This is a genomic window from Pseudomonas helleri (assembly GCF_001043025.1).
Lineage (GTDB): Bacteria > Pseudomonadota > Gammaproteobacteria > Pseudomonadales > Pseudomonadaceae > Aquipseudomonas > Aquipseudomonas helleri.
The window spans coordinates 1-57671 of the sequence record NZ_JYLD01000020.1; the positions used below are offsets into that span (position 1 = coordinate 1).

The following is a 57671-nucleotide window of genomic DNA, read 5'->3' on the forward strand; positions in this document are numbered from 1 at the left end:
CGATTACATCGAGATGTTTTACAACCCAAAACGACGCCACAGTTTCAACAATCAGCTGTCACCGGTAGAGTTTGAAAAGCGTTACGCAGCGAGCCTGGAGAGTGTCTAGGAAACCCGGGGCGATTCACTGGCTGTTGATAACCTTATTCAATTTGGTAACACCTTGCTGTCGCTGCTTGAGCGTAAAGAGCAGACAGAACAGATAGCGCTGCAATATGCACACGCATGGGACCTGAGCTCCGTAGCGGTTGAACAGCAGACTCAAATGTTGCTCGTTGATGAAAGAAGTCTGTCGGCCTTGCGCTCCGGGCGCAAGGTTGTCGAAGCTCGCGCCCAGTACTTTGAAAAACAATTGCGGGAAGGTATCAGCCCTGGAGAATACCGCGCCGGTCAAGAGTACCGGGACAGTGCAACACTGGAATTAGTCGCCTACGGCGCTCAGGCGCTTGGCGGTTTGATCATGATGGCACCAAACATTTTTGGGTTGGCTAATGGCGGCGCGAGACTGGAAGGCATTATGCATGCAACACAGGCAACGGCTCAGGGTTTAGCCCATACAAAACGCTCTAGCGCATTTCAGCTTGAACGGACTGAACAATTTAACCGCCGCAACCAGGAGTGGAGTTACGCACTGGAGCAAGCCCAGCTTGAGCTCAGTCAAATTGATGCTCAGCTTGAAACGCATACTGAACAAACCAGAGTCTCGCGCCTGCAACTCAGACATACGGAGACGGCGCTGGCGCAAGCTAAAACGACGTATGAAACGCTGAGCAAACACTTCTGCAACGTTCAGCTCTATAAGTGGCTCAACGGCCAACTGTCGACATTCTACTATCACGCTTATGACATGGCCCATTCACTGTGTATGGTCGCTCAAGCCTGCTGGCAATATGAACAGGCAAACTGGAACCGGACTTTTATTCATAACACCCTGTGGAACAATCAATATCGAGGTCTGACGGCGGGCGAGTCACTTAAGCTCAATCTGCTGCAAATGAGCACTGCCTACCTGCAGCACAACCAGCGGGCGCTGGAAATCAGTAAAACCATTTCACTGCGCCAACTGCACCGCAAAGACAGCGGTGCGACGCTGAATCAAGAGTGGAGCGCACTTAAGACTGATCTGCTGGTCAACGGCACCGTAGACTTTGAACTCACTCAAGCACTGTTTGATGCTGACTATCCAGGGCACTATCTGCGCCGAATCAAAAGCATCAGTGTGTCGCTTCCGGCAACACTGGGGCCTTATGAGAACATCAGGGCCACCCTGACCCAGACTTACAACAAGATCCAGTTTTCCGAAGCGCCAGACAGCATCAAGGAAAACCTGCACGTGCACGAAGAAATAGCCCTTTCGACCGGCCTGAATGACAGTGGTCTGTTTACTCTCAATTTCGATCATGACGAGCGTTACCTGCCCTTTGAATACACTGGCGCGGTGTCTCGCTGGCAACTGGCATTTCCCAACCCTAAAGATCAGGCCACCCTGCTGGACTCGTTGACCGACATTATTGTGCACGTGCGCTACACCGCCATAACTGGAGGTAGAGCATGACCGGCCAAACAGATACTTACGAGGTGCTCACCCCGGCTCTGCCCAAGGGCGGAGGGGCCATCCAGAGCATCGGTACCGGTTGGGGCGCTGTTGGCATGACCGGGCAGGCATCGTTTGACATACCGCTGCCGCTGTCACCCGGTCGCGCTTTCGCCCCATCACTGAGCCTCAGTTACCGTAGCACGCTAGGCAATGGCCCTTTCGGTATGGGCTGGGGTTTATCGGTCGGGGCCATTGTTCGTAATACCCTCAAGGGCGTACCGTCCTACACCGAGCAGGATGGTTTTGTCAGCGCTGGGGGTGAGGAAATGTTCGCTCAGCGAACCGCACAAGGGGCGCTCATCTCCAGCACCGTCAGTGAGTACAACGGTGTAGAACTCAGCGCGCCACACACTGTGGTGCGTTATTTTCCGCGTATCGAAAGCACTTTTGACCGCATCGAGCATTGGTCAACCAGCGCAGACAAGCCGGGTTTTTGGTTGGTTCAGAGTGGCGATGGAAACATCCATTTTTTTGGCAAAACCCAAGCGGCGCGCTGTGCAGATCCCGATGCGCCTGAGCATGTCGCGCAATGGCTGCTTGAAGAAAGTTTGAGCCCCCACGGCGAACATATTTACTACGACTACAAAAGCGAGCCGGCCGCCCAAGACACCAGCCACCCCCATGACTATCGGGCGCAGCGTTATCTGGTACGTGTTTGCTATGCCAATCTCAAGGCACTGAAGAATCTCGTGTTGTGGAATAGCCATGCTCCGACCGACATACAGTGGCACTTTCAGCTGGTACTGGACTATGGAGAACGAGCAATCGGGCTGACCGAAAAACCCCCTTACACTGAACAAAAACCCTGGTTGCAGCGTCAGGATCCGTTCTTCAATTACACCTACGGTTTTGAGCTCGGCACACAAAGGTTGTGTCAGCAAATCCTGATGTTCCATTACTTTCCCGACGAGCCGCAGATGGGTACGGCTCCAGTGCTGGTCCGGCGCCTGGTGTTGCAATACCAGCTCACTGAAACGGGCTGCAACTTGCTGCATTGGGTGCAAAACCAGGCCTATGACGCATCAGACAGCACGGGTGAATGGCCACCGCTGAGGTTGAGGTACAGCACCTTTGTGTTGAAAACCGAACCTGAAAACTACCGGCCTTTCGACGCTTTGCAGGTACCCCTAAGTCAGACAGGCTACCAGCTAGTGGATTTATACAACGATGGCTTGCCGGGGGTGCTCAGCCGCTCCGACCATAACTGGACCTACCAGGAACCGCTTAGAGCATCGCCGTCAGAGGGCAAGGACGCGGTATTCTATGGCCCGGCGCAAGTTTTGCCTCGTGTGCCTGTTGCGGACTCGAGCCAACCCACCCTGCAAGCACTGAGCGATCTGAACGGCGATGGTCAACTGGATTGGGTGCTCGCACAGCCCGGCATGAGCGGCTTTTTCACCCTTAATGGCGACAGAAGCTGGTCAGGTTTTACCCCGTTCGCAGCACTGCCCCAAGAGTTTTTTCACCCCGCGGGCCAACTGGCCGATTTGATGGGTAATGGTATCCAGGACCTTGCCCTGATCGGTAGCCAAAGTGTTCGCCTGTATATCAATCAGGGCACCACGGGGTTTACCGCACCCCAGCAGATAGACCATGAGCCCGATACCGACGCACTGCCCCAACCCGGTAACTCAGCCAGCGAATTGGTCGCATTCAGTGATGTGCTGGGCAGTGGTCAGCAGCATCTGATCCGTATTCGCCATGACCAGATCACCTGCTGGCCAAACCTGGGACGTGGGCGCTTCGGTAAAAGTTTTGTGTTCGCCAACCTGCCTTTCAGTTACGCGGCGTTCGATCCTTCGCGGGTTCTGCTGGCTGACCTGGATGGTTCCGGGGCGGTCGATCTGTTGTATCTGGAGGCAGATCACGTGCAGATTTTCATGAACCGTTTTGGTAATGGCCTGCAATCGTCACCCACCCTTTTAAAATGGCCTGAAGGCGTGCGTCATGACCGCTTCTGCCAAGTCAGTACTGCCGATTTGAAGGGCATTGGTTGCTCCAGCCTGGTGTTGACGACGACGCATCCCACCCCCCGTCATTGGCGCTATGACTTTGTCAGTCGTAAGCCCTACCTGCTGACCGGCGCCACCAACAATATGGGTGCGACGGCAACCCTGAACTATCGCAGTAGCGCTCAGGAATGGCTGGATGAAAAACAAGAACGTCAGGCAGCCAACAAACCCCTGGTCAGCGGTTTGCCATTCCCGTTACATCTGGTCAGCCAGCAGCAGCAACAAGACGTGATCAGCGGCAACCGGATGATCCAGCAGTTCCAGTACCGGGAAGGGTTTTATGACAGTCGGGAACGCTCGTTCCAGGGATACGGTTTATTGCTCGAAACTGACACGCCCACCCTGCTCGGTGAGCCTTCAGGTACCGAACACAGCGATGCACTACTAAAAAAGTCGTGGTTTCACACCGGCAAACACATCGACATGCCACTCACTGGTTACTACGACAAGGACAAAAATGCCAAGAGCCCAGGTTTAACGTTGCTCAGCCGTCTGGACACCGACAGCCTTCAAGACACACTGGTCACCACTCGCTCGGATTCGATGGTCCGGGAGATGAAAAAGGCCCTCAGCGGCTCGGCGCTGCGCGAGGAGATCTACGCCGCCAATGATCCAGCGGAATCCGCTGTGCCCTACTTTGTTAATCAGCAACGCTACATGGTCCGCATGCTGGAGCCCTCAGGGTGCATGTTGCTGGCGATTGAGTCGACTGCCTGGCGCTATGAGCGCGAGCCGCTTGACCCGGCCTGCAGTCATACCCTTAACCTGCGTGTAGACGCGTACGGTAGCCTGGAACACGGTGTGGCAATCAATTACGCGCGGCGTAAACTCCCGACCGACACGCCGCCGTTCACCGACACACATCAGCAAACATGGTGGCGCGATACCCACGACTCAGCGCAACAGGCCTACTACCTGACAGAAGCCCGCGCCCAGGCCATTCACTTGGTCGAGCCTCAATGCTGGCGTCTGGGCTTGCCCTATCGTCAGCGCAGCAATGCATTAGTGTTGCCTAAAGGCAAAGGCGCAAACACCCTGGACGACGGACGCATCAGCTACGAGCACTTCATCTCGGACAACGCTGACAGCCCTCTAGGCGTCAATGCCGTGCGCGTGCTGGCGGGGATGTCCGAGCACTATTACTGCCTTGCTCAAAGTTCTACCCCCCTGCCTGCAGGCCAGGCCTCTATTCAAGCGCTGGGGCATCACAGCGAACACGCGGAGCTGGATGAACAGGCATTGGCCGTGTATGACGACGTACCACGCATGCCCGGAGCCGAACCTTTCGACCTGAAAAAGGCGCTGACCGAGGCCCACTACACCCCGATGACTCTGTTTCTGCCAGATCCAGAGCCAGACCTGTCTGAAAAACCCGCCAAAACCACGTTATGGGCAATCAAACAAGGCTTTGCGATTTATAGTGGTCTTGCCGATTTTTACCGGGCCAATCGTTTTCGCGCCACAGAAGATCATGGGGTCACTGTGGTTGAACATGATCGCTACCACTGCCTGGTCACCTCTGTTAAAACCCCGGATGGCTGCACAACCCAGGCTAAACATGACTATCGCTGCCTGCTACCAATAAAGATCACCGACCCTCAAAACAACGTGCAAGAGGCCAGCTATAACGCATTTGGTCAGTTGCTGGTCACCAGCTTCTACGGCGAAGAAGACGGCAAGCCCGTGGGGTTTGACCCCTTGGATAAATATGCCCGCCCCAAAGATGACAGCCCAAAAGCCGCCATTGCCGATCCAGGCAGCGCTTTGCAGAAAGCTGCCAGTGCCTGTTTCTATCACCCCTTCAGTTGGATGAACAACCGTGAACCCGTGCATGTTGCGGTGCTGCAGGCCGACCGCTACCCCACCAGTGCGGACAGTGCTGATCTGATCATCCGTATCAGCCTGGCGTGCAGCGACGGATTCGGTCGGGTTCTGCAAAACAAACAACTGACCGTGCCTGGGCCTGCTTATCAAGTCGACAAGAACGGGGCTCTGACACTGGACAGCAGCGAAAAACCGGTAAGCAGTCACAGCGACAAGCGTTGGCGAATCAGCGGCCGGGTCGAATACAACAACAAAGGTCAGGCAATCCGTCAGTACCAACCGTACTTTGCTGATCAATACCGCTACCTGAATGACACGTCACTGCGCGCAAACGGCTACTGCGACCAACTCTTCTACGACCCATTAGGGCGCGTAATCAAGACTCTGCATGCCAACGGTGATTTCAGCCGCCAGACCTATTGCACCTGGTACACCATCAGCGAAGACGAAAACGATACGCACGAGCCAGATTCAAACAGTTAGGTGAGCTGCCGTCGTACTGGGTGAACCCCAGTGCGACGTGGCAGCGGATTATACCGCTCGGTTCATTAGCGCCGATGGGGATCGCGGACACCGACTGCCCGGTAATTACGGCCGCCTGTGTGCTCAAACATCAATCGTAAAGCGCCTCGCCTGGTTGATCCCGGATGACCATGTAAATCTACAGACCACAGTCCGTCATTATGACGATGCCAGTTAACCGCTGGAAAACGCCCCTCTTGCAAATGACCCAGGGCAATACCAATGCTTCTTCCTGCAGCGCCCCCCATTAAATGCGTTATCTGTGACTCGTCAATAATCAAGCGGGGCTCAGACGCTGCGGTCTCTTGCGAAGTGCTTTCACCGGAGGGTGCTGGCTGCTGTCTATTACCCAGTTTTTTTCTGGCCAGATGAGTAGCCGCTTGAGTTTCAAACTGGCTGACACTGCCCTGAGCGGATGAGGGACGAGATGCTGGTGGCGCTGAAGTGCTTGCACGCTCCGAATCTCGAAGCTGAATAGTCCTGAATCCCATTCGCCTTAATTCACTTGGCGCAGGATCGCGCGCTCTATCACGCGCCTGTAGATTTTGCCTCGCCAGCGCGGAGCCAATATACGCATAGATACCTTCGTTATCCGGAGGACTGTAAACGACAGCAAGCCCTTCCCCTTGGTAACCCACACGATGGGTATAGATGAAATTAACCAGCCTGTTTGTCTCTTCTCTGCTCAACCCCCTTCGTTGTGCAGACTCCAGGAGGGTATCAGCGACCAATTGGGCGTATCTCTCCTCGCCTGTAACCGTGGGTTGCGATTGCTCAACTGTGCCACCCGCGCGCCAACTCATTAAACCTAACGCAAAACCCACCACAGCACCGACCATCGCGCCCTCTCGTGGATAGCCTGATGCCCAGCCCAAGGCATACCCGGCAAGGGTCAACACGCCTGTAATTATTATTCTTCCTATAGCTTGACTGGACAAAAGCCCCATAGCGTCAGTGAGGGTGACGGGGTTATTACCAACTATTGCATACAGGTTAAGGCTGTCTACATCGCCTGCGGGGTCGGGACTGATCCAGCGCATCAGCCAAGGCGCGTAATACCGGTATCCGTAGTAGTAGAGCCCGGTTGCATCACGTTCTTTACCGGAGTAACGCACCGTCTTGAACCTGGCCTCGACCTGACTTTTCGCAGCCCACCAGGCTGTACCGCCAAACGGGTAATAGCCTTCTTGGCTCAGCAAGGCCGCCTGCTCGTCGAGTTCAAGGGTACTGCTGGCTGTCGCGTCCACAAGGCTGAAACGCAGTTGCTCGTCTGCAACCTCCGCAGGGCGGTGGTGTTCCCACACCAACGCCCTGACGCGTGTGAATCCGGCCTCAATCGACAGCACATTGAACGACTCGCCTGTGGCGTCATTACTGTGCAACTCAAGGCCTGGCAAATAGCGCACTTGCTCAACGTGCTGGCGGTTTTTAGCCAGGCTTGAGCGCCTCTTGAATACCCGCAGGCCTGCACCATCATAGCCATAGGTTTCGTCGTCACTGCTCCCCTGCTCACGAACCACTTGCGTGACCCGCTGCAGTTGGTTGCGCGCATTCCAGCTCATGGCCTGGCCGCGCATGAGCAATTGCTGGTTGCCGTTTTTATCAAACCCCTTGAGCGGATCAGCGTCCGAATCGAAATCATTGAGTACGCCGTGATTACTGTGCGCGGCGGTGTTGATGCGCTGGGTGTACCCCTGGCCGCTGGAGGGCACGTGCTGCATCTGCACAAGATTGCCGCCCTCGTTGTACTGATAGTGGCGGGTGTAGTTACGCATCAGGCTGCTATCGGTTGAACCAAACTGCGCCAGGGCCGGTAACGCCGGACCTATCGCATGATGCGCATTTTCGCGACCTGTCGCCTTGATCAACTGGTATAACGTGTCGTATTCAAAGCTGGCGGTGGCCTCGATTTTCGTATTGCTGGCCCACGTCGTGGGTTGCGCCGCATCACGGATACTGAGCACATTACCGACGCGGTCATAGGTGTAGGTCAGATCTTGCACAATGGCCTGAGTATTTCCCGTTTTGCGCGCTGTTAGCCTCAGCAAACGCCCATCGTGGGGCCTGTAGGTGGCTAGCGTCTGCACATTGTTGCCCGCACGCTCTGACTCAACCTGGCCCTGTGCGTTATAGGTGCGCAAGTCGAACAACCGCTTGCGCGTGCCGCTGCTGAACACCAATGAGGCCCCGGTAAGCTCGCCCTCAGGCCCGTATAACGATTGCTGGCGATTACCCTTGGCATCCGTTTGCTCCACAAGACCACCCAACGCATCGTAGCGCCACGCACTGGTATGACATTCAGTCTCCAGTTGCGCCTTGCGCACATCGAGCTGCGCAGACCAGTCAAGCGCTTCCTCTGCCCGTAAAAACAGGCGGCCTTGCTGGGCAATGGCTCCCGATAACGCGTATTGCTCGTACAACACGCTACCGGCAGGATCATCGTGACGAATCAGTCGGCCACACTGGTTGCGCGCTGCATGCCGGATGTTCATGGCGCCGTATTCCAACCGCTCGGTGCAACGCTCGCGCGTGTCATCGTCGGCCTGTTCATACACGGCAACCGGCCTGAGAACAGCGTCAAATTCATAACGCTGCAGTGAGCCACGTGCATCCCAGACCGATAACAACTGACCCGCAATACCGCTCAATGCAATACGCCACCCGGCATCGATACTGTGGCTGCGCAAGATGCGCCCGCTCAAACTGTGCCGAAGGCGCTGATTGGCTTGCACCGCAGGGTCTGTCTTATGCAGGCGGTGCAAACGCGCATCCCACTGCTGTTGCAACTGGCCGCCGGCGCTAAACGTTTGTCTATGCACGCGCGCTTGGGGCTCATCCTGGGCTTGGGCGCGATAATAAGCCACCGTGCGCAGGGTTAAACCTCTGGGATCAAAGGCTGTCAATGACGGTGTGTGCTGATGTAACGAAGACATAAGAAATGACCTGTTTTACACAATGATGCAAAAAGCGTAGTGATCAGGTCATGTGCCAAGGTGGTCGTACAGCCAGCTTTATGTGTCTAAATGATTACGGTCATATTGGCTACTGAGCCACGACCAAATGCACCGTGTTAAAGCCCTGCTGGCCTACAGCGAGCAATCCTCATTCCGCTAATGCAGCGGACTTTCACCCTGTTCCAATACGAATTTAATTGATAGCTCACTCATAAAACGCGCAGGCTAGAGGGCTTGGATAAGCTTTGTATCATTCTGAATGATATTAACCTTCGCTGGGTTCGATTCGTGCCCCGGCGCGCGCGACAGCATTATCCCGCCCATCTCAATAGATTGGCGGACTCCCCCTCATGGAACAGTCACTGAAACATTTGCGCTTCCCACTCGCGGCACTGGCGATCGTGGTGATGAGTGCATGCGGTAAAACTCCACAAGCGACTGCTCCTGCACCTGCTGCAAAAGTCAGTGTGGCCAAAGTGCTAGAGCAACCCGTGAACGAGTGGGACGAGTTCACCGGTCGCCTCGAAGCACCCGAAACCGTTGAAATCCGCCCGCGTGTGTCGGGCCAAATTGATCAGGTTGCCTTTACTGAAGGTGCCCTGGTCAAAAAAGGCGATCTGTTGTTCCAGATCGACCCGCGCCCGTTCCAGGCGGCTGTCCGTCAACTTGAAGCCGAACTCCAGCAAGCTCGCGCCAATGCCACCCGCAGTGAAAACGAAGCCCAGCGCGGCGAGCGTCTGCGTCAAAGCAACGCGATTTCCGCTGAACTGGCTGACTCGCGCAGCACCGCCTCCCAAGCCGCGCGCGCTGCCGTCGCCGCTATCCAGGCGCAACTGGATCTGGCCAAACTCAACCTGAGCTTTACCCGCGTCACCTCGCCGATCACTGGCCGTGTCAGCCGTGCCGACATCACCGCCGGCAACATCGTCACGGCGGATGTCACGCCGCTGACCAGTGTGGTGTCGACCGACAAGGTGTATGCCTACTTCGATGCTGACGAGCGTGTGTTCCTCAAGTACAACCAGTTGGCACGCGATGGCAAGCGTGGCCAGACCACGCCGGTTTATCTTGGGCTGTCCAACGAAGAGGGCAACCCGCACTTGGGTCAGATGAACTTCGTCGATAACCAGGTCAACCCTAAAACCGGCACCATTCGCGGTCGCGCGGTGTTCGACAACACTGATGGCAGCTTCACCCCGGGCCTGTATGCGCGCCTCAAACTGGTCGGTAGCGGCACCTACGAAGCCGTGCTGATCAATGACGAAGCAGTCGGCACCGACTTGGGCAAGAAGTTCGTATTGGTGATGGACGGTAATAACAACACCACCTACCGGGCCATTGACCTGGGGCCAAAAATAGAAGGCCTGCGCATTGTCCGCAGCGGTCTCAACAAAGACGACACCATCATCGTCAAGGGCCTGCAACGGGTGCGTCCTGGCTCGCCGGTGACCCCTGAAGTCATCCCGATGGCCAACGAACAAACCCTCGCCGCACTGGCGCAACAACGACACGCCCTGGAAGCCAGCAACCTGTTACCTGCAACGCCCGCTACCCCTGCGGCGAAGCTGGCCAGCGTTGCGACTCCTCGCGGTTAAGGGACGACAACTTCGATGAATTTTTCCCAGTTCTTCATTCAACGGCCGATTTTCGCTGCCGTACTTTCGCTGTTGATTTTGATTGCGGGCGGCATTTCGCTGTTCCAGTTACCGATCAGCGAATACCCGGAGGTCGTACCGCCAACGGTGGTGGTGCGCGCCAACTTCCCGGGTGCCAACCCTAAAGTGATCGGTGAAACCGTGGCGGCGCCACTGGAGCAGGCCATCACCGGTGTCGAACACATGTTGTACATGTCTTCGCAATCCACCGCTGACGGCAAACTCACGCTGACCATTACCTTCGCCCTGGGTACAGACCTGGACAACGCGCAGGTGCAGGTGCAAAACCGTGTAACCCGCACCGAGCCCAAGTTGCCCGAGGAAGTGACGCGTATCGGTATTACGGTAGACAAAGCATCGCCTGACCTGACCATGGTGGTGCACTTGACCTCACCGGATCAGCGCTACGACATGCTCTACCTGTCCAACTACGCGATCCTCAACATCAAGGATGAGCTGGCCCGTCTCGGCGGCGTGGGTGACGTGCAGTTGTTCGGCATGGGCGACTACTCGTTGCGTGTGTGGCTTGATCCGAACAAAACCGCTTCGCGCAATCTGACCGCCACTGACGTGGTCAACGCCATTCGCGAACAGAACCGCCAGGTAGCAGCCGGTGCACTGGGTGCGCCCCCTGCCCCCAACGCCACCAGCTTCCAGCTGTCGGTGAACACCCAAGGCCGTCTGGTGACCGAGGAAGAGTTTGAGAACATCATCATTCGCGCAGGCGATGACGGTGAAATCACTCGTTTGAAGGACATTGCCCGGGTTGAATTGGGCTCAAGCCAGTACGCCTTGCGCTCCTTGCTCAATAACCAGCCCGCAGTCGCGATCCCAATTTTCCAGCGTCCTGGCTCGAACGCCATCGATATCTCGAACGAAGTTCGCGCAAAGATGGACGAGCTGAAGAAGAGCTTCCCGCAGGGCATGGACTACAGCATCGTGTATGACCCGACGATCTTCGTTCGTGGTTCTATCGAGGCGGTGATTCACACCCTGTTCGAAGCACTGATTCTCGTGGTGCTGGTGGTGATCCTGTTCCTGCAGACCTGGCGCGCCTCGATCATTCCGTTGGCGGCTGTCCCGGTGTCGTTGATCGGTACCTTTGCGGTCATGCACATGTTCGGCTTCTCGCTGAATGCCCTGTCGCTGTTCGGTTTGGTACTGGCCATCGGTATCGTGGTCGACGATGCCATTGTTGTGGTGGAAAACGTCGAGCGAAACATCGAACTTGGGCTCGAACCGGTAGAAGCCACCAAGCGCGCCATGCGCGAAGTGACCGGTCCGATCATCGCCACAGCGCTGGTACTGTGCGCCGTGTTTATTCCGGCTGCGTTCATCTCCGGCCTGACCGGGCAGTTCTATAAACAGTTCGCGCTGACCATTGCGATCTCGACGGTCATCTCGGCCTTCAACTCACTGACCTTGTCGCCAGCACTGGCAGCAGTGTTGCTTAAAGGCCATCATGCGCCCAAAGACCGTTTCACACGGGTTCTGGACAAGCTATTCGGTGGCTGGTTGTTCCGCCCGTTCAACCGATTCTTTGAGCGTGCCAGCCACGGCTATGTCGGCACTGTCGCCCGGGTTATCCGCAGCAGCGGTATCGCCTTACTGGTGTACGCAGGCCTGATGGTGCTGACCTTCTTTGGTTTCGCCCACACCCCAACCGGTTTCGTGCCGGGGCAAGACAAGCAGTACCTGGTGGCCTTCGCTCAACTGCCGGATGCGGCGAGCCTTGACCGTACCGAAGATGTGATCAAGCGCATGTCCGACTTTGCCCTCAAGGAACCGGGCGTTGCCAACTCCATCGCCTTCCCGGGTCTGTCGATCAACGGCTTCACCAACAGCCCCAACAGCGGCATCGTGTTCGTGGCACTCAAGGACTTTGACCAGCGCAAAGACCCAAGCCAGTCAGCTGCGGCCATTGCGGCAACCCTGAATGCCAAGTTCGGTGGCATTGAAGAAGCCTACATTGCGATCTTCCCGCCGCCGCCTGTGCAAGGTTTGGGGACCATTGGCGGTTTCCGTTTGCAAGTCGAAGACCGTGGTGGTCTGGGCTATGAGGCGCTCTATAAAGAAGTACAGAACGTCATCGCCAAAAGCCACAACGTGCCAGAACTGGCCGGCCTGTTCACCAGCTACACCGTGAACGTGCCGCAAGTAGACGCCGCAATCGATCGTGATAAAGCCAAGACCCACGGCGTGGCTGTGAGCGACATCTTCGACACCCTGCAGGTGTATCTGGGTTCGTTGTATGCCAACGACTTCAACCGCTTCGGTCGTACCTATCAGGTCAACGTTCAGGCCGAGCAACAGTTCCGCCTCGAACCCGACCAGATCGGCCAGTTGAAAGTGCGTAACAACAAAGGCGAGATGATCCCGCTGGCGACCTTCATCAAGGTCAGCGACACCTCGGGGCCGGACCGCGTGATGCACTACAACGGCTTTATCACTGCCGAAATCAACGGTGCTGCGGCCCCAGGCTACAGCTCGGGTCAGGCTGAAGCAGCCATCGACAAACTGCTCAAGGAAGAACTTCCGAACGGCATGACGTACGAATGGACCGACTTGACCTATCAGCAGATCCTGTCTGGCAACACCGCGCTGTTCGTGTTCCCGCTCTGCGTATTGCTGGCCTTCCTGGTACTGGCGGCTCAATACGAAAGCTGGAGCCTGCCACTGGCGGTGATCCTGATCGTACCGATGACCTTGCTGTCGGCCATCACCGGGGTGATTGCCTCGGGGGGTGACAACAACATCTTTACCCAGATCGGCTTAATCGTACTGGTGGGACTGGCGTGTAAAAACGCGATTCTGATCGTCGAATTTGCCAAGGACAAACAAGCCGAAGGCCTCAGCCCGCTGGCTGCGGTGCTGGAAGCCTGCCGTCTGCGTCTGCGCCCGATCCTGATGACCTCCATCGCCTTCATCATGGGTGTGGTGCCGCTGGTGCTGTCCACTGGCGCGGGTGCTGAAATGCGCCATGCGATGGGTGTTGCAGTGTTCTCCGGGATGCTCGGGGTGACCTTCTTCGGCCTGCTGTTGACGCCTGTGTTCTATGTGTTGATCCGCAACTATGTTGAGCGCAGTGAAGCGCGCAAAGCGGCGCGGCACCTCAAGTTGGAGTCGCAACAATGAGCCTCAAAGTTTTCCTTCCCAGCCTTCTGGTGCTGGCCCTGAGTGCTTGCGCCGTTGGCCCGGACTACAAAACCCCGGCCACCGAGCCTGCACAGATCAGCGCTGATAACCTCAAGGGCTTTGACCGGGCACATTTTCAAGGGATCTGGTGGCAGCAGTTCGACGACCCGACCCTGAACAAGCTGGTCGCTCAGTCGCTGGCAGGCAACCGTGAGTTGCGCGTGGCCTTTGCCCGTCTGCGGGCAGCCCGCGCCATTCGTGATGACGTCAGCACAGAAACCATGCCGACCATCACCAGCCGTGCCAGCAGCGATGTAGGCAAGGGGCAAGTGCCGGGCACTACTGAAAAGCGCGTCAACAGTGAGCGCTACGATTTGGGCCTGGACATGGCCTGGGAAGTCGACCTGTTTGGCCGTATCCAGCGTGAGCTGGAGGCCAGCGATGCCGACGAACAGGCCGCAGCAGCAGACCTGTATCAGTTGCAAGTGACCATGATTGCCGAGTTGGTTGACGCTTACGGCGAACTGCGCGGCGCACAATTGCGTGAACATATCGCCCTGGAGAACCTGAAAAACCAGCAGGACTCCAAGGCCATCACTGTCAGCCTGCGTGATGCTGGCGTCGGCGATGAACTCGACGTGGTGCGCGCCGATGCCCGGCTTGCGGCGGTTGAGGCCAGCGTGCCGCAACTGCAGGCCGAGCAAGTGCGTGAGCGCAACCGTATCGCCACGCTGTTGGGTGAGCGCCCTGAAAACCTCAGCGTTGATCTGAGCCCGGCGCAACTGCCTGCCATCGCCAAGGCCTTGAACATCGGCAACCCCGGCGACTTGCTGCAACGTCGCCCGGACATTTTGAGCGCCGAACGCAAGCTGGCAGCTGCTACGGCCCGGATTGGCGTGGCCAAGGCGGATTTGTTCCCGCGTGTCAGCCTCAGCGGCTTCCTGGGCTTTACCGCCGGGCGTGGTTCGCAGATCGGTTCGGCGGCGGCCAATGCCTGGGCTTTGGGCCCGAGCATTACCTGGCCTGCGTTTAACCTGGGCAGCGTGCGGGCACGTTTGCGTGGTGCCAACGCAGAGGCCGATGGCGCGCTGGCCAACTACGAGCAGCAAGTGTTGCTGGCTCTGGAAGAGTCTGAAAACGCGTTCAGTGACTACGGCAAACGTCAGCAGCGCTTGGTCTCGTTGATTCGTCAAAGCGAAGCCAGCCGCACCGCCGCCGACCTGGCAGCGATTCGCTACCGCGAAGGCACGGTGGATTTTCTGGTCTTGCTGGACGCCCAGCGTGAGCGCCTGGCGGCTGAAGACAGCCAGGCCCAGGCAGAAGTTGATCAGTTTCGCGGTGTAGTGGCGATCTACAAAGCCCTGGGCGGTGGCTGGCAAGCCGAGACCGTCGCTAGCGTGCAGTGAAGTAAAAAGCTCCTTTGGTTGGCCGCAACCAACCAATTTTTAGCCCCGCGCTCTTTCGGTCGCGGGGCTTTTTTTTGTTTGTGCATGTGCGCCTGACCGTAGTCGCTGACAAGGAACGAAGGCTGCGATGGGTTACGCAGCGACCCTGCTGTTGAGTCTAAAGCGAAGCTCCTGCGGACCTTATCGCAGCCTGCGGCAGCGACTACAGTTTTCAGGTCAATTGCTCTTCTGGTTTGACTCAAGCCCTCTACTGTCCCAATCTTGCACTTCATACGCACGACTGTTACTGGATTTTGCATGTCTCAGCCTCGCCGTTACCTGGTTGTAAGCCTCCTGTCTGCTCTGATCGCAGTGGGCCTTTGGTATTGGATGCGCCCTGCTACGGGCACCGCGCCGTCAAACACGATCAATCACAGCTATTCGTCCGCCCTGGAACAAGCCCATAACGGGCAGCCGGGGGCAGCCAGGGTGCTGTATCAGCAACTGGCACGCACTGATCTTTCCGATATTCGCCGCGCCAGCCTGCATGCCGAGCTGCCTAACTATCCGAGCCCGCAAGCACTGAAGCTGGCCGATGCCGACTTGCAAAACCCGTCACCACTGGTGCGCAAGGCCGCGATACAAAGTATTTCGGGGCTGGTGCCCAATGCTCAGCGCACGTTGCTGCTTGGCCCGCTGCTGGATGACCCCGAGCAAAGCGTTCGCTTTGCCGCCGCCAGCGCCCTGCTGGGCTTGTCTCCTGATGAGCAAGGTCTGTATTTCGGCCCGCTGCAGCAAGTCATCGACGAGTACGAGCGTACGCTCAAGACGCAACCCGACGACCCGCAAGCCCAAGGTCAGCTCGCACGTTTGTATTTGCATGAAGGGCAACTGGACGAGGCGCAGGCAGCACTGGAAAAATTCCTGGCGCTGGACCCGGAGAATCTCAAGGCTGTGGTGGCGCAGATTGATCTGCTGGATAAACACGGCAAAACCGATCAAGCCCGTGAACTGCTGGCCAATCAGCTTAAAGCCCACCCCGACTCGGCGTATCTGCAACACGCACTGGGGATTTGGTTGCTTAATCACGGGCAAACCGAATACGCGTTGTTGGGGCTGGCCAAAGCCGTTGAGTTGGAGCCGGACAACAGCGAGTACCGCTATAAGCTCGCTATTGCCTTGCATGAGCTGGAGCAACTGGAACCGGCGCAGCGTCAGTTGGAAGAGTTGCTGCAACGCCAGCCCGCCAATCGCAAGGCGCGTCTGTTGTTGATTCGCTACTGGAAAGAGGCCGGTCAACTACAGAATGTACAGGTGCTGCTGGCGCAACTGGAGCAGCTAAATCCTGACGATCCAGCACTGCAACAAGGGTTGTAGGCGCGCTGCGCGCAAGCTGCAAGCAATTAGGCGAGCAGTTTCTGGATTTGTGCTTGCAAGGTGTCGAGGTCGAAGGGTTTGGCCAAAATCGGGGCAGTGAGGGTGATCGGGCTGCCGGTGTCACGGATTTCTGCCGGATAACCGCTGATAAAAATCACCTTCAGGTCCGGTCGCAGCTTCACTGCAGGCTCGGCAATCTGCACGCCTGATATCCCGCCCGGCAAACGGAAGTCCGTAACCATAAGGTCCAGGTGCGGTTTGGTGGCTAAAATCGCAAACGCCTGCTCGCCGTTTTCGGCCTGCAATACCCGGTAGCCTTCGCCTGACAGGTAAGCACTGAGGATCATCAGGATCGATGGATCGTCCTCGACAATCAAAACAACATCTTGCGCATCTTCACTCATGGGAAACCTTAATCCGAACTTTGCTGCCATTACGACCGCAGCCACGGCCATAGGTTGCGACCAATTTATGTCTTTTGTACCAGCGGCAGGCAGACTTTGAACAAAGCGCCCTCACCTAACTCACTGCGCACTTCTATTTTGCCACTGTGGGCCGCAACAATCTGTTCCGAAATAAATAAGCCCAACCCCAGGCCCGAAACAACATGGCTGCCAGCTACCCGTTCAAACTGCTGGAAAATGCGCTGCTGATTCTCCTGGCTAATGCCAATACCCTGATCACGTACTTGCACCACGGCATACCCCTCTTCGCGGTACACCGCCACATCAATTGGCTTCTGTGCACCATAACGCAGGGCGTTGGTGAGCAAGTTGGAAATCACCTGCTCGATTCTGAATTCATCCCACTGCCCCACCACCGGCTGCGCCGAACTGAAGCTGATGCTCGCTTGCGCTGCACTGATCTGGGGCGAAAACACCTCAAGCAAATTGGCAACCAACTGTGACAAATCGAATTCCGACGGCCTGATTGACAGCTTGCCTGTGCGAATCCGTGATACGTCCAGCATGTCTTCAATCAGCCGGATCAGGCTTTGGATCTGCCGCTCGTCGCGGTCAACCATGGCCGCCAGCTTGTCCTTAGTGAACGCTGCCGTGTTGTCCCGCGCCAGGTGCATCTTGCGCAGCTGGGTTTCGAGGATCAGCCCGTTCAGCGGCGTGCGGACCTCATGGGAGACAATCGACATAAAGTCGTCACGCATGCGCACCGCATGCTCCAGTTCAACCTGTGTCTGTTGCAATTGCGCGAGCAGCACTTCTTGCTCGCGGCGGCTTCGCTCCAGCGCTTCGACCTGTCGTTGCACCGCTTTGCTTTGCCGGTACAGGTCGACAAATACGTTGACCTTGCTTTTAACCGCGTGAATGTCCAAAGGCTTATGCAAGAAGTCGACCGCCCCGCTCTCATACCCCTTGAACGCGTAGTTCATCTCCCGACCGGCGGCACTGACGAACACAATCGGAATATTTTTGGTGCGATCGGTCCCGCGCATCATCTCGGCCAATTCAAAACCGTTCATGCCCGGCATCTGCACGTCCAGAATCGCCATTGCAAACTCATGTTGCAGCAACAACGAAAGCGCCTCGTCCGCAGACAAGGCTTTATAGACGATTCGGTCATCGCGTTGGATCAAGGCTTCAAGCGCCAACAGATTCTCTGGCAAATCGTCGACGATCAGCAGCTTGGCTTGAATATCACTTAGTGGCATTCGATTCGTTCCAGCTCAACAAGCAAACGGGCAATACCCTTCAAACTCAGGATGCGGTCCGGTTGGCAACGCTCCAGCGCCGCAAGCGGCATGGTGGGTACCCAGGCTTCTTCAGGGTCCTGGACGACCGTCAGGCCGCCCAGCTGTTTGACTGTGGCCAACCCCTGCGCACCATCCTGATTGGCGCCCGTGAGTAATATCGCAGCCAGGGTGTCTTGGTACACATCGGCTGCGGATTCAAAAAGGTAATCAATCGAGGGGCGTGAATAATGCACCCGCTCCTCTCGACTCAATGAAAAACTGTGATCGTGCTCCACCGACACGTGGTAACCCGGCGCCGCGAAATACAACGTGCCCGACGCAATCGGCTCTTTGTCCTCTACTTCCTTGACCGGTATCTCCAAACGTCGGTCAAACACAGCAGCCAACTGGCTGCGACGTTCGTCGGGCATGTGCAAGACGACGATGATCGGTAGCCTGAAACCGGGCTTCAAATCAGCAAAGATCGCCAGCAACGCCTCGACGCCCCCCGCAGAAGCCCCAACAACAATGGCCTGAACAGGGCGCAGTCCGGTGATTGCGATGTCTTGGACTGTCATAGCTTGCGATAGATCCGTTCTTGCTTGAGCAAAGGCGAAAATTGTTTGCTGTAATCGGAAAAATCCAGGGTTTCTTTGCTACCCAGCATCAAGAAGCCCCGATGACAGAGCGACTCAGCGAACAAACCAAAGGCTCTGTTTTGGAGATTTTTATTGAAGTAAATCAATACGTTACGACACGAAATTAAATTAGTTTCTGAAAATACACTGTCTGTCGCCAGACTGTGATCAGCAAAGGTCACGTTTTCACGCAGGCTCTTGTCAAAAATCGCGTAGTCATAAGCCGCCGTGTAGTAATCGGCAAATGAGCGCTGCCCCCCGGCCTTTTGGTAGTTGTGGGTGTAGGCACGAACGTTTTCCAGGGAAAAGATCCCTTGCTTGGCTTTTTCAAGCGAGCGCGGGTTGATGTCAGTGGCATAAATGATGGTGCGATCGAGCAGCCCTTCCTCACGCAGCAAGATCGCCATCGAGTACACCTCTTCGCCGGTACTGCACCCCGCGATCCAGATTTTCAGCGACGGATAGGTCTTGAGAATCGGCACCACCTCCTGGCGAATGGCCAGAAAGTGCTCAGGGTCACGAAACATCTCACTCACCGGAATCGTCAGCAGTTGCAGCAACTGCATGAACACGGCCGGGTCATGCAGCACCCGCTCCTGCAAGGCCGAGATGGTATTGCAGTCGAACTGGCGCACTGCATGCAGCACCCGGCGCTTGATCGATGCGCCGGAGTAGTCTCGAAAGTCATAGCTGTACTTGAGGTAGATCGCCTCAATCAGCAGCCGTATCTCGATGTCGGTGTTTCGTAGCACTTAGAGTCGTTCCATTTTCGGTAGCCATACCCGGATCAACGAAAACAGTCGATCCAGATCAATCGGTTTAGCCAGGTAATCGTTGGAACCCGCTTGCAGGCAGCGTTCCTGATCGTCCTTCATCGCCTTGGCCGTGACCGCAATGATCGGCAGCTTGCGCCAGCGCGGGTTCTTACGAATTTCAATGGTGGCCTCATAGCCATCCATCTCCGGCATCATCACGTCCATCAGCACCAAGTCGATGTCGTCGACCTCATTCAAACGCTCGATCGCCTCGCGGCCATTACGCCCGATGACGACGATTGCGCCCTTGTGCTCCAGCGCGCTGGTGAGGGCGAAAATGTTCCGCACGTCGTCATCAACCAGCAGAATCTTGCGCCCTTCGAACACTTTGTCGCGGCTGCGTGCCGTCTTGAGCATCGTTTGACGCTCATGGGACAACTGAGATTCAACTTTGTGCAGAAATAATGTCACTTCGTCCAGCAAACGCTCAGGCGAACGGGCGCCTTTGATGATGATCGAACGTGAGTATTTGCGCAGTTCGGCCTCTTCGTCGCGGGTCAGATTGCGCCCGGTGTAGACAATGACGGGCGGGAACGAGCAGATGTCTTCGGTAGACATACGCTTGAGCAGGTCGTTGCCCAGCATGTCCGGGAGCTTGAGGTCGATGATCATGCAGTCGTAGATGTTACTGCGCAGCAGATCAAGTGCCTCTTGAGCAAAACCCACGGCGGTGATTTCAATGTCATCGTCGCCGATCAGGCGGGAAATACTGTCGCGTTGCAGGTCATCGTCTTCGACCAGCAATATCCGTTTGACCTTCTGCGTGAGCTTGGCTTCAAGGCGGGCGAAGACATCTTTGAGTTCCTCGCGGGTGGTCGGTTTGACCGCGTAGCCCACGGCGCCCATGTGCATGGCGGCTTCAACCCGGTCTTCGACAGAGATCACGTGCACCGGGATATGCCGGGTGGCGGCCAGGGCTTTCAAGCGCTGCAGTACGGTCAACCCGGAGTGATCGGGCAAGCGCATGTCGAGCAGAATGGCGTCGGGAATAAACTGCGCCGCCAGGCTGAAGCCTTCGTCAGCACCGTGGGCGACCAGGCAGCGATAGCCCAGTTCGTGGGCCAGATCGTAGAGGATGTGCGCAAAATTAGGCTCATCTTCAATCACCAGAATGCAGCGCGTGCTGAACGGTGCTTGTTCGCGGTCGTCCATGAAGCGCGGGATATTCAGCGGCACATCCGGCGCCTGTACCGGCAACGCCTTGGCAGGCAATGTCTGTGGCACGCGCGGGGCATTGACGGGAGCCTCTACGGGCAGTTCGGCGTCTTCGACGAACTGTACGGGCATGATTAAGGTGAAGACGCTGCCCTGCCCCGGCTCGCTGCTGACACTGATAGAGCCGCCAAGCAAGGTCGCCAGATCCCGCGAGATCGACAAGCCAAGGCCGGTGCCACCATATCGGCGGTTGGTAGTGCCATCTGCCTGACGGAACGCTTCAAAAATGCTCTCTTGCTGCTCGGCCGCAATGCCGATGCCGGAGTCTTCAACGGCAAATGCAATGGCATTGCCCGAATGACGCGACACCGTCAGGCTGACCCGGCCTTTTTCGGTGAACTTGACCGCGTTGGACAGCAAGTTCTTGAGAATTTGCTCCAGGCGCTGGCTGTCGGTGTAGATTAACCCGGGGGTGCCAGGCTGCAAGTCGACGCACAACTCCAGCGACTTGTCACTGGCCAACGGCTGGAACACCCCGCGTATGCCATCGAGCATCCGCGCCACGCTGGTGTTTTCGGGGCGCACCTCAAGCTTGCCGGCCTCGACCTTGGATATATCCAGAATGTCATTGATCAGGTTGAGCAAATCGTTGCCTGCCGAGTAGATCGACTCGGCAAACTTGACTTGCTCACCCGTGAGGTTCTGCTGCGGGTTTTCGGACAACAGTTTGGCCAGAATCAGCGAGCTGTTAAGCGGTGTGCGCAGCTCGTGGGACATGTTGGCGAGGAATTCCGACTTGTACTTGCTCGAACGCATCAGCTCATCGGCACGCTCTTCGAGCTGCTCCTGAGCCTGGTTCAGCTCGGTATTCTTGCGGTCCATGGCATCACGCTGCTCTGCCAGGGCCTCGTTGGTCTGTTCGAGCTCTGCTTGCTGCGCCTCAAGGCTGGTCTGCGACTCTTTAAGAATGCGCGACTGCTCTTCCAGCTCTTCGTTGGCGGTCTTGAGTTCTTCTTGCTGCACTTGCAGTTCTTCATTGAGCTGCTGGGTCTCTGCCAGCACTTCTTGCAGGCGCTGACGGTAACGCGCGGCCTCAATCGAGGTGCCGATGTTGTCTGCGATCAAGTCGAACAGCTCAATGTCACGGTCTTCCAGCGGGCGAAGAAAGCCCAGCTCAATCACCCCGTTAACCCGGTCATCGTCGCTGGTCGGCACCACCAGCACACTGCGAGGCGCGCCCTCACCCAGCCCGGAGCTGACTTTGAAGCAGTAGTCCGACGGCACATCGTCCAGACGGATCAACTGATCCTGGAACGCGGCTTGCCCGACAATCCCTTCGTCATTGTGGATCACCTCGTTGCGCGCTTCTTGCTCACGAGAGAATCCATAGCTGGCGATGCGGCGCAAGCCACCGTGATCTTCACGCACATACACCGCGGCAACCACCGTGCCCAGGTACTGCGCGCAGAACTGCAGGATATTACGGCCCAGCATGTTCAGGGTGAGGCGTCCAAGCACTTGCTCGGCCAGTTCGGTCTGCCCATTACGCAGCCAGGCTTGACGCTCCAGACGCTCTGCGGCCTTAACCTGAAGCTCGAAGTTGTTTTGATAACTCTTTGAAAGATTGAGTAAATCTCTGCGGCCGACATACGCCAAAAAGCCGCTCAGGCCCAGCACGAAGAGCAAGTAAAGCCCGACGCAGACGAAGGTAGTCGTACTGGCTTCGTTATTGCGAGCCACCCGCAACTGTTGCTCCAGCTGGATGAAATCGTCATATTCCTGACGGATCTGGTCAGTCAGGCTTTTGCCCCTGCCAGACTGAACCGCCGCACGGTAATCGCCACTCTGACGGCGCAAATCGACCATGGACTGGGCATAAGCAGCCCATTCGTTCTGCAACGCCGCAATGCGCTTGAGACGATCAACTTGCTGGGGGTTATCACTGACCAGTTCTTGCAACCCTTGGATCTGCGCAAGTACTTGCGGTTTGGCCACCGCGTAAGGGTCAAGAAAATGCTCATCGCCGGTAATCAGAAACCCGCGCATGCCGGTTTCCAGATCAACTGTCAGTCTGATCGCTTCATTGGTGTTGCTGATGACACGGTCGCTATGTTCGACCCATTTAAGGACTGACAGCAAATAGCTGATCATCACCACGAACAGCACTGCACTCATCACACCGACTGCCAAAGGCAAACCAACGTTACGACTCAGCAGTTTGCGAAAACTTTGCTCGTCAATGGATGCAGGTGAGTTCATTTGTCTGGCCTGTGGACATAAAAATTAGTGAGAGTTTGAAGTAATACCGCGAAATAGTTCAGCTTTCTTGCACCTTAGTAGGATTTTTCTTACAAAAAACCGTACTTTGCTGGTGCTCAAGGCTATTCTTACCGGCCAGATGCCAGCGTGAAGGGTCCTGGATTTAAATTTTTATCGAGATCATGAATATGTCCGCAACGCCCTCCACCATTCTTGTAGTCGAAGACGACGCCATTGTTCGTATGCTGATCGTTGACGTGCTTGAAGAGTTGGAGTTCAACGTGCTTGAAGCCGATGGCAGCGAGTGCGCAATGGCATTTCTTGAAGACAAAGGCCAGCGCATTGACTTGATGATGACCGATGTCGGGCTACCCGGCATGGACGGTCATGCACTGGCTTGCAAAGCCCGTGAACTGTACCAGCAACTGCCCATTCTGTTTGCCAGCGGCTACGCCGAGACCCTCACTGTGCCTGAGGGCATGGCCGTCATTGGCAAGCCCTTCTCTATTGATCAGTTGCGCGTCAAGGTAAAGAGCATGTTGGTCCAGCCGCAAAGTTGACAGGCCAAACGCACCTCAACAACACTGCGCACCTCGTTTTGGCTCTGGAACAGTGATGCCGACTGCCACACACACCGCTTGCGCGATTATTGGCCTGGGATGCCGCCAGGGGTGCACTTGCGATGATTTATTGGCATTGGTTGAGCAATCTCTCGACAAGGCCGGGCTCACATTAGGCGCTGTCCAGGGCATCGCCAGCATCGACCTCAAGCGAGAAGAACCGGGACTTATCGAACTCTGCAGGCGGCTGAACCTGCCTTTTAATGTGTTCAACGCCGATCAGCTTGCCCCCTATGCCTCACAGCTCAGTCAGCGCTCCAAGGTTGTTTTCGAGCAAACCGGGTGCTGGGGTGTGGCCGAAAGTGCCGCATTGGCACTGGCCGAACAGCTGGGTGGCGCAGGCGCAACACTGCTTGTGACACGCCAGGCGTCCTCAGTGGCAACCTTTGCATTGGCCTGCACAGGGCAAATAACGCGATAATCCCCCGCCTCACTATGAGCGTTCTTCACGAACGGCTCTATTTCGACCTTTTCAGAGATTGCCATGACTGTTTACTTCATCGGTGCCGGGCCCGGCGACCCAGAGCTGATTACTGTCAAAGGCCAGCGTTTGATCCGTACCTGCCCGGTGATTATTTATGCCGGCTCGCTGGTGCCCACGGCCGTACTGGACGGCAATGGCGCTGAGCAGATCATCAACAGCGCTGAACTGCACCTTGAGCAAATCATCGATCTGATAAAAAGCGCCGACGCCAAAGGTCAGGACGTGGCCCGCGTGCACTCGGGTGATCCGAGCCTGTATGGCGCCATTGGCGAGCAAATTCGCTGCCTGCGTGAGCTGGGCATCGCCTTTGAAATCATTCCGGGCGTGACCGCCACCGCAGCATGCGCAGCCATACTGGGCGCCGAGCTGACGCTGCCGGACATCTCGCAAACAGTGATCCTGACCCGTTACGCGGAAAAAACCGTAATGCCGCCCGGTGAGGAACTGGCCAGCCTGGCGCAGCACGGCGCGACCATGGCGATTCATCTGGGGGTTAAAAACCTTGAAAGCATCGTTCGCGAACTGCAGCCGCATTACGGCAGCGACTGCCCGATTGCCGTGATTCACCGCGCCAGTTGGCCGGACCAGGATTGGGTACAAGGCACCCTTGAGGACATTCAGGCCAAAGTACAGGCCAAGGGATTCAGGCGCACCGCGTTGATTTTGGTCGGCCGTGTACTGGCCAGTGACAGCTTTGCCGAGTCCTCGCTGTACCGGGCCGGGCATGCGCATTTGTATCGACCCTAAGAACCCAAACCTGTAGGAGCGAGCTTGCCTCGCGATCTTTTAAGATCAACAGATCGCGAGGCAAGCTCGCTCCTACAAAGAAAGGGCATAAAAAAACGGTGCTCACGGGGCACCGTTTTTTTATTCACGTCGCAGCGAACACCCTGTTACTGATCACTCAGTAGTAGGCGTTTTCTTTCTGCGAGTGGTCGGTCACGTCACGCACACCCTTAAGCTCGGGCACGCGCTCAAGCAAGGTGCGCTCAATGCCTTCGCGCAGGGTTACGTCTGCCTGGCCGCAGCCCTGGCAGCCGCCACCGAACTTGAGCACGGCAATCCCGTCTTCAACCACTTCGATCAGGCTGACCTGACCACCGTGGCTCGCCAAACCGGGGTTGATCTCGGTTTGCAGGTAGTAGTTGATACGCTCGTTGATCGGGCTATCAGCGTTAACCATTGGCACTTTGGCGTTCGGCGCCTTGATGGTCAGCTGGCCACCCATGCGGTCTGTGGCGTAGTCCACCACCGCATCTTCGAGGAACGCTTCGCTGAACGAATCGATCCAGGCCGTGAAACTCTTCAGGCCAATGGCAGTATCTTCAGGCTTCACTTCATTGGGCTTGCAGTAGGCTATGCAAGTTTCAGCGTACTGGGTGCCCGGCTGGGTGATAAAGACGCGGATGCCGATACCCGGGGTGTTCTGCTTGGACAGCAGATCAGCCAGGTAATCGTGGGCGGCGTCGGTAATCGTTATGGCGCTCATGGAATCTCCTCGCAGACATGGGAGGCAGTTTACGCCAATCGGCGCGCCTGACAAAGTCCTAGTGTTTTTGTCAGGCAATCTGCCCTCTCTTGTTAAATTATTACCGGCCGCATTACAGGTTTTCGTAGCGATTCATGTCCAAAACACCCGCTTCAACCGGATCGGTCTCATTGATGTACTCGCCAATATCATGGAAGTACTGCCAGAACTGCGGGTTGCTGCGGCGAACGCCCCACCGCTCGACGATAGCCTCGAAGCTTTTCTGATCTTTGGATTGCTCCATCGCTTCGACAAACGCCTCAACATCAGTTGCCGGAATGTTGAACATGAAGTTCGGGTAACTGCTGAGCACGCCCGGGAAAATAGTCAGCGTGTCCAGCCCGGGTTGCAGGCGGTAGGCCTCGCCAAGCATAAAGGCCACGTTGCTGTGGGCACGGTTGCGCAACATGCTGTACATCTCGCGGCCACCGTTGTTGCCTTCAATGCGCAGCATGGTCGCTTCTGGCAATTGATTGATGACCGCCAGCCCCGCTGCCGGACGCGCAGTCAGACGGCTGAGTGATTGCTCGGCGAACTGGAACTCCTGTGCAATATCAGGTCGCGAGCAATAAGCGCCGGTGCAGCGGTTAATCGGATCCGGGTTGGCATTCAAGGTGCCGGCGCGGTCAATCAACTTGAGGGCAAAGTCACGCTTGGGATCAGTCGGGTCGAGGATCATGCCGGTTGGCGTGCTGGTGTCGATTTTTTCGTAATCCAGCCACATCTTGATCTTGCCGCTGTTCTGGTACCAGTCACTGAGGATGCTGGCGCGCGAGTCTGCCGGCATCAGGCGCAAAAAGTTGGCCTCAGCACCGTTACGGATCAAGTCAAAGTACAACCGCGTCTGAGCCTGATGCGAAACGTTGCCGAACACATCAAAGTTGACCGCCAACTGATAGTAGGTGCGCTCGAGCAACGGGAAGTCGAACAGCCACATCGTCTGCGGCACTTCACCGATCAAGCCCTTGGTAACGCTGGCGCTGTCAAAGTGCCGGAAGATCGTCAGCAACGCATTGTCATTGCCCGCCCACAGAGTTGCCCAGCTGGGAGGCGGCATGTCAGCGTAAGCATCTTGACGCAGTTTGACGTATTCATTGCGCTTGTCACGGAAGCTGTGCCACAGCGAAAGAACACTGCCGACGTCATCGTTCTGCCCCGGCATCGCCAGCAATGGCGTTGCTTCGCCCCGATAGGCCGCATCGGTGATATAGCGGTCATGGGCAGGCTCCTGGAACAGCGCCCAGAAGTTGTCCCGGATCACGTCCGTGGCAATTTGCCCGCGGCACACTGGCCCGCGAATAAAGGTGCGCACAAAATACTCGGCGTTATCGAGCATGAACTGATAACGCGCCACGGCCGGGATCGCTTCAAAGGTTTCAAACGGGTTGGCGCGGCTGCGCGGACCGTAACCCGGCAGCGAAGTGGCATGCCAGTCGCCGCTATAAAACAGCTGCTTGACCCGCTCAAGCTTTTGCTTGCCCATCGGGTAAGTGATGTGGGTTTTGTGTACGATCACGCCTTGTACCGGCATTAATCGGTAATAGAACGTGGTGCCCGGATCATCATTTGGACGGCGGGTGGCGATCAGGTCAATCGGCTGACCGCTCGGCGTGCGCGAACGCACCCACTGGAAGAAATGCCCCGGTACGCCGTTGTCAAAATACGTATGGGCGAGAAACAAGTGTTCGAACAACCAACGCCCGACCAACGTCTCTGTTGAGCCCGGACGATTGAGCAGCGCTTCCCATTCGGCAATCTGCGCCGCTTCGCCTGCGCTTGGCTTGATAGCGTGCTGGTCAACCGGTGCGCCTTGCTTGAGCCAGGTCTGCACGGTTTGGTATTGCTTGTCGGTGAGGCCAGTCACGGCCAGGGGCATGCCTTCTTTAGGGTGTTTTTGCGCGTAGGCATCGAACTCGCCCGGCGCCGGGCATGAGTTATCTCTGTTGAGCCCCAGGACGATTTCTTCTGGCAACTTGGCATTGGGCGTCAGTGGCGTGTTATGGCCCAGTTCAAGCATCCGTTCCATCAAGGCCGCTTGCGCGCCTTGCGCATCGAGCACCGAGTAAAAGCCTTTGCGGCGCCACTCATCCGGGCCGCTGGCATCGTAGAAAATCCGCGTGGGTGCTACAGGTGTAGTGCGGTCACCTTTATAGACAGGCACTTTACTGGCGCCACGGGTCGCGCCCTCGGCACTGCCCAGGTTGAGCTGGCAGGCGGCGTCGTTGCACGCATGGCAGGCCACGCATTTTTCGGTAAGGATCGGCTGTATGTCCCGTGTGTAGGATATAGCCGGACTCGCCAGCGGGGCTTGTCCCAGCGCTGTACTACACACCACCAGCGTCACGGCGCCAGTGAGTAGGCGAAAAAACATGTGCCATTGTCCTGATATTGAAATGTCGCGATTCTACCCGTGCTACACGCCTTTCAACATGAGCTGAATTCATGCAAATCTTCCGGCGCTCAAATTAGGCGCAGGTTTGTTATGATTTACCATCTTTTGCATGGCTCTAACAGGTAGTCCTATGTCTGACCGCAGCGCTCGTATCCAAGCACTTCAGCAAGCCCTCAAAGAGCGCATTCTGATTCTCGATGGCGGCATGGGTACTATGATCCAAAGCTACCGCCTTGAGGAACACGACTATCGTGGCACGCGTTTTGCCGATTGGCCGAGCGATGTCAAAGGCAACAACGACCTTTTGGTCATCACCCGCCCGGATGTCATTGGCTCGATTGAAAAAGCCTACCTGGATGCCGGTGCCGACATTCTCGAAACCAACACCTTCAACGCCACTCAGGTTTCCCAGGCCGACTATGGCATGCAGGCCCTCGCCTACGAGCTAAACGTAGAAGGCGCACGCCTTGCGCGCAAGGTGGCCGACGCCAAGACCCTCGAAACCCCGGACAAACCGCGTTTTGTTGCGGGCGTGCTCGGCCCGACCAGCCGTACCTGCTCGCTGTCGCCAGACGTGAACAACCCCGGCTACCGCAACGTTACCTTCGATGAACTGGTAGAAAACTACACAGAGGCCACCAAGGGCCTGATCGAAGGCGGCGCAGACCTGATTCTGATCGAAACCATTTTCGACACCTTGAACGCCAAGGCGGCGATCTTTGCCGTGCAAGGCGTGTTCGAAGAGCTGGGCTTTGAGCTGCCGATCATGATTTCCGGCACCATCACTGATGCCTCCGGTCGCACGCTGTCGGGCCAGACCACCGAAGCGTTCTGGAACTCCGTGAGCCACGCCAAGCCGATTTCGGTGGGTTTGAACTGCGCACTGGGCGCCAGCGAACTGCGCCCGTACCTCGAAGAGTTGTCGAACAAGGCCGACACCCACGTCTCGGCTCACCCCAACGCGGGTTTGCCAAACGAGTTCGGCGAGTACGATGAACTGCCTGCACAAACCGCCAAGGTGATTGAAGAGTTCGCCCAAAGCGGCTTTTTGAACATTGTCGGCGGCTGCTGCGGTACCACGCCGGGCCACATCCAGGCCATCGCCAATGCCGTGGCCGGTTACGCGCCGCGCCAGATCCCGGACATCCCGAAGGCTTGCCGCCTGTCGGGCCTTGAGCCGTTCACCATTGATCGCAGTTCGTTGTTCGTCAACGTCGGCGAACGTACCAACATCACCGGTTCTGCGCGCTTTGCCCGCCTGATCCGTGAAGACAACTACACCGAAGCCCTCGAAGTGGCCCTGCAACAAGTTGAAGCCGGTGCGCAGATCATCGACATCAACATGGACGAAGGCATGCTGGATTCGAAGAAGGCGATGATTACCTTCCTCAACCTGATTGCCGGCGAGCCGGATATCTCCCGCGTACCGATCATGATCGACTCCTCCAAGTGGGACGTGATTGAAGCGGGCCTCAAGTGCATTCAGGGCAAAGGCATCGTCAACTCGATCAGCATGAAAGAAGGCGTCGAGCAGTTCATCCACCACGCCAAACTGTGCAAGCGCTATGGCGCTGCCGTGGTGGTGATGGCATTTGACGAAGCGGGCCAGGCTGACACCGAAGCACGCAAAAAAGAGATCTGCAAACGCTCCTACGACATTCTGGTCAATGAAGTCGGCTTCCCGCCGCAAGACATCATCTTCGACCCGAACATCTTCGCCGTGGCCACCGGCATTGAAGAGCACAACAACTATGCAGTGGACTTCATCAACGCCTGCGCCTACATCCGCGATGAACTGCCGTATGCCCTGACCTCGGGCGGTGTGTCCAACGTATCGTTCTCGTTCCGTGGCAACAACCCGGTGCGTGAGGCGATCCACTCGGTGTTCCTGCTGTACGCCATTCGCAGCGGCCTGACCATGGGTATCGTTAACGCCGGGCAACTGGAAATCTACGACCAGATCCCGGTTGAACTGCGCGATGCCGTCGAAGATGTGGTGCTCAACCGCACCCCGGACGCCACGGACAACCTGTTGGCGATTGCCGACAAGTACAAGGGCGATGGCAGCGTCAAAGAGGCCGAGACCGAAGAATGGCGCAGCTGGGACGTCAACAAGCGTCTGGAGCACGCACTGGTCAAGGGCATCACCACCCATATCGTCGAAGACACCGAAGAGTCGCGCCTGTCCTTCAGCCGCCCGATTGAGGTGATTGAAGGCCCGCTGATGTCGGGCATGAATATCGTCGGCGACCTGTTTGGCGCGGGCAAAATGTTCCTGCCGCAGGTGGTGAAGTCCGCCCGCGTGATGAAACAGGCGGTGGCCCACCTGATCCCGTTTATCGAACTGGAAAAAGGCGACAAGCCAGAAGCCAAAGGCAAGATCCTCATGGCCACGGTGAAAGGCGATGTGCATGACATCGGCAAGAACATCGTAGGTGTGGTGCTGGGTTGTAACGGCTACGACATCGTTGACCTGGGCGTTATGGTGCCTGCGGAAAAAATCCTGCAAGTAGCCAAAGAACAGAAATGCGACATCATCGGCTTGTCCGGTCTGATTACTCCGTCACTGGATGAAATGGTGCACGTCGCCCGTGAAATGCAGCGCCAGGACTTCCATCTGCCGCTAATGATCGGCGGCGCCACAACTTCCAAGGCGCACACTGCGGTCAAGATCGAACCCAAGTATCAAAATGATGCTGTGGTTTACGTCACCGACGCCTCGCGGGCCGTGGGCGTGGCTACCCAGCTGCTGTCCAAGGAACTCAAGGCCGGTTTTGTCGAGAAAACCCGCGAAGAGTACGTTGAGGTGCGCGAGCGCACGGCAAACCGCAGCGCCCGCACCGAACGCTTGAGCTATGCCGCATCGATTGCCAAGAAGCCGCAGTTCGACTGGGCCACCTACCAGCCCGTCAAACCGACGTTCACGGGCGCCAAGGTGCTGGACAATATCGACCTCAAGGTGCTGGCTGAGTACATCGACTGGACGCCGTTCTTTATCTCTTGGGACCTGGCCGGCAAGTTCCCGCGCATCCTCGACGACGAAGTGGTCGGCGAAGCGGCAAGAGCGTTGTACGCCGACGCGCAAGAGATGCTGAAAAAACTGATTGATGAAAAGCTGATCAGTGCGCGGGCGGTCTTTGGTTTCTGGCCTGCCAACCAGGTTAACGATGACGATCTGGAGCTCTACGGTGACGACGGCAAACCTTTGGCCAAGCTGCATCACCTGCGCCAACAAATCATCAAGACCGATGGCAAACCAAACTTCTCGCTGGCCGACTTTGTTGCGCCAAAAGACAGCGGCGTGACCGACTACGTGGGCGGCTTTATCACCACCGCGGGGATCGGCGCCGAAGAAGTGGCCAAGGCCTACCAGGATGCAGGCGACGACTACAACTCGATCATGGTCAAGGCCCTGGCCGACCGTTTGGCCGAGGCTTGCGCCGAGTGGCTGCACCAACAAGTGCGGACAAACTACTGGGGCTATGCCAAGGATGAGCACCTGGACAACGAGGCGTTGATCAAAGAGCAGTACAGCGGCATCCGCCCTGCTCCCGGCTACCCGGCGTGCCCGGACCACACTGAAAAAGCGACGTTGTTTGCCTTGCTGGACCCAGAAGCACAAGAAATGCGTGCAGGCCAGAGCGGCGTGTTCCTGACCGAGCACTACGCAATGTTCCCGGCAGCTGCGGTGAGCGGCTGGTACTTCGCGCACCCGCAAGCGCAGTACTTTGCTGTAGGTAAAGTCGATAAAGACCAGATCGACAGCTACACCGCGCGTAAAGGTCAGGACCTGAACGTGACCGAACGCTGGCTGGCGCCTAACCTTGGCTACGACAACTAAGTAAAAACCCTGTAGGAGCGAGCTTGTCTCGCGATCTTTTGAGTGTTTAAAAGATCGCGAGGCAAGCTCGCGCCTACAAAGGGATTTACCGTTTAACTGGCGTGCGCATGGTGACGAATTCTTCAGCCGCCGTCGGGTGGACGCCGATGGTTTCGTCAAAATGCTGTTTGGTTGCACCGGCTTTCAAGGCAATCGCCAGTCCCTGCACGATCTCCCCCGCCTCTGGCCCTACCATGTGGCAGCCCAGCACTTTATCGGTGTCGGCATCGACCACCAGCTTCATCAACGTACGCTCCTGACACTCGGTCAGGGTCAGTTTCATTGGGCGGAAGCTGCTCTCGAAGATCTGCACCTTGTGCCCGTCTTCGATGGCCTGTTCTTCGCTCAGCCCTACCGTACCGATGTTCGGCAAACTGAACACCGCAGTCGGGATCATGCGGTAATCCACGGGGCGATATTGCTCAGGCTTGAACAGACGCCGCGCAACCGCCATGCCTTCGGCCAAAGCCACTGGCGTGAGTTGCACACGGCCAATCACGTCACCAATCGCCAGAATCGACGGTTCGGTGCTCTGGTACAGGTCATCGACTTGCACAAAGCCGCGCTTGTCGAGTTTGACCCCGGTATTTTCCAGCCCGAGGTTGTCGAGCATCGGACGGCGCCCCGTCGCGTAGAACACGCAATCGGCTTCTAGCTCACGGCCGTCTTTAAGGGTGGCCTTGAGGCTGCCATCTGCCTGCTTGTCGATGCGTGCAATGTCTGCGTTGAACTGCACGTCCATGCCGCGCTTGGTCAGCTCTTCATGCAGGTGTTTGCGCACTGCGCCGTCAAAGCCACGCAGGAACATGTCACCGCGGTACAACAACGACGTCTGGGCGCCCAGGCCGTGGAAGATCCCGGCGAACTCCACGGCGATGTAGCCGCCACCCACCACCAGCACGCGCTTGGGCAGTTCTTTGAGGAAGAACGCTTCGTTGGAGCTGATTGCCAGCTCATGCCCCGGAATCTCCGGGATCTGCGGCCAGCCGCCCGTTGCGATCAGGATATGTTTGGCCGTATGACGCTGGCCATTGACTTCAACCTCATTCGGTCCGGTCAGTTTTGCGTGACCTTCCATCAGGGTGACGCCACTGTTGACCAGCAGGTTGCGGTAAATACCGTTGAGGCGGTGGATTTCGCGATCTTTGTTGGCGATCAGGGTCGCCCAGTCAAAATTCGCTTCACCCAGGCTCCAGCCAAAGCCGGACGCTTGCTCGAAGTCTTCGGCGAAGTGCGCACCGTAGACCAGCAGCTTTTTCGGCACGCAGCCCACGTTCACGCAGGTACCGCCCAGATAACGGCTTTCTGCTACCGCCACTTTGGCCCCAAAACCCGCAGCAAAGCGTGCAGCACGCACACCACCGGAACCCGCACCAATTACAAACAAATCAAATTCGTAGGCCATTTCTCTCTCCTAGGCAGGCCATCAGCATAATCGCTCCAGCGCGATTGACCAGCGCCGACGGTTAACGCGAGGCAAATAAACGACAAAGCCACCCGAAGGTGGCTTTGTCTTGCAACGTTCTACACGCAGGCTCTGTTAGTAAGCCTTGCCGGTTTTGTAGAAGTTTTCGAAGCAGAAGTTGGTTGCTTCGATGTAGCCTTCAGCACCACCGCAGTCGAAACGCTTGCCTTTGAATTTGTAGGCAATCACGCAACCGTTTTGCGCCTGTTTCATCAGGGCGTCGGTGATCTGGATCTCGCCACCTTTACCCGGCTCGGTCTGCTTGATCAGGTCGAAGATGTCCGGAGTCAGGATGTAGCGGCCGATGATGGCCAGGTTCGATGGCGCGTCTTCCGGTGCTGGTTTTTCAACCATGTTGCGCACGCGGTACAGGTCATCACCAATCAGGTCGCCAGCGATGACGCCGTACTTGTTGGTTTCTTGCGGGTCAACTTCCTGGATCGCGATGATGGTGCAACGGTACTGGTTGTACAGTTTGACCATCTGCGTCAGTACGCCGTCGCCTTCCAGGTTTACGCACAGGTCATCTGCCAGTACCACGGCAAACGGCTCGTCGCCGATCAGCGGGCGGCCAGTCAAAATGGCGTGGCCCAGGCCTTTCATTTCGGTTTGACGGGTGTACGAGAACGAACACTGATCCAGCAGGCGACGGATGCCTACCAGGTATTTTTCTTTGTCAGTGCCCTTGATCTGGTTTTCCAGCTCATAGCTGATGTCGAAGTGGTCTTCCAGTGCGCGTTTGCCACGTCCTGTGACGATAGAAATTTCATTCAAGCCAGCGTCCAGTGCTTCTTCAACCCCGTACTGGATCAGTGGCTTGTTCACCACCGGCAGCATTTCTTTTGGCATGGCCTTGGTCGCTGGCAAAAAGCGAGTGCCGTAACCGGCTGCTGGGAACAAGCATTTCTTGATCATATGAGTCCTTAAAAGGGCTGTACGTTCGAATTTTGGCGCAGTCTAATCAGGCGGCATCGACGTTACAATGCCCCGAATAGCAAACTGATGCCAACCTAGATGAATTTTTAGCCAACAAGTTCATTAATTACTTATTTTTCAACTACTCATCGACTGGGTGAAGCGGTTAACACGCCTGCAGCTGCTCCAGGCAGATTGCGGCCAAACGCCATATCACGAGGCCAACGCCCTCGATTGACGGTATTATTGCCGCTGTTTTCGATTCTTAAAGGTCCCAGCTTCGATGTCAGCCACAAAAAGCGTCAACGGTTACCTGATAAAAAATGTCAGTTCAAAAGAATGGTGGATGGTCGCTCCATCAGGCGAACACGTCGCGGGACCATTCTCCTCGGAAAAAGCCGCAATCGAGGTTGCCGAAGTCTTTGAAGACCTTGCTGGGCCAGCACCTCGCGGGCGCAGCAAGGATTGAGCATAGACGCTTCTGCCGCCAACGTTTCACACGTGGGCGGCAGCCTTGTTTACTGGGTACCGACGCCTATCAGCACGCCATTAAGGGTCTGCCCGTAAGCATTCACACCATCATTGGCGTGGTACTTGAGTCGGGTTTTCTCGACCGAGCCTTCTACCAGACGCGGATCCTGCGGCCGCTCATGGGTATTGATGTAGGCGGCCACATCCCACGCTTGTTCATCGCTCAAACTGTTGGCCTTGCCCAGCGGCATGTTGTGTTTGATGAATGAGGCCGCGGTGTTGATCCGGTGCATGCCGGCCCCCCAGTTGTAAGACTCCTTGCCCCACAGCGGCGGCATCACGTAATCAGCGCCAACCTTTTGCCCCTGGCCATTATCGCCATGACAAATCGCACACTGGTCCTTATAGACCGCAGCGCCTCGTGCCAGGTCGTAGCCCCCGGTGGGCTGCGCAACATCCGGGTAACCACGCCCCGGCAATTCGACACCCACCGGCGCTTTGGTCGATAACCAATAGGCATACACCGACAATGCGGTGATCTCACGACTGTCGGCCGCAGGGGGTGTTCCGCCATTCATGCTGAACTGAAAACAGCCCTGCAAACGCTCTGCAAAGGTGTTGACCTTGTCGTTCTTCTTTCGATAGGCCGGGTACATCGGGTAAGCGCCCCATAGTGGCGCCGAATTAGCCATGCGCCCCTGATCCAGGTGGCAGTTGGTACAGTTCAGGCCATTGCCCACGAACTGTGGGGCTTGGCGCTTGGTATCGACAAACAGCGCATAACCGTCTTTAACCATTTTTCCGTAAGCGTTATCCGGCAGTTCGCTTTCCAGCGGCGGCTGGAAATACTCCGGGCCGTGGCCACTCACCGGTGGGATTTTGATCTGGCTTTGATCGTCCATGGCGATCGTGGCGGCCAGGGCGACAGGGCTCAATAGCATTGACAGCGCGCAAGCAGGCATCATGCTTTTCATGGCGCGACCTCCTTGTGGCCCACGGTTGAGAAATACTCGGCCACGGCTTTGACTTCGTCTTCGCTCATGGCCTTGGCGATATGGCCCATCAAGTCGTTGGGGTCATTCTTGCGCGAGCCATCGCGCCAGGCATTCAACTGCGCCACCAGATACAGCGCAGGCTGATTGGCCAGTGGCGGGAAAGCACTGCCCACCCCTGCCCCGCCCGGCCCATGACAACTCACGCACTCCGGGATTTGCCGATCCCAGGCGCCACGCAATGCCAGCGTTTCCCCCACGCCTTCAGGCATGCTGCTGCGGTTGATCGGCGGGACCGGCGGCGCCGGCATCGCAGTAATAGCCTGGGTGACCAAGGCAATTTCGTCGTCAGTCAAGGCCTTGGCCAGCGGCTGCATCACGGGACTGACACGTTTGCCACTTTGGAAGTCGTGAAGCTGTTTGCTCAGGTAGTCAGCAGATATACCGGCTAATCGCGGAAAACCTGCAGGTGCCAGCCCCATGCCATCAGCCCCGTGGCAAGCCACACACGCCAGGGCACCGGGCTGTGCCCCGCCCTGCAGGTAAATGTTGGCAGAGGTTTGCGCCTGTACGCTATTGAGCGTGAGCAGCACTACGCCGCCCAACAGCGCTCGGTTAAGTGGAATCATGACCCACCCCATTATTGTTATAAGTTTAGGCCTAAAAAATATAAGCCTTATGGAGCGTAGGGGAATTCCGACAGAGTCACAACCAATGAGCAAAGGAACCCGGCAAACAGGCATAAAAAAACCTGACACGGCCTTGAGCCGCTGTCAGGTTTTATGGAGAACGCGGGCTGATCAGGTGCCTGCGTTATTCTCCAGAAATACAATGTGTAGCTGACTGACGAATGTCCCCCGGGCGAACCGGCACATTGGACATGCTTTCATAGACCTTGATGCTGCTGCCGCCTGAACGCTCTTCGATATCAATGACCGCCGTTGGATTGGAGGTCAGCTTTTGCGGCACGATAATCCTCAGCCCATCTTTGTGCGGCTCGATCTGTGGGTCGTTACGAGTTTTGGACAACTGTTGCACCAGGCATTGAGCATAGGCGTCCGGTTTTTTGCCCGAAATAACATTCAGGGTAGGAATCGTGTGTTCGATATCCGTCACTGAAGCACAGCCACCCAACGCCAGCACCGCCACCAAAACGCCCCACTTCATACAATTCCTCCGTTAAAGACCCTAAGACAGTAAATCTTTAACTTTGCTCCCTGATGTCAGGGAATAAGTTTTCAACAGTGGCCAATTATCTGCCTTTTACGTCAGACTCGCCTGAACCACGGCATAATAAGCGCCTTTAGACCCAAGCTTGGACTAAAGCACGTGCTATCGTGCTGATTTTTTGGCAAAAGCCCCCTTTTTGGAGCCCACATGAAGTTCATTCACCAGCGCGAGCACCTTAACGAAGACGACATTGTCGTTATCGAGTGCTCCCAGCCCTGCAACATCCGCCTGATGAGCGATGCGCACTTTCGCAGCTTCAAGAATGGCGGGCGCCACTCTTATCACGGCGGCGCATTCAAAGACTTCCCGGCTCGCATCACTGCGCCAAGCACCGGTTTCTGGAACATTACCATCGATACGGTAACCACCCGTGCCATCAGCGTGACCCGCAAGCCCTCGTTCAAGCCTACGATCAAGATCGTACGTCGCTCGACCTCCAAGCTGCGCTAAGCCTGACACCTCTTTAATAGACAGGAAATATTGTGGACACCGTTAAATACGTCATCAAGTACAAGCTCAGCGACGAACGCCGCTTTGACTTTGCCCAGCTCAAAACCGGCAGCGAAGAAGAAGCACGTGAAGCACTGAAAAAGCTCCACGGTGATACCGAGGTATTTACCGACATCAAGGTCAGCAAGGCGCTCTAAGCCCGATGACGCTCGACCTGTTTGGCGAAGAAGACCTGCAGCAGCCTGCCCGGATCGAACGCATCGGTGCGCAGGCGTTTGTGCTTCGCGGCTTCGCCCTGCCGTGGGTCGAGGCACTGTTAAGCGCTCTTGAGGCCGTGTTGCAGCAATCGCCCTTCAGGCACATGCAAACCCCCGGCGGTTTTACCATGTCGGCCCGTTTAAGCAGTTGCGGTGATTTGGGCTGGACCTCGGACGGCCACGGCTACCGCTACAGCCCTGTTGATCCGGTCAGCGCGACGCCCTGGCCGCACATGCCAGAGGCCTTTTTCGACATCGCTGCTGGCGCCGCGAGCGCGGCTGGTTTTGCAGGTTTTGTACCTGATGCAGGGCTGATTAATACCTACAGTCCCGGCGCAAAAATGTCCCTGCATCAGGACAAGAACGAACGTTGTTACGATGCCCCCATCGTTTCGATTTCTCTGGGCCTGCCTGCGGTCTTCCAATTTGGCGGCTTTCAGCGCAGTGACCCGGCGCAGAGGATCTCTCTGTTTCATGGCGATGTGGTGGTGTGGGGCGGCGTCGATCGCTTGCGTTTCCATGGCGTACTGCCGATAAAACCGGGCAACCATCCTGAGTTGGGCGAGCAGCGCATCAATATCACCCTGCGCAAGGCAGGCTGAGGCATAGCACAGGGCTATATATTTTTTTATATACCGTCTATCTTCCTCTAGCCCGACCAAAACCAACCCAACAATTCGGGCAGCTCACGCTTCTAAAGGAATGGAGTTACGCCATGAATCTTCGCGCTCGACACTTTGCCCCCTCCGCGCTTGCGGCACTGATTGGATGTTTTGCGTTTACTTCAGCGCAGGCCGATGACGTTCAGGTAGCCGTCGCGGCCAACTTCACCGCGCCGATTCAGGCCATCGCCAAAGACTTTGAAAAAGACACCGGGCACAAAGTGATCGCTGCGTATGGCGCCACAGGTCAGTTCTACACCCAGATCAAAAATGGCGCCCCGTTTGAAGTCTTCCTGGCAGCCGACGACAGCACGCCAGAAAAACTCGAAAAAGAAGGCGATATTGTCCCGGGCTCACGTTTCACTTACGCCATCGGCACGCTGGCAATGTGGTCAGCCAAAGACGGCTACATCAATGGCACTGACGAAGTGCTGAAGCAAAACCAGTTCAAACACCTGTCTATCGCCAACCCTAAAGCGGCCCCTTATGGCCTCGCGGCCACGCAAGTGCTGGCAAAACTGGGGCTGACTGACGCGGTCAAAGGCAAGATTGTTGAAGGCCAGAATATCACCCAGGCCTATCAATTCGTCTCGACGGGCAATGCCGAGTTGGGTTTTGTCGCCCTGTCGCAGATCTATAAAGACGGCAAAGTCAGCGAAGGTTCCGCCTGGCTGGTGCCAGAAGCCTTGCACGACCCGATCAAACAGGACGCGGTGATCCTGAAGAAGGGTGAGAATAATCCCGCTGCCAAAGCCCTGGCTGAATACCTGAAAGGCCCTAAAGCGGCGGCCATTATCAAATCCTACGGTTATCAGCTGTAAATGCCGCTCTCGAGTGCTGACTTTGCGGCCATCTGGCTGACCCTGAAGCTGGCGTCACTGACCACGGTCATTCTGCTGCTGGTCGGCACTCCGATCGCCCTGTGGCTCGCGCATACCCGATCACGGCTGCGCGGCCCGATTGGCGCTATCGTGGCCTTGCCGCTGGTGCTGCCGCCCACCGTCATCGGTTTTTATCTGTTACTGGCGATGGGCCCGCACGGCTATGTCGGGCAGCTCACCCAGGCCATGGGGCTGGGAACGCTGACCTTCAGTTTTGCCGGGCTGGTGATCGGCTCAGTGATTTATTCAATGCCCTTTGTCGTTCAGCCTTTGCAGAACGCATTCACCGCCATCGGTCCCAGACCTCTGGAAGTTGCCGCCACGTTGCGGGCCAATCCTTGGGATTGTTTTTTTACCGTGGTGCTACCGCTCGCACGCCCCGGCTTTATCACTGCAGCGATTCTGGGCTTTGCCCACACGGTCGGTGAGTTTGGCGTGGTGCTGATGATTGGCGGCAATATCCCGGAAAAAACCCGCGTGGTTTCCGTGCAAATCTACGACCACGTTGAAGCACTGGAATATGCCCAGGCGCACTGGCTGGCAGGCGCCATGGTGGTGTTTTCATTTCTGGTGCTGTTGGCGCTGTACTCAAGCCGCAAATCTCAAAGCACCTGGAGTTGAACATGAGTTCACACATCACTGTTCGGCTGCAGCTCAGCTATTCCGGTTTTTCGCTGGACCTGGACGTGCAATTGCCCGGTAAAGGGGTGACGGCTTTGTTTGGTCACTCGGGGTCTGGCAAGACCACCTGCCTGCGCTGTATCGCCGGTCTGGAGCGGGCTGAACATGCCTTCGTGCAGATCAATGACGAAGTCTGGCAGGACAGCCACAACAAGCTGTTTGTCCCGGTTCATAAACGGTCATTGGGGTATATCTTTCAAGAAGCCAGCCTGTTCCCGCACCTCTCGGTGCGCGCCAACCTTGAATTCGGCCTGAGTCGCATCCCGCGCCAGGCACGGCGGGTAGAACTGGCCCACGCGGCCGACCTGCTGGGCATCACTCATCTGCTGGAACGTGCCCCCAATCACTTGTCGGGTGGCGAGCGTCAGCGGGTCGGTATTGCCCGCGCCTTGTTGACCAGCCCCAAACTGTTGCTGATGGACGAGCCGCTCGCCGCACTCGACAGCCAGCGCAAGGCCGAGATCCTGCCCTACCTTGAGCGCCTGCATGCCGAACTGGATATACCGGTGCTGTATGTCAGCCACTCGCAGGATGAAGTCGCGCGTCTGGCAGACCACATCGTGCTCTTGAGTGAAGGCAAGGCTTTGGCCAGCGGGCCTATCGGTGACATTCTGGCCAGGCTTGATCTGCCGCTGTCGCAGGGCGATGACGCGGGCGTGGTAATCGAAGGCACGGTGTGTGAATACGATGCGCAGTATCAATTACTGACCCTGCAACTGCCAAACAGTACTCAATGCTTGCGGGTTGCCCATGCGCCACTGGCGGTGGGTCAGGCCCTACGGGTAAAGGTGCAGGCCCGCGACATCAGCCTGAGCCTCCATCGCAGTGAACACAGCAGTATCCTCAACAGCCTGCAAGCCACTTTCATCAGCGAAACTGCGACAGACAACCAAGCCCATGTGCTGGTGCGTCTGGACATCGCCGGTAGCGCCCTGCTGGCCCGTATTACCCGCTACTCCCGTGACCAGCTTGACCTGCAGCCGGGGCAAAGCATCTGGCTGCAGATCAAATCTGTTGCGGTTTTAGCTTGATTGCTTTAGCTCTTCACGGCGGCGGACATTGAAGTAACGCACCGTGGTAATACCCAGGCCCAACAAACCACCGAGGAACAAGCCCAGCACAATGGTCAGGGCTTTTTTCGGCTTGAGCGCGCTGACAGGCGTCTGCGCCTTACGGTCAATACTGACCAGGCCCAACGCACTCATGTCGGTATTCAAATTACCCAGGCGGACGATCTCTGCACGCAAGGGCTCGATATTTTTCAGGTAGACGTCTTCATTCGCGCGTTTGCCGAGTTGCTCAACCTCGCGATTGACCTCCAGCAACTTCAGCTTTTTGTCGATCTCCAGAACCCTTTTGTCGGTAAAGTCGTCGGAAGTCCGCTTGAGCAACACGGCGCGTTCAGCTTGCAGTGCTTGAGTGCCCAAAAAGTACAGCGGCGTATCCAGGGAGGTGATGTCTGTGCGAATCACCCGTGATCCGCCGGCAGCACTCTCGCCCATTGCATAAGGCGTGGTCGGGCGGGAAATGCCCAAGGTACTGGCAATGCTGATGGCTTCATCCAGTTGATCAATGCGCGCTTCACGCATGGCCTTGAGTTGCAGGCGCAGGGCCTGCAATTCGTCCTTCAAGGTAGCGCGCTTTAACTCATCGTCTTCTTCAAGCGTGGCAATCTTGGCTTCTTTGTCTGACTGGTAGCCCAAACGCGCGGCGCTGATCTTCTCTCTCAGCTCTTTCTGCCGGTTATTAATAATGGTCTTGAGGTCAGAGCTGATTTGCGCACGCTGGTTATCGATTGCGTAAGCAACAAACCCATTGATGATATCGACACCCAGAACCGATTGGGGATAGGTCAGCTCCAGCTTGATAGACGGGCTCAAGGCATCAGGGTTTTTGACGCCGACTTGGGTCAGGTTGATCGAGTCCCGGTTAAACACCTCAAAGCTTTGTTCAAGCGTCATACCCTCTTTTTCAAGTGGCTTGAACAAATCCTGATGGCTGCGGAAGAAGCTCAGGCGCGTCTCATAGGAATCCAGCGCTGCACCGACTTTCAATAGCGCTTCATTTGGTGGGAGCTTGTAGACCTCTGAACGGTTCAAGGCATCCAGTTCATTAATCTCTGCGGGGCGCAGCACGGTGCTTGCCTGATAAATTGGCTGCACAACCAAGACGTAGCCTAGTGCAATGGCGCCAGCGATTGCTGAAGTAGTCGCAATAAATTTCTTTTGCTGCCAAAAAAAAGAAAACAAGTCGACCAGGTCAATTTCGGGGCTGGAGGCTTTAGGCCGCGGATGCTCAGTGTTTTTCAAAAAATAGGCGCCTTGTGAGTAGTACATCTAGTTCAGCTGGCCTCTTTGATTGAGGCATGAAAGAGCTGAGCAAAAACAGAATAAACGTCTGACAGATTCTTGTACGAAAAGATCCCAATCCATAAGAATCAAGCACATACGATGACAAAATCAAGTAACGCGAAACCACGGGCTGCACACTTTTTGTGGCAGAGCCTCATAGCCTTTTGTTTTATAAGAGAATTTTTTTACGGCAAAAAAGAATATTCCTACAGCGCACAATGATTTGTCATCTAAAACCGGTGAGCACGCCAACACGGCATCTTTCAGCGCTCTGTGTAATGATTGCCATCACCAAAAAGCACGCCTACGTGTGGGGTTACAAGAAGCATGGATATTTTTCAGGCGATGCGAGTGTTCGTGCGCGTAGTCGAGACAGGCAGTTTTACCGCAGCGGCTCAGGCGCTGGGCTATTCAACCGCGCAAACTTCTCGTTTGCTGTCTGAACTTGAATCTTCACTACAAGCACGCTTGTTGCAGCGCAGCACCCGTCGCCTGGCCCTGACCGAAGTCGGCATGCGTTATCTGGAACGTTGCCGACTGATTCTCGGAGAAATTGAAGACGCCAATGCTGAAGCCGGAGGGGCGCACCTGATACCCCGTGGCCATTTGCGCGTGCAATCCACCACGGGCATCGGGATTCAGTTGCTGGCCCCCTTGGTCGCCAGGTACGCCGAGCTTTACCCGCAAGTGAATGTCGACTTGACTCTGTCGCAACGCCAGCCAGACCTGTTTGAAGAAGGCCACGACGTGGTCATTACCTTGTCAGCTCATCTGCCTGACTCCGAGCTGGTGGGCCAAGATTTGGGGCGTATTTACAGCGTGCTCAGTGCCGCCCCTTCCTACCTGGAAAAACACGGCATCCCGCAAACCCCGGAACAACTGAGCGAGCATCGTTGCTTGCACCTTGTCGACCCTTTGTTCACCGACAGCTGGACGTTCCGTGATGAACAGGGTGAGCGTTCGATTCGTCCGGGTGAAGTGTTTCGGGTCAACGTGGCCGAGGCCATGGCCAAAGCTGCCGAAGCGGGGCTGGGTGTTTGCCTGATGCCGGACTACGTGAGCATGGCGTCCTACCTCAGCGGCTCATTGGTCCGCCTGCTGCCGCAATACCGCCTGCATGAGAAAAGCATCTATGCGCTCTACCCTTCGCGCCGCTTTCTGGATGCAAAGGTTAAAACGTGGGTCGAGTTCTTGAAAAACGAAATCCCGAAGGTGCTGCAAGAACACCAGGCCATCGTCGATGACCCGGCGCACTGGGCTTGAGCCCATCCTTCAGACAGGCGTGAGCCTTGCCCTGAGGAGGAGCAAAAGTCAGCCAGTTGCGAGTTAGAAGTTATAACTCAGCGATGCCGTCACGTTGCGCGATGCGCCGTAGAAGCCGGAACCACCGCTGTACAGGCTCATCAGGTATTTGCGGTTGGCCACGTTATTCAGATTGAGCGCGGTACTCCAGTGTTTGTCGATGTCGTAACTGGCCATCAGGTCGACCAAAGCATAAGCGTTCTGGCGAATACGGCTGTCGCCGTCGACCTGGATCGCACTTTGCCACGCGACCCGGGTGCCAACCTTGGCCTGCGGTAAACCGGGCAGTTGGTAAGTCAGGCTGCCACGCACGGTGTGCGCCGGGACGTATTGGCGCGCTTTGTCGCCGTCGGGATCTTCGATATGCACATAGGTGTAACCCCCCAGCACCTGTAACCCGGTCGCCAATTGGCCGCTGGCTTCGAGCTCTACGCCGCGGCTTTTATAGTCTTCGCTCTGGTAAACCGATTGTGCGCCGATCATCTCGCCCGTCGCTTCAGCAACGTTACGTTGGTCGGTCTTGAACACGGCAGCCGAGACATCGAGCTTCTGCTCCAGCACGCTGCCCTTGACCCCGACTTCATAGCTTTTACCTTCAAGCGGCTCAAGTACCTTGCCCGCGGAGTCCACCACGTATTGCGGATTGAAGATTTTGGTGTAACTGGCGTAGACCGAGTATTGCGCGTTGAGGTCGTAGACCAACCCGGTGTACGGCGTCACTTTGCCGTGAATGCGCACGTCACGCGGCGAGCCATAATCGGTGCCTTCACTGTCGACGCTGAGCATGCGCGCACCGGCGATCCAGTGCAGTTGGTCGGTGAGGTTGAAACGAGCACCGGCGTACACGCTTTTTTGTCGATCGGTGAAGCTGGCCATTTTTGTATCGTTGTCGGTGTATGACAGCTCAGGACGCGGGACGTGGCCACCCAGGGTCTGGTCCAGATCGGCCGGCATCATCTCGTCAATGCTGTTGTAGTAGCCGCGCTCATGGTGGCGCGAGCGCCCGTAGTTCATGCCGACCGTCACTTCATGTTCGCGACCGCCCAGACTGAACGGACCGCTCAGTTGCGCCTCGCCAAGCAATTGTCTTTCGTTGACATTGGTGTGGCTCGGATCGGCCAGCCAGGGCTGCTGATCATCGTTGGCCATCAAGTAATACATGTTGGCCGACTGCCGCTGATCCACTGCAGTGACGTTTAACGTGCTCTTCCAGCCATTACCGAAGTCGTGGGTCAACTCGGCGAAGGTTCGCAACGTGTGCACGTCCCAATAGGTCCAGTCCTGGCCGACGCTGGAGCCACGGCGGCTGTAATGGATCAGATTGCCTTCAGCATCGACCAGAGGCAGGCCACCCCAACTGCTGCCGTTGGAATTGCTCTTGTTGTCAGAAACACCCAGCGTGAGCGTATCTGCGTCACTCAAGTCGAAAGCCAGCATACCGCTGAGGACGTTCTTCTCACGTGAATAACGATCAAGATAGGAATTGCCGGTTTCGTTGGCATAGATAAAGCGACCGCGCACGTTACCTGCGTCGCTCAGCGGGCCAGACACGTCGACATCGACCCGACGGGTGTCCCATGAGCCGGCCGACACCTTCAATTGGGCCTGGGGTGTGGCCGTCGGGCGTTTGCGAATAAAGTTGACCGTGGCCGAAGGGTTGCCCGTGCCGCTCATCAACCCGTTGGCGCCATGCAGAATATCGACCTGCTGGTACTCTGCCATGTCCAGATCGCCGTTGAGCAAGCCCGCGCTAAACGGCGCACCCATGCCATCGTACTCAAAGTTACTGATGTCGAAACCGCGTGAGGTGAAGTTGGTGCGGTCTGTTTCATATTGCTCGACAGTCACCGAGGGAGCGCTGCGCAATGCATCCTTGACGCTATTGAGGTTGAAATCATTCAACTGCTCGCGTGACAACGTGGTCACGCCCTGTGGAGTTTCCTTGGCCGTCAGGCCCATTCGCGTGGTACTGCTGTTGACAGGTTGTTGGTAGTCGCTCGGCGATATGTCGCTTTCGGCACTGGCCTGAACTTCGGTTTGGGGCAGGGTTAACGCGTCGGCGTGGGCAGCAGGCACTGCAGCCCATGCGGCGGCCAGCAGGGCTGAGACAGGCAGAATTGATTTCAAAATAGCGGATCCATAAGTGCAAATGCGCCTGAATACTATTTGAGATCAATTATCAGGTAAAGCGTCAAGCGCTCAAAATGTAACATTTCATGAACTGATTACCTTGCAGCAATGCGATAAGCACAACGCCTTGCCCCCAGCTGGATGTGCTCCACGCGCTCGACTTTCGCCTGTAGCACCTGCTCGAACACTTGCAATTCTGCCCGGCAAAACCCTTGGCATGCCGTGGCGGCCGCGCAGATCGGGCAGTGGTTTTCCACCAGTATCAGGGCGCCATCCGGTTGCTCGCTGCATTGGGCCATGTAGCCTTCGCGGCTGCGTAACTGCGCCAAGCGCTCTACCCGCGCTTTAAGGCCCTCCACACCTTGCATTTCGCGCTCATACAGCGCCTGGGTCTGACGCTCACGGACGTCGATCAAACGCTCTATCGCGTCTTCACCAAAGGTTTCGCGCACGGTCTGCAACAGCTGCACCGTCAGTTCTGAATGCGTGTCCGGAAAACGCGCATGCCCCGCTGCGGTCAAGTGCCAGACCTGCGTCGGGCGCCCGACACCGCGCACCTCTGCCTTGGCCTCTGCCAAACCGCTGGCCGCCAGCTTGACCAATTGTTGTCGCGCCGCCTCCCCGGTGGTGCCCAAATACTCGCCCGCATCACTGGCCAGTTGTGGCCCGCGTGTTTTGAGCAGATGTAAAAGGCGATCCGCCGGCGATGACGACGCCGAATATTCCAAGTCATTTCTTGACAAAATAAAGAGCCCCACAGCAATATTCAAAGCAATTGCTTGGCAAATTAACCTAACCCCACGTTTCATGCAATTCGCCGAGCGTTCACAGGCAGTCGCCGCACAAGGAAACATCCATGCAAGCCCAAGACAGCAGTTGGGGAGAATTACTCCCCGGCAAGAACGCCACCCGCTCCATTGCCCTCTCGGGTGGCATTGCGCTTTATGCCACCAACACTTATATCGCCACTACGATTTTGCCGTCGGTGGTCGCTGAAATCGGCGGGTTGGAACTCTATGCCTGGAGCACCACGCTGTACGTGGTGGCCTCTATCCTAGGTTCTGCACTGACGTCCAAATTGCTCCAGCACACCGGCCCTCGCCTGGCGTATACCATCGCCACCTTGATATTTATGGTCGGCGTGCTGATCTGCGCATTGGCGCCGAGCATGCCGATCATGCTGGCGGGTCGCTTGATTCAAGGGCTGGGCGGTGGCGTGCTGCTGGCCTTGTGTTACTCGATGATTCAATTAGTGTTTGAAGAGCGTCTGTGGCCGCGTGCCATGGCGCTGGTGTCAGGTATGTGGGGTGTCGCGACGTTGGTCGGGCCTGCGGTGGGGGGTGTATTTGCCGAAATGGATGCCTGGCGCATGGCCTTTGGTGTCATGGTCCCGGTGAGCCTTGCCTATATCGCCTTGACTCACAGCGCCTTGCCGCCCCGCGACAGTGAAGCCGTTGCGTCTACGCGCCTGCCGGTTGTGCAACTGGTGCTGCTGGCCGCTGCCGTGCTGGCGGTGTGTGCAGGCAGTGTCTCATCGCTGCCAAGCTGGAACGTGCTGGGTATCGCCGTCTGCGCGGTACTGGTATTCATGCTGATCCGTTACGAATCCAGCGCCTCGGTACGCCTGCTGCCTAAAGACGCGTTCAGGTTCAACACTCCGCTTTGCGCGCTCTACGCGACCACTTGCCTGCTGGTGATCGGGATGAGCAGCGAAATTTTCATGCCATATTTTCTGCAGCACTTGCATGGTCAGTCGCCGTTGGCTGCCGGTTACATGACGGCGTTAATGGCGGCGGGCTGGACCGTCTCGGAAATCCTCAGCTCCGGCTGGACAGGTCGAGGCCCACAGCGCGCCATCCTTGCGGGGCCGCTGTTTATCGTGATTGGCCTGGTAATGCTGGCAATCACCACGCCCATGGCGGGCCTGGGTGAATGGATGCAACTGGCGCCGATCTGTCTCGGGCTGTTCCTGGTGGGGTTTGGCATCGGCCTGGGCTGGCCGCACCTGCTGACGCGCATCTTGCAGGTGGCGTCGGAACAAGACAAAGACACCGCTGCTGCCTCGATCACCACATTGCAATTGTTCGCCATGGCCATGGGCGCAGCATTGGCCGGGGTGATTTCCAACGTGGCGGGCATTAATGACGCGACGGGCAATGCCGGCATAGCCAATGCGGCACTGTGGTTGTTCGGACTGTTTACCGTGGCACCAGTGTTGGCGCTGGTTATGGCTCGGCGAGCTGTGCGCAGTTAACAGATGCTCAAAAGATCGTTCAGATCGGCAGGAGGCCCCCCGCACGGGTAGCATTGTTGTGGGAGCGGGCTTGCTCGCGATGTGGCCGACAAGGTGTAACTGATACACCGAATTGCCTGCATCGCGAGCAAGCCCGCTCCCACTGGGGAGAAGTTCTCCCTACCCTCCACGCAACTCACTAAATACGCATACAATTGCCAGCACCTCCGCACTCAAGGCAAGCCGGTCAATTCATGGCGCTCGACCCTCTCACTTTATTGACCCTGACCATCGCGCTGGCCGCTGCCGCCGCACTCTATCTGGCCATTGAATGGCGCAGCGTCCGAGAATCCTCGCTGCTGTTATGGAGTGCAGGTTTTGCCACCATCGCCATAGGCTCGTCCCTTGCGCTGTTACGCAGTATCGGACTGCTGCTCATCGGTATCTGGTTCGCCAACGGCTTGCTGGTGGTGGCCCACTGGCTGTTTCTGCTGGGTGTTGCGCGCTTCACACAAGTGCGTTTGTCGCACAATTGGTACCTCATTTTTGCGATCTGGCCCGTACTGTTGCTCATCCCTAATGAGCCGTCATGGTCCAGAGTCATGTTGCTGGTCAATTCGCTGTTGGTCGCTCTCTTGGCACTCAAGGCCAGCTGGTTGTTGCGCCCCCACGGCAAGTCGTTGAGCGTGGGCGCCGTGCAGTTGCGTTATGTACTGCTGATTCACGGGGTGTTTTATCTCATCAAAGCGCTGATCGCAGTGCTTCCAGGCGAGTTTATTGACCTGGCCGCGTTTCGCGGCGAGATCATTCAGATCTCGCTGGTAGAAGGCGCAATGGCGATCATGCTGATCGCCTTGTCGATGACCGGAACCGAACGCTACCGGCGCGAAAAACAGATTGCCCGCCTCGCCGCCCGCGATCCATTGACCGCCCTGTACAACCGCCGAGCCCTCGAAATGCGCGCGCCGCCCTTGCTGAACGGCGTCTCAGCCGAACGACCTGGAGCCTTGCTGCTGATCGACATCGACAACTTCAAGCTGATCAACGACCTGTTTGGCCATACGGCAGGCGACCGGCTGTTGATCTCCCTGAGCGAAATGATTCGTGCGGTACTGCCCAAAGACGCACTGGCAGCCCGGCTGGGCGGCGATGAATTCGTGATTCTGCTGAGCAACGCCTCAAGCGAGCGCATTGAAGCGCTGGCCAGCGCCCTGCGCGAGCCGTTTTACCTCGCCACTTCACAAACCTTCGCCACCCCGCAAGCGGTGACCTTGAGTATCGGCGCCGAACTCTTCGACCGCCCACCTGCCAGCCTCAGCCAGTTGATCGAACTGGGTGACGCCGCGCTCTACGCCTCCAAACGCGGGGGGCGTAACAGTTTGCGTTTGGTGGACAGGACCACGGCTAATCAATTGTAAAAAACAGCTTAACTACGGGTCTATGCACTTGAAACTCTACGTTTCAAGTTGACGCTGGCTTCAGATTGTCCGGGCATCAGATATCACTGACGGGCAAATCTGAGGCCAGATGTTTGGCAATGACTTGCGAAAAGCCTTGAGCATTAAAACATTCACTCAATGGCAATTATCCAACACTGTTCTTTCGTGGCTTTCTTTTAACATCATTGCGTATGCCTTGCCGGACAGCATCACCCAGAAATAGCACCTGGGTGATTGCTACCTGCACATGGCCCGCCGGCTCTTGTCTGGCGGGCTTTTTTGTCAATGGCACCCGTGCCGCACTCAAGGCTTTACCAGTCAATACGGTCAATTTCTTCTGTGCTCATCGCGCGCCAATCAGTTTCCAGGATGCCGTAGTCATTTCGTGCAGACATGAGGGCCTGATCCAATGAGAACATGAGGTGATCGCCGTCTATCTGCCGGGCCAGGTAATCAATGAAACGAATCTCCATATAGACAGGCGAGTCTTCCCCTTCAACAGTGAGACCAAACAACACAATAGCCGTCACATTGGGTCGCCCCTCACAGGGGTGGCGTACATTCGCAAAAAGGTATAAAGGCGTTTGTGTCATGTGAAAGCTCATAACGGGTTAATTGCGGACCATATTCATGCGCACAGTAGAGGTCGGCAAGTCTGCGCAATAGAACTCACATTTGACACGATGGTCGGATAATTCGCTTCCACAGCTTGAAAACGGGTTGATGCACTAAGGCAGGCGCTTGCAAAAACCAGCGGTAAAACCGTGTATACCCACTATCTGAGGTCGTTATTGATGACAATCACTAAGCGCTGGCGCAGCGTGGCCGAGCGGGCATCGGAGGACCTGTTCGCATGGTCGTCTTTTGTCGCGCAAACCGAATTTTTGTGGCAAGACACTGCGTTGGTCGAGGACGGCGATGCCTGGCAACGCGTCTGGTTTGAACTGGAAATTTTGAACGGGCTTGCACTGGCAGAATGGGATGATCAGGGACGGCCTGATGATTGGTCAAACAGCTGGGCTGCCGGATATAGACAAGAGGCTGCTGCCCTGACAACTGAGTTGCTAAGCTTGCTCGCACCTTAAACGCAACTCAGGCCGTTACGACTAAAAACGACACACCAAACAAGCCTGCGGCTAATCTTGCTCATCCATAAACGGCTCAAGCCAGGCATCGATATAAGGCGCTTTATGCGAGAGGTATTCGCCAATCCCTCCGCGATTGTTGGCCTCCAACTGTAGCTTTATGTCCTGATATTGCTGGCGGATGGTGTCGTTTTCTCGCAACAGGTCGCGAAAGCGCAGCATGCGGTCTATCTGCACATGCCCCGCTGCGCAGACGTGGATTTTATGGGTGCGCACCCCGTCGACATCGCGACGGTAGAAGTGATGCCCCGCAGAAAGATCACTGCCCCGCACGTAGCCCAATGTGTGCAAGAACTCGCTGCGGACCTCTTCATTGAGGTGCTGTGACACGACGACCAACATGTCGATTTCCGGTTTGGCGTAAATCTCGGGTACAGCGGTACTTCCGACGTGATGAATGTCAATCAACTCGGCATCAAAGGCCTGGGCCACGCGCTGTTTTTCAGTTGAAAACTGCAACGGCCATTGAGGATCGTACGGCGAGATTTTACGGGTGAGAGCCACAGGCTTTCCTTGCGTCACAGTCAGAGGCCAGCCATCTTACGGCGCTGAAGTGGCTGAATTATGACGGCGTGCGGCGTAGTAACCATTGAGATGCGCGCCCGCCCGCGTTTAGAGTGGCGCTCTCCTCGTCTGGAAATGTGCGCCAATGGATAACCTCTTGCTCGGCAGTTGCTTGTGCGGCGCTGTCCACTATCAAACGTGTACGCCGCCCAAGGTGGTTTCACACTGTCATTGCAGCCAATGCCGCAAAGGACACGGGGCCGCCTTTGCCAGCTTTTTTAATGTGCTGCGTAACGATCTTGAATTGACCCGCGGTGCTGAAAGCCTCAAGTCATTTGAGTCTTCAGAGTCGGTCTTGCGTCAGTTCTGCGGCGAGTGCGGTTCATCCTTGTTTTGGTCAACTTCAAAAGGGCCCCACGCCGACTGGATCTCAATCGCCATGGGTACCCTCGACACGCCCGTCACCGGCGCTAAACAAAAGCATATCTGTGTGGCGTCAAAAGCCATGTGGCATGACATTAGCGATCATTGGCCGCAACATCCGTAACGTCAATGGATCAAAGCCGAGACAAGGAAGACCTTATGGCGTTAACGCCTGACAAGCATATTGTGGTTATCGGTGCAGGGATCGTCGGCGCCTCGTTGGCGTACCACTTGGCTGATAAAGGGGCGAAGGTCACTGTTGTTGAAGCGGCCGAGATTGCGTCAGGGGTGACCGCAACCTCGTTCGCCTGGATCAACACCACGCACGCCGAACCGGACCCGATAGCGCAACTGCGCCGCGAAGCCATCAAGGAATACCACCGCCTTGAAGCGCAACTGCCAGCGCTGAACATACGCTGGACGGGCGCTTTGTCGTATGGCGAGGGGCTGAGTGAAGTGTCGCCTGCTCACGCTCAGTTGCTGAGCCGATCACAGATTCTCGCCCTTGAACCGAACCTCAAGCAGCCACCACAACAAGCGGTGTATGTGGCGCAAGAAGGCGCACTGGACGCTGTCGCAGCCACCCACGCACTGATCGCAGGCGCTCAGGCGAACGGGGCAAAAGTGCTCATGCAAACCCGTGTGCTGGGCTTTAAAACCCTGCACGGCACAGGGACAGCGATTGAAACCTCAAACGGCACATTAGTGGCTGATACCGTAGTATTGGCAGCCGGGACCGGTATTGCCGAGCTGACTCGGATGCTCAACTGCCCCCTCCCTGTGCAAGCTTCACCTTGCATTTTTATCCGCTACCCGGCGCAGCCTGGTCTGGTGCAGACAATCATTTCCAACTCAGCGATGGAAGTCAGACAAGCTGCGGATGGAACGTTGCTGGCGGCAGAAGATTATCTGGACGACAGCGCCGAGAACCAGCCGTCCGCTGTGGCGCAGCGGACGACCAAGGCCATCGAAAGCGAACTTGAAGGCGTGGTTTTATCAGAGCCGGAGTTGGCGTGTGTAGGGCTCAGGCCGATATCGATCGATCGCCTGCCCATCATCGGGTATTTGCCCAATGTCAGCGGTGTGTATGTGTGCACCCTGCACCCCGGCGTTGCACTGGCGGCCATAGTCGGCCGCCTGGTGAGTGAAGAAATTCTCGATGCCAAGTTGAGCGATGCGCTCGCAGCGTGTCGGCCTGACCGGTTCTGTCTGGACACGCCTGCCCCGCTGGAGGGGCCGTGATCTTCGACGCCGCGCCATCGCGAGGCTTTACGGTTGCTGCGTAGCCGGACGTAGCCTCGCAAGGCTCGTCAACTGCTACAAGTGTGCGTGCCTTTAAAACTAAGTATCTGTCCGTTTTGCTGAAGCTGTTGGCCGGGAGGCCCTGCGCACGGTTGCTAAGCTGGCTTCCCCTTAACCAAGTGAAGTCGCCCCCCCTATGCAGGACATTTCTCGCCAGATAGCCCCCGCCCTCAGCTTTAACGGTGGATTCGTAGACACCGTGGGGTTCATTGCTCTGCAAGGGCTTTTTACTGCTCACGTCACCGGAAACTTTGTCACCTTGGGGGTCAGCATTGTTCAAGGCACGTCCGGCATTATCGGCAAGCTGATGGCATTGCCGGTGTTTGCCCTTGTCGTCGGCCTGACTCACCTCGCCGCGTGCGCGCTACACCGCAGAAACCTGGCTTCACTGCATATTTTGCTGGCAGCTTATGTGTTGTTGCTGTCGGCGTTTGGAGGGCTGGCCGTATGGTTTGGGCCCTTCAGCGACCCGGATTCAGCCATGGCACTTACCACCGGAATGGTCGGCGTGGCAGCCATGGCCATACAAAACACACTGTCGCGTCAACACCTGAAAGCCGCGCCACCGACCACCTTGATGACGGGCAATGTTACCCAATTGGCGATCGACATTTTCACCCTGCTAACAGAGCGCGACGCCCTGGAGCGAGCCCGTGTGCGGACTCGCATGGCGCCCATCACCGTGAACCTGACTGGCTTCACGGCGGGTTGCTTGAGCGCCGCCCTGCTTTACCTGGCCATCGGGCTGTGGAGCCTGCTGGTGCCAATCATTGCCGCGATGTGGGTGTGCTTGAAATCACACCGTGCGGCCACGGTTTGACCCGTTACGGCTTCGCGTTCAATCTGGCATGCACACACGCAAGCGATGCCCGTCCGGGTCCAGTGCTACGAAGGTCAGGCCGAATACTGCACGCGCCAGCGGTTGTTCAATGGTGATACCAAGTACTTGCCAGCGTTGATAGGTGGCTTCAACCAAGACCTCGGTTTCAACCAGATAACCGACTTCCATACGCTGTCCTGTGCCAGCGCTATTGAAGTTCGGCGCCTGCTCTGACCACAGCCCGAGATGTAGCTGGTTAGCTAGCTCAAAGGAAACGAATGAAGGGAAATTACTCGTAGGGGCTTTTTCCAGGAGCTGTTCGTAAAAAGCACGACTACGCGCCGTATCGGCCACATAGAGGATCAGAAGGTTGGGATGGTTCATCGCATTGCCCTTGTGAGGTAAGAGCGCGCAGGTTATTCGACGATGCTGACAAATCATGTCAGCATGCCCGGCATGGCACGTTCAGAACGCTTGTTACTTCTACTGCAAATACTCCGTCGACATCGCTACCCTGTCAGCGGTCATGTGCTCGCTCACGAAACCGGTGTCAGCCTGCGCACGATTTACCGCGATATCACTGCGCTGCAGAGTCAAGGGGCCGATATCCGCGGCGAGCCCGGCATCGGCTATGTGCTCAAGCCCGGCTTCACCCTACCCCCGCTAATGTTTACCGAAACGGAACTGGAGGCTCTGCTGTTAGGCTTGCGGTGGGTCAGCCGCAGAACCGACTCCGGGTTGTCGCACGCGGCGGCTGATGTTGAAAGCAAGATCCGCGCAGTGCTTGAACATAAGAGGGTCGAACAGTTCGACAATACGGCCTTGTTTGCTGGCCCCGGCCTGTCAGATGACGATGACGGGAACACCGCCCAAACGCTGCGCGATGCCATCCGGCATGAGCAAAAAGTAATAATTGACTACACAGATGCTAGTCAAACGCTTAGTCAACGCCTGATACGACCCGTATCCATCGGCTACTTTGACGGTTTTCGGATCCTCGCGGCGTGGTGTGAACTGCGCAGCGATTTTCGGCACTTCAGGCTGACAAGAATCAGCCACTGCACCACCAGCACAGAGTTCTTTACTGGCCAGGGTGGGTGGCTATTAAGTCAATGGAAAATCCGCAACCGCGAACGCGGAATTAATGAGCAGCCTTTGCCGCACAATCCATGAAAACCACACACTGTGCGACAAAAGCCTCTGATGGCAATTAAGGCCTCAGCAACCGCTCAACGCCACCTGCGGACGCTCGCCGACGAAGAAAAACGGCCGTAGGCGCACGCCCACACTGTTGCCCAGAAAAGCTGCCACCAGCCACACCCAGCCATGCAGACTGCCTGAGGCAATGCCGCTGAAGTACGCACCGATGTTGCAACCATACGCCAGACGTGAGCCGTAGCCGAGCAGCAAACCACCGATCACCGCCGCTAAAAGCGAGCGAGCGGGAATTTTCAGGCTCGGTGCAAAGCGACCGGCCAGCCCCGCAGCCAGCAGCGCGCCGAGGATGATGCCGATGTCCATGACGCTGGTGATGTCTTCCCACACCGGTGCCGCCAGCGCCTTGGCATTGCTCGGCACTTGCCAGAAGCCCCAACTGCTGACATCCACGCCCAACCCGCTCACCGCCTTGGCGCCCCACAGAGCGAACGCTGAGGTGATGCCCCACGGGCGACCGGCCAAAGCCAGCGTGGCGTAATTGAGCAAGGCCAGGCCAATCGCGCCCCAGACCAATGGCCATGGCCCGCGCAGAAAGCGGCGCAGCCCTTGGTGTTCGCTGGTCACACCCGCTTCAAGCTGCCCATGACGGGCTTTTTCGAGACGCACGGTAACCGCCGCAATCACCCCGAAAATGGCCAGGCTCAGCAGCAGCGCTGGCACGACCCCCAGACTCTTGACGATGGAGGTGGCCGGCAGTGAAGGCAGGGCAAACCACCAGTCGGCGTGATGGGTGGCGATGACCGAGCCACAGATGAAAAAGAACAGCGTCACCAGCATTCGCGCATTACCACCGCCGACCGTGAACAAGGTGCCGGAAGCGCAGCCGCCCCCCAACTGCATGCCGATGCCGAAAATAAACGCACCGAACACTACAGAAATACCCACTGGCGCGACCAGCCCGACCACGGGCTGACCGAACAGCGTGCCGGAGCCCAGTGCCGGGAAAAACAGCAGTACTGCCACCGACAACATGATCATTTGCGCGCGCAAGCCGGCACCGCGCCGGTCATTGATAAACACCCGCCAGGCCGAGGTAAAGCCAAAAGCCGCGTGATAGAGCGTTAAACCCAGTGCAGCGCCCACCACCAGCAATAACACTTGGCGAGAACCCACCGTGTTTTGCAGGAACGCTGCGCCCAGCAACAGCAAGATAAAAGCCACCAGCGGCGCAAACGACTTGCGCTCCGGTGCGATAGACAGAGAACGGCTCATTAAGAATCTCGGTTTGTTTGATTTGAAGATGTGCGAAGGCGGCCAGTATAAACCGTGAACGTATGTGTACTGTTGTTGATTGACGGGTTGCACGTAGCCTTCTTCCTACAGGGTGCTTGTGCGAAAAGTCTCTATTTAGCCAACACACTGAAAATGCTCTAACTATCTCCTTCGTCATTCGTTTGAAGCACTGACAACTTCAAAAATCTGACAAGGAATCAGTTGCAATGCGTGCTCCCCTCACCCGTTCCGTCACGTTAGCCCTCGGCCTTATCAGCAGTTCGCACTTGCTGGCCGACACTGAGGCCCTGGATGAAGCTGAGACAAAACCTTCCGGCATGGAACTCGCAAGCACCCGCATCAGCGCCCAAGGACTGGGTTCGACGACTGAAGACACCGGTTCCTATACCACCGGCTCGACCAACACCGCGACCAAACTCAACTTGAGCATTCGCGAAACGCCACAGTCGATCTCGGTGGTTACCCGCCAGGAAATGAATGACTTCAACCTCAATACCCTCACTGAAGCCATGCGTCATACCACCGGCGTGGTGGTGCAACACAACGACTCGGACCGGGTCAGCTATTCGTCACGCGGCTATACCATCAATAACTTCCAGATTGACGGAATGCTCAACACCTTCAGCTACATGAAGACTGACGCCGACACCATCATCTACGACCGCATTGAAGTGGTCCGCGGCGCCACCGGCCTGACCACCGGCACAGGCGATCCGTCGGGGACCATCAACATGATCCGCAAACGTCCGACCCACGAACTGGCGGCCACAGCCGGAGTCAGCGGCGGCAGCTATGACGACTACTACAGTTACGTCGATGTGGGAGGACCACTGGGGTTCGACGGCCGTTTGCGCGGCCGTACCGTACTGGCCTACCGAGACAGCAAGTCGTTTCGCGATAATTACGCACTCAAGCGCGAAGTGGCTTACGGCATTCTGGAGGCCGACCTCACCGACGACACCACCGTGGCCGTCGGTTACGACTATCAGGACAAGCAGGTTCGCGGCTCCTCCTGGGGCACAACGCCCTATTGGACCGGTACTGGCGAAAAGGCCAACCTGGGGCGTTCGACCAATTATGCGACGCCCTGGAGCTCCTGGCCGAAGAAGGACAAAACCGCCTTCGCCACCCTCGACCAGCAGTTGTTCGATAACTGGCGCCTGAAAGCCGCTTATACCCACCGTTCCAGCGACTCCGAAGGCAAGGTGTATTATGCCGGTGGCGGCTTCCCGAACGCAGATGGCACCGGCATGTCGGCCTATAGCAGCCACTTTGCCGGTGACGAAACCATGAGCGCGATCGACGTTAACCTATCGGGCACTTACGCCCTGCTGGGGCGTGATCATGAATTAATGGTCGGTTACGGCGAAGCCAAGTACGACAACACCTCGCCGCTCTTTATTGGTTTAAACCCTGAGGGCTACGATAGGGTGCCTGACTGGCGTGATATGGGCGCCATCCCGAAATACCGCGACCTTGACAGCGGTATCGACAGCAACCACAGCACCGTCAAACAGAAGTCCGGCTACCTGGCCACGCGCTTTAACCTCACCGATCAGTGGCACGCCGTGCTCGGCACACGTTACGGCAGCTGGAAAAGCTCAAACGTTGACCGCGCATTTGACGAAAAAGCACCTGGCGGTGTCAG

Annotated in this window: 47 protein-coding genes (1 of these 47 running past the window's edge); 27 read left to right on the forward strand and 20 right to left on the reverse strand. The window is 56.8% G+C overall.

From position 1 onward, the window contains the following. The 3 genes from TU84_RS26155 to TU84_RS23175 all read left to right on the forward strand — a co-directional run. Positions 1 to 109 (forward strand): IS3 family transposase (locus TU84_RS26155; RefSeq protein ID WP_138762977.1); only part of this gene is annotated, 109 nt, incomplete at its 5' end. A 54-nt stretch (positions 110 to 163) separates the two neighbouring features. Beyond that, positions 164 to 1555 (forward strand): Tc toxin subunit A-related protein, encoded by a 1392-nt coding sequence (locus TU84_RS23170; RefSeq protein ID WP_053225297.1) that lies wholly within the window; start codon positions 164 to 166, stop codon positions 1553 to 1555. After that, positions 1552 to 5916 carry a SpvB/TcaC N-terminal domain-containing protein gene (locus TU84_RS23175; RefSeq protein ID WP_048373345.1) on the forward strand — a complete coding sequence of 1455 codons (4365 nt, stop codon included), beginning with the start codon at positions 1552 to 1554 and terminating at the stop codon, positions 5914 to 5916. The genes TU84_RS23170 and TU84_RS23175 overlap by 4 nt, the downstream gene beginning before the upstream one ends. Positions 5917 to 5981: 65 nt before the next feature. Here TU84_RS23175 and TU84_RS23180 read toward each other — a convergent pair whose 3' ends face one another. Further along, the gene (locus TU84_RS23180; protein ID WP_241486429.1) at positions 5982 to 8858 is read right to left on the reverse strand and encodes an RHS repeat-associated core domain-containing protein; all 2877 of its coding nucleotides are present in this window, start codon (positions 8856 to 8858) and stop codon (positions 5982 to 5984) included. Between the two features lie 401 nt (positions 8859 to 9259). Between TU84_RS23180 and mexE the strand changes: the two genes are divergently transcribed. The 4 genes from mexE (at position 9260) to TU84_RS23200 (ending at position 16461) form a co-directional block, all read left to right on the forward strand. Beyond that, a complete protein-coding gene (gene mexE / locus TU84_RS23185) occupies positions 9260 to 10504 on the forward strand; it encodes a multidrug efflux RND transporter periplasmic adaptor subunit MexE (RefSeq protein ID WP_048373348.1) in 1245 nt (414 codons plus the stop codon). A gap of 15 nt (positions 10505 to 10519) precedes the next feature. Next, positions 10520 to 13699, forward strand: coding sequence for an efflux RND transporter permease subunit (locus tag TU84_RS23190; RefSeq protein ID WP_048373350.1), 3180 nt, complete (start codon positions 10520 to 10522; stop codon positions 13697 to 13699). Next, on the forward strand, positions 13696 to 15105 hold the full coding sequence (locus TU84_RS23195) for an efflux transporter outer membrane subunit (protein WP_048373352.1): 1410 nt from the start codon (positions 13696 to 13698) through the stop codon (positions 15103 to 15105). The genes TU84_RS23190 and TU84_RS23195 overlap by 4 nt, the downstream gene beginning before the upstream one ends. A gap of 297 nt (positions 15106 to 15402) precedes the next feature. Continuing rightward, positions 15403 to 16461, forward strand: coding sequence for a tetratricopeptide repeat protein (locus TU84_RS23200; protein ID WP_048373354.1), 1059 nt, complete (start codon positions 15403 to 15405; stop codon positions 16459 to 16461). Between the two features lie 26 nt (positions 16462 to 16487). Here the strand turns inward: TU84_RS23200 and TU84_RS23205 are convergent, their stop codons facing one another. The 5 genes from TU84_RS23205 to TU84_RS23225 all read right to left on the reverse strand — a co-directional run bounded on the left by TU84_RS23205 (position 16488) and on the right by TU84_RS23225 (position 23015). Then, the gene (locus TU84_RS23205) at positions 16488 to 16865 is read right to left on the reverse strand and encodes a response regulator (RefSeq protein ID WP_048373356.1); all 378 of its coding nucleotides are present in this window, start codon (positions 16863 to 16865) and stop codon (positions 16488 to 16490) included. A gap of 65 nt (positions 16866 to 16930) precedes the next feature. Continuing rightward, on the reverse strand, positions 16931 to 18127 hold the full coding sequence (locus TU84_RS23210; protein ID WP_048373357.1) for a hybrid sensor histidine kinase/response regulator: 1197 nt from the start codon (positions 18125 to 18127) through the stop codon (positions 16931 to 16933). Beyond that, a complete protein-coding gene (locus TU84_RS23215; RefSeq protein WP_048373359.1) occupies positions 18118 to 18726 on the reverse strand; it encodes a chemotaxis protein CheB in 609 nt (202 codons plus the stop codon). Before TU84_RS23215 ends, TU84_RS23210 begins: the two co-directional genes overlap by 10 nt. Continuing rightward, the gene (locus TU84_RS23220; protein WP_048373361.1) at positions 18723 to 19538 is read right to left on the reverse strand and encodes a CheR family methyltransferase; all 816 of its coding nucleotides are present in this window, start codon (positions 19536 to 19538) and stop codon (positions 18723 to 18725) included. Before TU84_RS23220 ends, TU84_RS23215 begins: the two co-directional genes overlap by 4 nt. Then, complete coding sequence (locus TU84_RS23225; RefSeq protein ID WP_048373363.1) at positions 19539 to 23015, reverse strand: response regulator; 3477 nt, start codon at positions 23013 to 23015, stop codon at positions 19539 to 19541. Positions 23016 to 23203: 188 nt separating this feature from the next. On the opposite strand from TU84_RS23225, the gene TU84_RS23230 reads away from it, so the two are divergent. From TU84_RS23230 to cobM, 3 genes are all read left to right on the forward strand, one after another. Beyond that, a complete protein-coding gene (locus TU84_RS23230; RefSeq protein WP_048373365.1) occupies positions 23204 to 23575 on the forward strand; it encodes a response regulator in 372 nt (123 codons plus the stop codon). A gap of 55 nt (positions 23576 to 23630) precedes the next feature. After that, complete coding sequence (locus TU84_RS23235) at positions 23631 to 24056, forward strand: cobalamin biosynthesis protein (RefSeq protein WP_048373366.1); 426 nt, start codon at positions 23631 to 23633, stop codon at positions 24054 to 24056. Between the two features lie 63 nt (positions 24057 to 24119). Then, positions 24120 to 24866 carry a precorrin-4 C(11)-methyltransferase gene (cobM, locus tag TU84_RS23240; protein WP_048373368.1) on the forward strand — a complete coding sequence of 249 codons (747 nt, stop codon included), beginning with the start codon at positions 24120 to 24122 and terminating at the stop codon, positions 24864 to 24866. Between the two features lie 157 nt (positions 24867 to 25023). On the opposite strand, the gene nfuA is transcribed toward cobM, so the two are convergent. Beyond that, a complete protein-coding gene (gene nfuA, locus TU84_RS23245; RefSeq protein WP_019409695.1) occupies positions 25024 to 25608 on the reverse strand; it encodes a Fe-S biogenesis protein NfuA in 585 nt (194 codons plus the stop codon). Positions 25609 to 25720: 112 nt separating this feature from the next. Continuing rightward, on the reverse strand, positions 25721 to 28018 hold the full coding sequence (locus tag TU84_RS23250; RefSeq protein WP_048373370.1) for a fatty acid cis/trans isomerase: 2298 nt from the start codon (positions 28016 to 28018) through the stop codon (positions 25721 to 25723). Between the two features lie 151 nt (positions 28019 to 28169). Between TU84_RS23250 and metH the strand changes: the two genes are divergently transcribed. Then, a complete protein-coding gene (gene metH, locus TU84_RS23255) occupies positions 28170 to 31880 on the forward strand; it encodes a methionine synthase (RefSeq protein ID WP_048373372.1) in 3711 nt (1236 codons plus the stop codon). An 85-nt stretch (positions 31881 to 31965) separates the two neighbouring features. Here metH and gorA read toward each other — a convergent pair whose 3' ends face one another. After that, complete coding sequence (gene gorA, locus TU84_RS23260; RefSeq protein ID WP_048373373.1) at positions 31966 to 33324, reverse strand: glutathione-disulfide reductase; 1359 nt, start codon at positions 33322 to 33324, stop codon at positions 31966 to 31968. Positions 33325 to 33459: 135 nt separating this feature from the next. Next, positions 33460 to 34299, reverse strand: coding sequence for a UTP--glucose-1-phosphate uridylyltransferase GalU (galU, locus tag TU84_RS23265; RefSeq protein ID WP_048373375.1), 840 nt, complete (start codon positions 34297 to 34299; stop codon positions 33460 to 33462). 283 nt (positions 34300 to 34582) lie between these two features. Here galU and TU84_RS25810 point away from each other — a divergent pair, with 283 nt between their 5' ends. Continuing rightward, entirely contained in the window at positions 34583 to 34768 is a 186-nt protein-coding gene (locus TU84_RS25810; protein WP_082148795.1) for a hypothetical protein, read from the forward strand. A gap of 49 nt (positions 34769 to 34817) precedes the next feature. Here TU84_RS25810 and TU84_RS23270 read toward each other — a convergent pair whose 3' ends face one another. The 3 genes from TU84_RS23270 to TU84_RS23280 form a co-directional block, all read right to left on the reverse strand. Further along, positions 34818 to 35735: a c-type cytochrome gene (locus TU84_RS23270; protein ID WP_409348753.1), complete on the reverse strand. Its 918-nt coding sequence runs from the start codon at positions 35733 to 35735 to the stop codon at positions 34818 to 34820. Positions 35736 to 35740: 5 nt separating this feature from the next. Beyond that, positions 35741 to 36391: a c-type cytochrome gene (locus tag TU84_RS23275; RefSeq protein ID WP_048373378.1), complete on the reverse strand. Its 651-nt coding sequence runs from the start codon at positions 36389 to 36391 to the stop codon at positions 35741 to 35743. 184 nt (positions 36392 to 36575) lie between these two features. Next, the gene (locus tag TU84_RS23280; protein ID WP_048373380.1) at positions 36576 to 36929 is read right to left on the reverse strand and encodes a hypothetical protein; all 354 of its coding nucleotides are present in this window, start codon (positions 36927 to 36929) and stop codon (positions 36576 to 36578) included. A gap of 210 nt (positions 36930 to 37139) precedes the next feature. Here TU84_RS23280 and TU84_RS23285 point away from each other — a divergent pair, with 210 nt between their 5' ends. The 6 genes from TU84_RS23285 (at position 37140) to modC (ending at position 40954) form a co-directional block, all read left to right on the forward strand. Continuing rightward, positions 37140 to 37442 (forward strand): DUF1883 domain-containing protein, encoded by a 303-nt coding sequence (locus tag TU84_RS23285; protein ID WP_048373382.1) that lies wholly within the window; start codon positions 37140 to 37142, stop codon positions 37440 to 37442. 32 nt (positions 37443 to 37474) lie between these two features. Beyond that, complete coding sequence (locus tag TU84_RS26230) at positions 37475 to 37639, forward strand: hypothetical protein (protein WP_088500292.1); 165 nt, start codon at positions 37475 to 37477, stop codon at positions 37637 to 37639. 5 nt (positions 37640 to 37644) lie between these two features. Beyond that, on the forward strand, positions 37645 to 38301 hold the full coding sequence (gene alkB / locus TU84_RS23290; RefSeq protein ID WP_048373383.1) for a DNA oxidative demethylase AlkB: 657 nt from the start codon (positions 37645 to 37647) through the stop codon (positions 38299 to 38301). 113 nt (positions 38302 to 38414) lie between these two features. Then, on the forward strand, positions 38415 to 39182 hold the full coding sequence (modA, locus tag TU84_RS23295; RefSeq protein ID WP_048373385.1) for a molybdate ABC transporter substrate-binding protein: 768 nt from the start codon (positions 38415 to 38417) through the stop codon (positions 39180 to 39182). Beyond that, complete coding sequence (gene modB, locus TU84_RS23300; RefSeq protein WP_048373386.1) at positions 39183 to 39863, forward strand: molybdate ABC transporter permease subunit; 681 nt, start codon at positions 39183 to 39185, stop codon at positions 39861 to 39863. Between the two features lie 2 nt (positions 39864 to 39865). Further along, complete coding sequence (gene modC, locus TU84_RS23305) at positions 39866 to 40954, forward strand: molybdenum ABC transporter ATP-binding protein (RefSeq protein WP_048373388.1); 1089 nt, start codon at positions 39866 to 39868, stop codon at positions 40952 to 40954. On the opposite strand, the gene TU84_RS23310 is transcribed toward modC, so the two are convergent. Beyond that, positions 40946 to 42259, reverse strand: a complete 1314-nt coding sequence (locus TU84_RS23310) for a Wzz/FepE/Etk N-terminal domain-containing protein (RefSeq protein WP_088500415.1) — start codon at positions 42257 to 42259, stop codon at positions 40946 to 40948. The genes modC and TU84_RS23310 overlap by 9 nt on opposite strands. A 342-nt stretch (positions 42260 to 42601) precedes the next feature. Here TU84_RS23310 and TU84_RS23315 point away from each other — a divergent pair, with 342 nt between their 5' ends. Continuing rightward, positions 42602 to 43537: a LysR family transcriptional regulator gene (locus TU84_RS23315; protein WP_048373390.1), complete on the forward strand. Its 936-nt coding sequence runs from the start codon at positions 42602 to 42604 to the stop codon at positions 43535 to 43537. A 63-nt stretch (positions 43538 to 43600) separates the two neighbouring features. Here TU84_RS23315 and TU84_RS23320 read toward each other — a convergent pair whose 3' ends face one another. Together TU84_RS23320 and TU84_RS23325 are read right to left on the reverse strand one after the other, a co-directional pair. Continuing rightward, entirely contained in the window at positions 43601 to 45703 is a 2103-nt protein-coding gene (locus TU84_RS23320; protein ID WP_048373392.1) for a TonB-dependent siderophore receptor, read from the reverse strand. 98 nt (positions 45704 to 45801) lie between these two features. After that, complete coding sequence (locus tag TU84_RS23325; RefSeq protein WP_206541202.1) at positions 45802 to 46434, reverse strand: helix-turn-helix transcriptional regulator; 633 nt, start codon at positions 46432 to 46434, stop codon at positions 45802 to 45804. 128 nt (positions 46435 to 46562) lie between these two features. On the opposite strand from TU84_RS23325, the gene TU84_RS23330 reads away from it, so the two are divergent. Then, a complete protein-coding gene (locus tag TU84_RS23330; protein WP_048373394.1) occupies positions 46563 to 47960 on the forward strand; it encodes an MFS transporter in 1398 nt (465 codons plus the stop codon). Between the two features lie 233 nt (positions 47961 to 48193). After that, on the forward strand, positions 48194 to 49357 hold the full coding sequence (locus TU84_RS23335) for a GGDEF domain-containing protein (protein ID WP_048373396.1): 1164 nt from the start codon (positions 48194 to 48196) through the stop codon (positions 49355 to 49357). A 332-nt stretch (positions 49358 to 49689) separates the two neighbouring features. Here the strand turns inward: TU84_RS23335 and TU84_RS23340 are convergent, their stop codons facing one another. After that, entirely contained in the window at positions 49690 to 49971 is a 282-nt protein-coding gene (locus TU84_RS23340) for a hypothetical protein (protein ID WP_241486430.1), read from the reverse strand. A 201-nt stretch (positions 49972 to 50172) separates the two neighbouring features. On the opposite strand from TU84_RS23340, the gene TU84_RS23345 reads away from it, so the two are divergent. After that, entirely contained in the window at positions 50173 to 50463 is a 291-nt protein-coding gene (locus TU84_RS23345) for a hypothetical protein (protein WP_048373399.1), read from the forward strand. Positions 50464 to 50514: 51 nt separating this feature from the next. Here TU84_RS23345 and TU84_RS23350 read toward each other — a convergent pair whose 3' ends face one another. Next, the gene (locus TU84_RS23350) at positions 50515 to 51027 is read right to left on the reverse strand and encodes a GrpB family protein (protein ID WP_048373401.1); all 513 of its coding nucleotides are present in this window, start codon (positions 51025 to 51027) and stop codon (positions 50515 to 50517) included. Between the two features lie 145 nt (positions 51028 to 51172). On the opposite strand from TU84_RS23350, the gene TU84_RS23355 reads away from it, so the two are divergent. The 3 genes from TU84_RS23355 to TU84_RS23365 all read left to right on the forward strand — a co-directional run bounded on the left by TU84_RS23355 (position 51173) and on the right by TU84_RS23365 (position 53572). Further along, positions 51173 to 51574: a GFA family protein gene (locus tag TU84_RS23355; protein WP_048373403.1), complete on the forward strand. Its 402-nt coding sequence runs from the start codon at positions 51173 to 51175 to the stop codon at positions 51572 to 51574. A gap of 5 nt (positions 51575 to 51579) precedes the next feature. Beyond that, entirely contained in the window at positions 51580 to 52692 is a 1113-nt protein-coding gene (locus tag TU84_RS23360) for an NAD(P)/FAD-dependent oxidoreductase (protein WP_082148796.1), read from the forward strand. Between the two features lie 196 nt (positions 52693 to 52888). After that, complete coding sequence (locus TU84_RS23365; protein WP_048373407.1) at positions 52889 to 53572, forward strand: YoaK family protein; 684 nt, start codon at positions 52889 to 52891, stop codon at positions 53570 to 53572. An 18-nt stretch (positions 53573 to 53590) separates the two neighbouring features. On the opposite strand, the gene TU84_RS23370 is transcribed toward TU84_RS23365, so the two are convergent. Next, the gene (locus TU84_RS23370) at positions 53591 to 53956 is read right to left on the reverse strand and encodes a VOC family protein (protein WP_048373409.1); all 366 of its coding nucleotides are present in this window, start codon (positions 53954 to 53956) and stop codon (positions 53591 to 53593) included. A 42-nt stretch (positions 53957 to 53998) separates the two neighbouring features. On the opposite strand from TU84_RS23370, the gene TU84_RS23375 reads away from it, so the two are divergent. Further along, entirely contained in the window at positions 53999 to 54745 is a 747-nt protein-coding gene (locus TU84_RS23375) for a helix-turn-helix transcriptional regulator (protein WP_206541203.1), read from the forward strand. 45 nt (positions 54746 to 54790) lie between these two features. Here the strand turns inward: TU84_RS23375 and TU84_RS23380 are convergent, their stop codons facing one another. Beyond that, entirely contained in the window at positions 54791 to 56002 is a 1212-nt protein-coding gene (locus TU84_RS23380; RefSeq protein ID WP_048373411.1) for a YeeE/YedE family protein, read from the reverse strand. Between the two features lie 227 nt (positions 56003 to 56229). Between TU84_RS23380 and TU84_RS23385 the strand changes: the two genes are divergently transcribed. Further along, a protein-coding gene (locus TU84_RS23385; protein WP_048373412.1) for a TonB-dependent siderophore receptor crosses the window boundary here: on the forward strand, positions 56230 to 57671 show its 5' portion. It continues 796 nt past the right edge of the window; 1442 of the gene's 2238 nt are visible here — the first part of the coding sequence; the start codon lies at positions 56230 to 56232; its stop codon lies beyond the right edge, outside the window.

Coding starts and splice junctions, on each gene's coding strand:
- TU84_RS23335 (WP_048373396.1), top strand. CDS start 48,194: ATGGCGCTCGACCCTCTCACTTTATTGACCCTGACCATCGCGCTGGCC.
- modB (WP_048373386.1), top strand. CDS start 39,183: ATGCCGCTCTCGAGTGCTGACTTTGCGGCCATCTGGCTGACCCTGAAG.
- TU84_RS23225 (WP_048373363.1), bottom strand. CDS start 23,015: ATGAACTCACCTGCATCCATTGACGAGCAAAGTTTTCGCAAACTGCTG.
- TU84_RS23380 (WP_048373411.1), bottom strand. CDS start 56,002: ATGAGCCGTTCTCTGTCTATCGCACCGGAGCGCAAGTCGTTTGCGCCG.
- galU (WP_048373375.1), bottom strand. CDS start 34,299: ATGATCAAGAAATGCTTGTTCCCAGCAGCCGGTTACGGCACTCGCTTT.
- TU84_RS23340 (WP_241486430.1), bottom strand. CDS start 49,971: ATGACACAAACGCCTTTATACCTTTTTGCGAATGTACGCCACCCCTGT.
- cobM (WP_048373368.1), top strand. CDS start 24,120: ATGACTGTTTACTTCATCGGTGCCGGGCCCGGCGACCCAGAGCTGATT.
- TU84_RS23175 (WP_048373345.1), top strand. CDS start 1,552: ATGACCGGCCAAACAGATACTTACGAGGTGCTCACCCCGGCTCTGCCC.
- TU84_RS23250 (WP_048373370.1), bottom strand. CDS start 28,018: ATGTTTTTTCGCCTACTCACTGGCGCCGTGACGCTGGTGGTGTGTAGT.
- TU84_RS23360 (WP_082148796.1), top strand. CDS start 51,580: ATGGATCAAAGCCGAGACAAGGAAGACCTTATGGCGTTAACGCCTGAC.
- alkB (WP_048373383.1), top strand. CDS start 37,645: ATGACGCTCGACCTGTTTGGCGAAGAAGACCTGCAGCAGCCTGCCCGG.
- modA (WP_048373385.1), top strand. CDS start 38,415: ATGAATCTTCGCGCTCGACACTTTGCCCCCTCCGCGCTTGCGGCACTG.
- TU84_RS23200 (WP_048373354.1), top strand. CDS start 15,403: ATGTCTCAGCCTCGCCGTTACCTGGTTGTAAGCCTCCTGTCTGCTCTG.
- TU84_RS23275 (WP_048373378.1), bottom strand. CDS start 36,391: ATGATTCCACTTAACCGAGCGCTGTTGGGCGGCGTAGTGCTGCTCACG.
- metH (WP_048373372.1), top strand. CDS start 28,170: ATGTCTGACCGCAGCGCTCGTATCCAAGCACTTCAGCAAGCCCTCAAA.
- TU84_RS23285 (WP_048373382.1), top strand. CDS start 37,140: ATGAAGTTCATTCACCAGCGCGAGCACCTTAACGAAGACGACATTGTC.
- TU84_RS23370 (WP_048373409.1), bottom strand. CDS start 53,956: ATGAACCATCCCAACCTTCTGATCCTCTATGTGGCCGATACGGCGCGT.
- mexE (WP_048373348.1), top strand. CDS start 9,260: ATGGAACAGTCACTGAAACATTTGCGCTTCCCACTCGCGGCACTGGCG.
- TU84_RS23330 (WP_048373394.1), top strand. CDS start 46,563: ATGCAAGCCCAAGACAGCAGTTGGGGAGAATTACTCCCCGGCAAGAAC.
- TU84_RS23195 (WP_048373352.1), top strand. CDS start 13,696: ATGAGCCTCAAAGTTTTCCTTCCCAGCCTTCTGGTGCTGGCCCTGAGT.
- TU84_RS23270 (WP_409348753.1), bottom strand. CDS start 35,735: ATGATGCCTGCTTGCGCGCTGTCAATGCTATTGAGCCCTGTCGCCCTG.
- TU84_RS23215 (WP_048373359.1), bottom strand. CDS start 18,726: ATGACAGTCCAAGACATCGCAATCACCGGACTGCGCCCTGTTCAGGCC.
- TU84_RS23210 (WP_048373357.1), bottom strand. CDS start 18,127: ATGCCACTAAGTGATATTCAAGCCAAGCTGCTGATCGTCGACGATTTG.
- TU84_RS23205 (WP_048373356.1), bottom strand. CDS start 16,865: ATGAGTGAAGATGCGCAAGATGTTGTTTTGATTGTCGAGGACGATCCA.
- TU84_RS23310 (WP_088500415.1), bottom strand. CDS start 42,259: ATGTACTACTCACAAGGCGCCTATTTTTTGAAAAACACTGAGCATCCG.
- TU84_RS23280 (WP_048373380.1), bottom strand. CDS start 36,929: ATGAAGTGGGGCGTTTTGGTGGCGGTGCTGGCGTTGGGTGGCTGTGCT.
- gorA (WP_048373373.1), bottom strand. CDS start 33,324: ATGGCCTACGAATTTGATTTGTTTGTAATTGGTGCGGGTTCCGGTGGT.
- TU84_RS23345 (WP_048373399.1), top strand. CDS start 50,173: ATGACAATCACTAAGCGCTGGCGCAGCGTGGCCGAGCGGGCATCGGAG.
- TU84_RS23190 (WP_048373350.1), top strand. CDS start 10,520: ATGAATTTTTCCCAGTTCTTCATTCAACGGCCGATTTTCGCTGCCGTA.
- TU84_RS23365 (WP_048373407.1), top strand. CDS start 52,889: ATGCAGGACATTTCTCGCCAGATAGCCCCCGCCCTCAGCTTTAACGGT.
- TU84_RS23355 (WP_048373403.1), top strand. CDS start 51,173: ATGGATAACCTCTTGCTCGGCAGTTGCTTGTGCGGCGCTGTCCACTAT.
- TU84_RS25810 (WP_082148795.1), top strand. CDS start 34,583: ATGTCAGCCACAAAAAGCGTCAACGGTTACCTGATAAAAAATGTCAGT.
- TU84_RS23235 (WP_048373366.1), top strand. CDS start 23,631: ATGCCGACTGCCACACACACCGCTTGCGCGATTATTGGCCTGGGATGC.
- TU84_RS23230 (WP_048373365.1), top strand. CDS start 23,204: ATGTCCGCAACGCCCTCCACCATTCTTGTAGTCGAAGACGACGCCATT.
- nfuA (WP_019409695.1), bottom strand. CDS start 25,608: ATGAGCGCCATAACGATTACCGACGCCGCCCACGATTACCTGGCTGAT.
- TU84_RS23375 (WP_206541203.1), top strand. CDS start 53,999: ATGCTGACAAATCATGTCAGCATGCCCGGCATGGCACGTTCAGAACGC.
- modC (WP_048373388.1), top strand. CDS start 39,866: ATGAGTTCACACATCACTGTTCGGCTGCAGCTCAGCTATTCCGGTTTT.
- TU84_RS23315 (WP_048373390.1), top strand. CDS start 42,602: ATGGATATTTTTCAGGCGATGCGAGTGTTCGTGCGCGTAGTCGAGACA.